The sequence below is a fragment of the Paenibacillus harenae genome (genome assembly GCF_030812415.1).
Taxonomy (GTDB): Bacteria; Bacillota; Bacilli; order Paenibacillales; family Paenibacillaceae; genus Pristimantibacillus; species Pristimantibacillus harenae_A.
Genome location: NZ_JAUSST010000003.1, coordinates 346,029 through 403,699 on the forward strand (window position 1 = coordinate 346,029; position 57,671 = coordinate 403,699).

Genomic DNA, 57,671 nt, shown 5'->3' on the forward strand with positions numbered 1-57,671 from the left:
CGGCGACATCTGGCAGGATCAAGAGCGGAAAGAAACGATGGATAACGCCCGCAAAATTTTGCGTCCGAACGGCATTAAAGTGATAACCGGCTATAATCCCGGAGATGTCATGATTAAACACGAGAAGTGGGAAATGCTGAAGCCGTCGATGGACAAAACCGGAGATGCCTGGAAAGAGGCGGTATATGCCAAGTCGGACGAAGCGGCACTGAAAATATTAAACGAGCTTCGCGAGCAGATGAGGAAAACCGGCTACGAAGAAGCGATGCAGTATACAAACGAACAATTAAAAGACAAAGAAGTCGTAACGATGCAACTGCCGAACTGATCCGAGAGGAGAATGGAAAGTGACCCAAACACTCAGGCCCCCGTCCGTCCCGCTTATTACGGTCGACCCTTACTTCAGCGTATGGTCGGCGGCGGACCGTCTGTATGACGATCATACGACGCATTGGACGAACAAGCGCAACAGCATGGCCGGCATCATCCGTATCGACGGCAAACCGAGAAGGTTTATGGGAAAAGACGGGCTCACCGATCTTGCCGGCGCCAAGGAACTCCCCGCGATGGAGCAAAAAAGCGTAAAGGTCGAACCGCTGACAAGCACCTATGTGTTCGAGGCGGACGGAATCGAGCTGGAGGCGGCATTTATGACGCCGCTCCTGCAAGGCGACCTGGAGCTGTTGTCCAGACCGGCATCGTACATGACATTCCGTGTTCGCTCCACCGACGGCAATCCGCATCACGTCCAAATCTATATCGATCTGTCTAGCGAATTATGCGTGCATTCGACGGAGCAGTCAATCCGCTGGTCGCGCGCGGAGACCGGAGGACGAATCGCCGCTATGCGCATCGGCACGGAGGAACAGCCGATTCTGAAGCGGATCGGGGACGACACTCGAATCGACTGGGGATATGTCTGCTTGGCCGTCCCGCAATCGGACGGTTTGCAGACGGCGATCCATTCCGCCAAGATGCGCATGAGGTTTGCGGATTCCGGACAATTGCCGGAGAAGGACGACGATGCTTATCCGCGCGAGGCTGCGGACGATCCCGTGGCGATGGCCGCCGTCTTCGATTTCGGCGAAACGGGCGAGCAGCCCCTATCGCGATATGCGATCGCGGCGTACGACGATATTCATTCCATCGAATATTTCGGCAAACCGCTTGAGGCGTATTGGCGTACAACGGGGATGACATTCGAAGAGATGCTGAACCTGGCGGCGGAGCAATATGACGAGATCGCGGCCCGCTGCGGGGACTTCAACCGCAAGCTGATCCGCGAGAGCACCCTGGCGGGCGGGGAGAAATATGCGGATTTACTGTCGCTCGCATACCGCCAAGCCATTGCGGCTCATAAGCTGGTTGCCGGCGAGCGAGGGGAGCTGCTGTTTTTCTCCAAGGAAAACTTCAGCAACGGCTGCATCGCCACCGTCGATGTAAGCTATCCTTCGATTCCGCTGTTCCTGCACGGCAATCCGGAGCTCGTGAAGGGAATGATGCGGCCGATCTTCCGATATGCCGCGAGCGAAGCTTGGACGTTCGACTTTGCGCCGCATGACGTGGGCTGTTACCCGTCTGCGAACGGCCAAGTGTACGGGGAGAACAAGCTGGAGTACCAGATGCCGATCGAGGAATGCGGCAATATGCTGATCATGGCTGCCGCCGTCAGCCTGTACGAGGGAAATGCGGCGTTTGCGCGCGAGCACTGGGAATTGCTTACCCGTTGGGCCGCTTACCTGAAGGAGCATGGCATGGATCCGGCCAATCAGTTGTGCACGGACGATTTCGCCGGACATTTGGCGCATAACGCCAACCTGTCCATCAAAGCAATCATCGGCATCGGCGGTTATTCGATTCTATGCTCGATGCTGGGAGAGCCGGAAGGCGAGACTTACCTTGCGACGGCCAAGGAAATGGCGGCCAAATGGGTGGAGATGGCGATCGCCGGCGATCACTACAAGCTGACCTTCGACAGCTCGCCGGACACTTGGAGTCTGAAGTATAATTTGGTGTGGGACCGCCTGTTCGGCCTGCATTTGTTCCCGACTAGCGTTGCTGATGACGAAATCAAGCATTATCTCGCCAAACAAAACAAGTATGGAACGCCGCTCGATAGCCGGAGCACGTATACGAAGGCCGATTGGCTGGTGTGGTGCGCGTCGATGGCGGCATCGAAAGAGCAGTTCGAGCAGCTTATCGAACCGCTTTGGCACTTCCTGAACGAAACGCCAAGCAGGGTTCCGTTCACCGATTGGTACGATACGGTCAGCGGCAAGCAGATTGGCTTTCAGAACCGCTCTGTGGTCGGCGGCTTGTTCTTGCCATTATTAAAGGATTCCTAAACCCAGAATCATACGAACACGGATAACGGCCTCGATTCCGCTTGATGCGAGTCGAGGCCGTTTCGCTGCGGCATAAGTTTTTTTCTCCGCCGTTAGAGCCCGCTGTTTCCTTCTTTTCCTTCCTATTCGTATTGATAAATGGCCATACCTTCCTTGCATAGCCGCATGATTTTATCGATTTCCTCCTGCGGGCGGAAGCTTCGCGTACTGTTAAGTTGTACAGACAATACCCGATGAAGCTCATCCAGGGAAACAAGGGCAAGCTCGGACAATAATTGCAGCGTCTGTTCATTGCGCCCGACGATATCCTCGTAACGAATCAAGCTGGTATTTGGCATCTCACCCTCAAGCTCCCGATATTGCTTGGCACGTTCGTTCCAGATTTGTCCAAAGGCCTCTGCATCGCCTGACCAATAAGCCGTTTCGCTCCTCCAAATATCAATGGGATTCCTGACCAGAAGGATAATAGCGGCACCCGGAAAACATTTCCGCAGCAGCATAAGCTCCCTTTTCCCGTACCGGACCTCTTTAAAGCCGATCCGGTCATGCTTATCCCGGTATTGGATATACATGTGATTAAACATCGTTTTTATTGCCTCGACGACAGCAGCTTCAATAAAAGGTTCATCAGGCGTCATATTACCTGTCCATAAGTTCGGGTCATTGCCGTTCCGGAAGAAATCGCGTTTTTCGTCTTTGCTATGTTTAGAGAAATAGGAGGCGAGATCCGCGATTCTTAGAAATTCCGATACAATTCCCCCATGCTCGCCCCATATCAAGGTGTTCTTTCGGCAATTGAAAATGCGTTGCACCAGCGTCGAACCGGTTCGTTGCGTCAAAGCGGATATCATTACATCCATTCCAGCTCCCCCTCTTCATTGAATAAGGCTTGAACGGTGCAAGATAAATCCGCATGGGAAGTTACATCGCTAATAACTAAATCAGGAGCCGAGTGGGACATTTCATTCCAGCCCATCCATTGCAACCGGCCAAAGCTGGACAGGCGGCCTGCCGCCGTTATGCTCTTCAGTTTAATATAGAGGAGATGCCCTTCATTTAAGAGCCGAATGATCGTTTTTCCAATGCCTTCGTTTTGCGGATAGTTTGATAAATAAATTTCGATCAAAAGGCTTTTCTCGCTCACAATCCGAAGGTCTTGTTTTTCGTGCAGCACCGAATCGATTAATTTTGACCACTGGCGTACCCAGCTTTGTTTGGAAAAGCTTTGCGAAACGGTCTGCGCCCTATATTTGAATAAGGCCCGCTTGGAAGGATTGTCGATCAAGTCCGCAATGGCTTCTTTCAACGCATGAGCATGGGGCTCGATTAATAAGCCGTTATAATCGTGAATGACGAGATCCGACAGCCCGCCGACTCTGGTTGCGATAACGGCATTTCCGCAGGACATGGCTTCCAGACAGGAGAGACTCGTTCCTTCGCTGTACAGCGTGGGGATCAAGGAGATATCGGCTTGATGATAAGCCTCGGCCATTTGGTCGAAAGGAAGTGCATAACATTTGATCCGTCCGGGCCAACGGTTCATCTTCATCTTAACCATGCGGATATCGTCAGGGTCGCCCTGACCGCAGAAATGAAAGTCCGCTTGCGGATATTTGATGAGAATTTCGTCAATGACTTGCAGCACAAGCTGAAGTCCTCTTGCATGATAAAGTCTGCGGGGGTATAAAATAACGATTCGATCCTTCGGCTTTTCATGATCCGAACTTGGATAAAACTCAGATGGGTCCACGTAATTCGCGATTACCTTGATTTTGTCGCGAAGGGAATAGTCTACGGTTTGAAACCAGTTTGCCGAATTGTTATCCACCGAGACCAGGCTGCCGCATAGCTTTGCCCCCTCGATAAAACGACGGTTCATTTCCCAAAACGAGGAGCCGTCTTGATAACGGCTTGCGGGGTTATCCCATGCAACCCCATGAATAATCCCAATGCTTGAACTCCCTTTTTCGTAAGGCCATGCATTAAAGAACGCGGAATAAACGTTTAAAATAGATCGTTCAGCCGTTTGTTCATGGAATAATCGGCTATAGACTTTCACTGCGCCGATGCTTAATTCTTTGGCATGCTGCCCCCCTCTGGACAAGGAGACGATATCTACTCCCCGAAACCTGCGTATCCACGCATAATTCCCATATTGATAGATCGTAATCGAATACCCTTTTTGTTCGAACAATTGAGACAAATCGATCAGATATCTTTCCGCTCCGCCGGAGTAAAATTTATCCCCTTCGAAATCCAAAAAGGTTGTTGCCATAACCGCGATTTTCCCGGATGAATCGTGGTTCGCGAATGCCTGCCAGACGGCCGGCTTGCTCATCAAGCGTTTTTCAACGAGGTCGACGCGGGCAGCCCATTGATTACGACTGGCCAAGATCCTTCCTGCTTCCTTCGCCTTGCTGGAAATTTCAGGTTTTAACCCCTCCATGATAGCGGTCTCGAAGCCGTCCATTTCCGTTGCGGCAAGAACCCAATCTGCCTGGTATGGCATCATCTCGGAAATAGGGGTCGATACGATCGGCAGCCCAAGGGAGGCATATTCAAAAAATTTCACCGGGGAAATGCAATTTGTTAAATCATTTATTAGAAAAGGTATGATAGCGACATGAAAATACTGACCGTATTGAGCGAGGAGCCGGTATGGTTTCATCCCCAGCAGATGAATGTTGGGGGCTTGCAGCTTCGTTTTGTCAATACCGATATTTCCCAGGATCACAAACTGCCAATCGGGCCTTTTAGCCGCTAATCCTTCCACTAAATCCGTTGCAAACCATTCTTCCACGGCTCCGTAATAGCCGATAATCGGCGATCCGGTGGCGACTATAGGAGCAAGATCCTCCGGCACCGACGCGGCGGGAGATAGAAAGTCCTCTATTCTTGCTGCGTTAGGCAATAAGACAGCATCGCTTCTGTCCGTAACGTAACGCTTTAAAGCCATTGCGGAGTACGTAACGATATCCGCCTGTTTCACGATTTGATTATGTTTTTGTTCCATTTGATCATCAAACAGCGACAAAAACTCAAGCTGATCCAATACATCGTACCAAAGTGTTTTATGGGGCAAGAAATCGGCCCAAGCCATTTGCACCAGCCAGCTGCATAGAACGATGACGGATTGGCTCCTTAGCACGGATAGAAGATATTTTTCTCCCTGAACGATAAACAGATTGGGCTCCGCTTCCCGCAAGCTGAAAGGCCCGACGGAGGTTTCGCAAAAAAAACAAAGATATCCGCGCTTCGCCAATTCTTTCAGTAATTGTTGAGGGCGCTGATTCGGTTCCCAAAGGACGGCCTCCGGATAAACCACGATCGCTTTGTAAGTCTTTGCCGCTAAAATGTTCATCATTTCTAAAGACTCTGAAGATAGCGGACCATGAATATATTCGCTGTAGATTTGTTGGCGATTTAAATAATGGGACCGAAAATGAATGGTTCCGGCAGTCAAAGGATTTGACCTCCTTCTAACTTTTTTCGGGATAAGGCACCAGCTTCTAACAAAGCCTATGTCATTAAATCATCGTATGTACCCCGCTGCTAATTAGGAATAGGTCATTTCCTTAATTTGCCTTAGACAAGTTCCCATGTTTTTTATAAAGCCATACCTTACAGCATAACTCACAAAGGGGCGTGTTGATGGCATGCATATGGTCAAGAAAAGACTGCGAACAGCTTCGTGCTGCAAGGGTCGCTGGAAAAAACCATGCAAAAAAAAGAAACCCTCCCGATTGCGGAGACCGTCTCTTTTAATAAGGTTTAATGCTTTGCGAAGCAGATTCTTGAGGTATGCAGGGCAAATAAACAGGCGAATCCGAATACTGACCGCCAGAATAAGTAGGGTGTCCAATGAAACCGACCAACTCCAGAGCCAGGTAATCCGGCTGGAAAGGCAGGTAAACCTGCTTGCAGCGGAAGTAAATGCCCTTGTTGGCCCAACGCAAAGCGCGCGCGCCTTATTGCAAGCAAGAACCGGAACTACTGCTACGATCGAGACGAACGCCGGCAGCATCTCCGGAACGATAGTCGCGGTTGGCATAGATTTCGTGCAGATTCTGGAGCCAACGGGCGATATTGTACTCATTCCTATAAGCAGTATTACCGCAATAATCTAACGAAACGGAGGAAGTGGCTTTATGAATTTTACAGAGATGTTAGGAAGCTTTATCGGACGAAGCATCGAGGCTTTTTTGACCAACCAATTTGTGCAGGGTACGCTCCTAAGCGTTGGCGACGGATTTTTCACTTTGCAGGTCACCGACCCTAATTACAATACTCCGATTACGCAGTCCACTATTTTGGTCCAAAATGTAGAATTTGTCCGCATACTAGCAGCTTAAGCGCTCATGCCATGCCGAATGAAGTCTTAATGTTCTATTTCCGGACGAATGAAATCCAGCATCCAGCGAGTCCAGGTTTTGTAGCAATCAGGATGACGGTGAGTCACGCTTAATAACCGTATTCTACGGTGGTATAGAGTCTTCGGAATATAGGATACCGGCCGGCAAAGCATGATGCGGGCAAGCATTTGAAAGTCTTCGTATAGCCGCCCCTGGAAGGGATCGTCAACGCTCCAGCCGCCTAAAGCGCTTATGGCTTGAATGCTGTACATTCTCGGTGCAAGGGGAAGGGCGTCGCGAAGCAATTTGTCGGCCGTCATTTGGCTTTGGTCATATTGGGGTACGCTTAGGACTAAACTCTTGTCCCGCCGTTCATGCCAATTCACATGGTCGGCATAGATCACCCCGGCTTCAGGCGAAACCGCGCTTTGATCAACAAGCGTTTGCAAGCATGCCGCATCCAGCCAATCGTCCGAATCAAGCTCGAGCAGCCATTTTCCGTTTGCGGCATGCAGGGCCCGATTCAAGCGGAATGCTTTTCCTTTGTTTGTTTCGTTTCTAAAAAAACGTATCCTGGGATGCGAAGAATACGGGCTTGCTAGCCATTTCTCATGCGTCCCGTCCGTTGATCCGTCGTCCACAATCATTAATTCCCATGCTTGATAGGACTGCATGCATACGCTGCGCACCGCCCAAAGCAAGTAATCCGCATCATTGAACGAGCAGATGACGACCGTTATATAGGGATGTATCGCGGGCGGTTCGTCATCATGCTTCAGTTGCAGAATGGGAAGGATGAATCCCTCTTCGCTGCCAAGCTTCCTCCAGCCCTCATTGCTTTTGGGCCTAGGCAGCCATTTATTCGATTTGCGAAGGTTGAATTCCCATTCTCCCTCAAGCTCATATTGTTTATCCAATAGCACATATCGCTCGAACGGAAGAAGCTCGGCGGTCCGGAATCCCGGAGATGTTCCGGATTTCACAGCGCTCGTTCGCCATAGAAAAGGCCCCCGCGACGGATTGGCCTCGGTGTCGATTACGATTCCGGCATCATGATCGGATATGCGCGAGATCCAGTGCTCTAATTGGTTTTGAAAGCCTGGCTCCAACTGCTCCCCTGCGAAAAAGGCGAGAAAAAACGGCTCGTTGTACCCGGCGAGGATTTGGTTCATTTGCATGGCATAATCAAATTCAATAAGGACGCATGAGCAATCCGGTATAGCCGACTGCACACTGCGTTCTGTTTTTTTGGCAGCTGCGATATTCTTCGAGTCCAAAATGAATACAAGCATAGAGGGACGAACGGCCTCCTTTACAAAGGAACACGATCCTGCGCCTGTTATAGAATATGACGTTTACCCATGTTTGGTTATTACTTCGTTTGAAAGGAATAGATAAGATGAGCATCATCATTTATCCGCCTACCGCGGATTGGAATTGGATGAAGCAGCGACCGCAGCATTTAATGAGCCAACTGGCAAAACGGGGACATATCGTTTTCTATTGCAACAAAACAAGAACCTCCCCTCTCGTGGAGGAAATCGAGCCCAATTTGTTTCTTGTCCATCACCATGAGCATTGGCTGCGGAACGAATGGCCTTCGTTGTACAAGCACCGGCAAGGTACGATCGGAGTTTGGTGTAACCTTCCGAATTTGCCCTCGGCTATTGAGCAGGATTACGCGCCGGACTGGATCGTTTACGACTGCGCTGACGATTTCGGCGAATGGCTCACGCATGAAGCCGCGATGATCAACCGCGCAGCGGCTGTCGTTTGCTCTTCGGAGCGCTTGTATCTGCGAATCCGGAGATGGTTCCCGAAGAAGCCTGCCGTACTGATCCGGAACGCATACGATCCGCAGATGCGTCTCCATTTACCTCATAACGCTCAGCCGCTAGAAGCGGATCAAGTGGGCTACGTCGGAGCATGGGCTCCGTGGCTGGACGAAGCGCTCATTCGGAGGCTGTCGCTAATGAACGGAATCGAAACCGTCATTGTCGGCCCGGAATTCGGGAAAAAGTTCATATTACCCAATCATAACGGCAATCTTCGGTTTTTGGGACTAAAAAGGCATGATGAACTGGCTCCTTATATCCGCAATTTCCGTCTGTGCATGCTGCCGTTCCGAATTACTTCCGTCACCCTTTCCGTAAATCCGGTTAAAGTGTACGAGTATCTGGCCGCGGGCAAGCCTGTCGTGTCAACCGCGCTTCCCGAATGCGAACGAATGGCCCCGCTTGTCGACGTCGTCTCCTCTCATGGCGAGTTTATAGAGGCGGTAAAACATCGGCTTGAAGACCCCGGCGATACGGCCTCCAGAACAAAGTACGCCCTTGAGCATACATGGGAACGACGCGGCGATGCCGTGCAAAGCTTGCTCGAGTCCTTGTAGCGGCAGTAAGGCGGGCGGTTTGAATGAGGCGGTCGCCTCCTAAACCAGTTAGATCAAACTCTTGATCTGCTGGTTTTTTGTTTACGGTCAAACTTCGTTAAGTTGAAGGGAACGGGTTGGCAGGCATTGACAACGTTTACAGAGTAGTTCTATAATTTAGGTGCTATTTATGAAACCCATTTCATAAATGGCCGCTGAAATTTTTAATACGTTTTTCGCCGCTTTCCAAGCTTATGACGAGTGAACAAAACGACCGGCATTTGGACTAAACATTGCGTTCAAGAAGGAAAGGAAAGGGATGTATGACCGATATGCTAGGGTATGATTCGAAGAGTTTTATCATTGGAGATAAGAGAGTATTTCTGAATATCGCGTCGATTCATTATTTTCGGATGCCGAGACAGGAATGGCGGGAAGTGCTGGTCAAGGCGAAGCTTGCCGGGATGAATTGCGTCGATACTTATTTTGCTTGGAACGTGCATGAACCGGAAGAAGGAAAATGGGACTTTGGCGACGACAACGATTGCGGGGCCTTCCTTGATTTATGCGCGGAGCTCGGACTGTGGGTCATCGCGCGCCCGGGGCCGTACATTTGTGCGGAATGGGATTTCGGAGGATTCCCGTATTGGCTGAAAGTTAAAGAAAATATTCAATTCCGAACGGATAATGAAATTTATCTTCGGTATGTATATCGTTACTTTGACCGGATTGTACCCATTATTCGCTCTCGTCAATTGACGAAAGGCGGCACCGTCATTCTCGTGCAAGTCGAGAACGAATACGGATATTTGGGCGAAGACGCATCGGGCCTTTCTTACATGAAGGGGCTTCGCGATGGTCTGCTGGAACGGGGCATCGACGTTCCGTTAATCACCTGCGAGGGCGGTTTGGAAGGAACGATAGAAGGAGCGAATTTCTGGTCGGGCGCAGACTCCCACTATGGGAAGCTAATGCGCAAGCAGCCTGACGCGCCGAAGCTCGTGACCGAATTTTGGACGGGGTGGTTCGAGCATTGGGGAGCGCCGGCGGCGACGCAGAAGACGCCCGATTTATACGAGAAGCGGATGATGGAATGCATTCGCGCCGGCTTTGACGGCATCAGCCATTATATGTTTTTCGGCGGCACCAACTTTGACGGCTACGGCGGGCGCACGGTAGGAAGCAGCGATATTTATATGGTTACCTCCTATGATTATGATGCACCTTTGTCGGAGTATGGAAGAGTTACAGCCAAATACCGTATGGCCAAGAAAGTATCCCTGTTCACGCAGGCGCTTGGTCCATTTTTACTAGAGTCGGAGCCGATGGACTCGACCGAGGCGCGTTGCGGGGATGGCGTCATGCTCCAAGGCAGACAGTGGAACGGGCAAAACCTTTGGTTCGCCGAAAGCCTCAAGCAGGAGAAGGAAGTGTTCCAGGTTACACTCGAAAGCGGGCGTACGCTCCCGGTTTCGATCAAGCCGGGACAAATCGTTCCGATTCTCGACCGGATCGAGGTTTGTCCGGGCTTAAAGCTGACAAGCGGCGGATTCCTAATCGGGAATGATCGGATTAACGACGTCCAAACGATAATAATGGCGGGAGAAGACGGTCAGCGTTCGCATATCGTATTCGAAGCCGATCAGCCCATCCATTACGATAAAGACGGAAATGCCGCTCCGCATGAGAGCAGCCCGGATGGCCGCGAGCTGCGGCTCGACGTGTTCCATTTCCAGACGCCTCAGCGCATCCGCCTGAAGGTTGGCGGGCAACGCATTGAAGTTATTGTGTTAAACGGTTATATGTCGGACCGGGCGTGGAGACTCCAAGGGGACAGTGTCCGCTGGGCAATTGGGTGGGAAGATATGGACGCAGGGACCGACGGCAGCGTTCGCGCAGTAAGCGGCAGCTCCGCGTGCGAACCGTTTCTAGTAGGAGAGCATGAGGGCAGGACGGTGCGGGGCAGCGGCAATGCCGTTCAAGCGCTGCTCTCACCTAGCTTATCGGAGTGGAAACGGAAAACCTTAAATCTGCATTCGCTCGGAGGGGGCGAGCTTGCCGAACGTCCGCGCGGCTTTGCGGAGCTTGGATTGGAGTTCGGCTATCTCATATACAGCAACGAAATGGAGTGCGATCAGGATCATGAAAGCACGTTTGTGATGTCGGCTATTCAAGATTCCGCGCGCGTGTTCGTAAACGGGCAGGAGCAAGGAATGATTCGACAGGTTGGCGCGGCTTCCGCAATCGTGCGGCTGCAAAAAGGACGCAATAAGGTGCAGCTTCTTGTGCAGCATATGGGCAGTCTCAATTTCTCCCCTAATTTGGGCGAAGAAAAGGGGATATTCGGGCCGGTCTATTCGGGCGGCTCGGCAATTTGTCTGCTTAGAGAATGGAAATGCGGCGAGGAAACCGTCCATCTCGACGAGGTGCATGCCGAACCGTTTGCTTCCACGCTGACGCGAAATTTCGAGCTGATGGAGAATGACGGAGCCATACTGGCAGGAGCATTATGCAGCGGGCTTCGGATTAACGGCAAAGAGGTGCCTATGGATGGCTATAAGGATTGGTTTGCTTATCATGCTGTCGATATTTCCGGTTATACAGTCAAAGGCAGCAACACGATAGAAATGCCGGTAGCCCGAACGCCGCTGGGGCGGCTGGAGCTGCTGACGTTTAACAGGTCGCGGGAGCTGAATGGCTGGTCGGCAATGTCACTGGAGGACGCAGCGCAGTTTGCGGAAGATTCAGATCCAGACTCCATCGAAGGCGGGCCTTCTTGGTATAGCAGCATGTTTGATCTTCCGGCCATTCCGGAGGACGTTAGTCCGAGGCTGAAGCTTAGAATGACGGGAATGAGCAAAGGTTATTTGCTTCTGAACGGCCGTAATTTGGGGCGTTATTGGCAGATCGGTCCCCAGGAGGATTACAAGGTTCCAATGGCATGGCTGAAGGAGACGGGCAATGAGCTGATCTTGTTTGACGAAGAGGGCAGGCGTCCGGAATCGGTACGGCTCTTCTTTGACGAGCAATCGGAACGACGCTGGCACACATTGAACGGACTGTAATTTGAACATTTAGCTGGGGCAGGAACGATCGTTGGAGCGACGTGCCTGCTCTCTTTTTTGAATCCATAGGTGCTGCGCATTACATAACATGACTGATTTTGCTATAATGATCCGAGACATGAAAGTAGGAAGGAAGCGTTAGGTTTGAGACAGGTCACCATATATGACATTGCCAAGGAGGCAGAAGTATCGATTTCGACTGTATCCCGGGTAATAAACGATACTGCTCCGGTAAAGGGATCAACCCGTGCTAAGATTGAAGAGCTTATTCAAAAATATAACTTTCAGCCTAATGCGATGGCCAGAGGCCTTCTTAAAAACGAAACCGGCATTATTGGCGTCATTGTACCCGATCTGACCAATCCCTTTTTCCCGGAAGTACTCGCTGGAGTCGAGCATGAGGCCATGCAGTCGGGACATACCTTCCTGCTTAGCAATACGATCGGCGATTATGCGAAGGAATCGGAATATCTCAGCATTATGCGGGAAAAACGCGTAGACGGAATTATTTTTATGGGCGGCAGAATTAATTTGAAGCACTGCGAGGAGCATTTGGCGCAGGAGCTCGTACAGTTTGCCAGCGTCATTCCGACCGTACTTGTCAACGGAGGCTTGCGAGGCACCGACTTGATCAGGGTTGCCGCGGACGAGTCGGCGGGCACCGCTCTGGCGGTCCAGCACTTAATCGAGCTCGGGCATACGGGAATCGGATTTATCGGAGGGGAAGTCCATATGACGACGACTTCCATCAAGCTCCGGGCATTCCGCAAGGCGATGAAGGAGGGGGGGCTGAAAGTCCGAGAGGAATGGATGCTGCCGGACAGCTTCTCCATCGATTCGGGCAAGCGTCAAATGCATAATTTGCTTGCGATGAAGAAGAAACCGACGGCCGTGTTCTGCGTCAACGATTACACGGCAATCGGAGCGATCAAGGCGGCGACGGAGGCCGGACTGACGATACCGGACGATATGTCCGTGGTCGGCTTTGACGATATTCCGCTGGCGCATCATTTTATCCCCGAGCTCACTACCGTTTCCCAGCAGGCCAACGAGCTTGGGAAGACAGCCGTGAACGTTCTTAAAGCGATGATGAACAAAGAGAAAGTCAAAAAGCTTACCACGCTCGAGCCGCAGCTTATCGTTCGTCAAAGCGCGGGAAGTCCGAGAAAATAATGCCTCAGCGGCAATCAAACAAGCGAAGAGCTTCCTTCGGGAGCAGCAATCGGATTTATCTGATTGCTGCTCCTTTTTGCGTACGGTGTTTCCTGAGTCAAGTTGTTAAGATTAACATTGGAAACGCATTGCTGGGAAATAAAAACTTTATTATTGACCATGGATTGGAATCGAGCTATACTGAAATGGGTTTCATGAAAGCCCTTGCATAAAGTTTCAGAGACTGGATTTCATTTTATTTTTTGGGGAGGTAGCGCCGAGTATATTGAACCCAGGCTGTCTGTATTGCTTTGATTTATTCAATCATTCATGAAGGGGAGTGCGCTAAACAATGAAACAGATGAAAAAGATGAAACCGATGTTGATGACTGCAACCGCCGCGTTGATGATTCTGTCCGGATGCAGCGGTAATAACGGAGGGAATACACCGGCTACGGAGGCGCCTGCAACTGACGCTCCTGCGGCAACGGTTGCTCCGACCGAGGTGCCTGAAGCGCCTGCTCCCGACCTTGGAGGCAGAGAAATTCGCATTTCCCATTGGTGGGACGCAACGCCTGTAGGCGATTCCGAAGCGGACGAATTGGCTCGCGAAAGAATCAAAAAGGTCGAAGAGAAATACAACGTCAAAATCAAGTACCTGAATACGGAATACTGGTCGACTTCGGAGAAGCTGTCCTCCTCTGTGCTCGCAGGCGATCCTTTCGCGGAAATCGTCCGCTTGCCGGACGGATTCATCTGGGGACTTACGAACGGCGGATTCCTGACGCCATTGAATGATTATCTTAACAATTCGCGCATAGCTCCGGACGTTATCGAAGCGATGAAATTCGGCGGCGAGCAAGTATACGGCCTCGAAGGCTGGTATAACGCGAACGACTCCGGGATGTATTACAATAAACGGATTTTCAAAGAAGCGGGTTTGCAAGATCCGCAACAATTGATGGACGCGGACAACTGGAATTGGAACACGATGCTTGATGCAGCGAAGAAGCTGACCGTCGACAACAACGGCGACGGCAAAGTGGACCAATACGGTCTTGCCGGCGCGCACTACATTTTCTCGGAGCAACTGATCGCGAGCAACGGCGGATTGATCTACGAGGAAGCTACTAAAAAAGTAACGTTTGATTCTCCCGCAGCAATGGAAGCGCTTAACTTCGAATACGAGCTGTACAACACGCACAAAGTCGTGAAAGAGAACGAAGGCAACGACTGGGAAGATCCAGCCAAATATTTCGCTGAAGGCAACATTGCGATGTATCCGGGCGGATTGTGGGAAATCGAGGGACGTCTGACTGACAAGATGAAGGACGAGTGGGGCTACGTATACTTCCCTAAAGCGCCTAACGCGACAAACTATTCGGATCCGCTGGGACAAACGGCAGCTTATGTCATTCCAAAAGGCGTTAAGGACGCAGAAGCTATCGTGAAGATCTGGGAAGAATTGCAAGACTTCGACAACTGGGAAGCAAACCGCAAGCTATGGCTTGAAAACGTGCTGCCGGACGATACGTCCATCGCCAACGCGATGAATGAGGCCGGCAAGGTACAGCGCGTATTCGGCGGACGCTTCGGCGGTCTCGGCGTTAAAGAACAGCTCGACTCCGTGACAGGCAAGTTCATCAAAGGCGAGGTTACGCCATCCACGGGCGTTGCTCAAGTAATCGCGGCAGCGCAAGCGGCTGCCGACAAAGTACTGAGCGGCGAAGTGGAAGAGAAGAAAGAGTAGACAAGGCAATACTTATAGGTCAACAAACAGACTGCCCGGTCTTCCGACTCATGGAAGGCCGGGCGGTTGCTCACAAAAACAAGATTCCGCTAGTTTGCGAAAAGGAGGGAATGAGGTGAAATTCGCCTTTTCCAGAATGACCGTCGCTTGGCTGATTATCATCGCTATGCTGCTCTCGATATTGGTTTTTCCCCCTATATCTCAGTCCGATGCGGCCGGTACGGGGGCCGCGACAAGTACGGATGCCGATGCAAAGAGCGGCCGGAACTCCTTGACGAACGCATCAGTGAACAGCTACGACCATTATTTGCAGCAATACAAGGATGAAGAGCGGCCTGATGAGGAGATCGTGATTCGAGGAGCGGACTTTTCGGACGCTCGCGAAATGACCCCCGAAATCGTAGGCGAGCTGGGCGGAATAACAGGCGACTTCGTCAAGACGGGAGAGAGCGGCTCGATCGAGTGGGAGCTCGAAGTGCCGACATCCGGCTTATACCATATCGCTATGAACTATTTTCCGATCGAAGGCAAAAGCTCCAATATTGAAAGAGAGCTGCTGATCGACGGCGAGCTGCCGTTCGCAAGCGCCAGAAACCTGACTTTCCATCGCGTATGGAAAAACGAGAGCGATCAAATCGCGCAAGATAACAGGGGCAACGAGCTGAGGCCGCGCCAAGTCGAATCGCCAAAGTGGCAGCAGTCGCTGTTCAGGGATACGGAAGGCTATTACGAAGAACCGTATGTCTTTTATTTCACGGCAGGCAAGCACAAGTTGACGCTGGTATCCTCGCGAGAGCCGATGGCCATCGACTACATTAAATTGTTTCGCTACGATTCGCCTTCCGCTTACGAAGAAGTGAAGGCCGGTTACGAGTCTATGGGTTATAAGGAGACTAGCGGACAGTTGATCAAGGTTCAGGGCGAGAACGCATCTTACAAATCTTCGCCGACGCTGTACCCGATTAACGACCGCTCAAGTCCATCAACGGAGCCCTACGATGTATCGAAGATCAGAATGAATACGGTCGGCGGCAATAACTGGCGGGTACCTGGCCAGTGGATTGCATGGGAAGTCGAGGCGCCGGAGGACGGTTTATACCGGATTGCCTTAAAGAACAGACAAGAATTGCTGCGAGGCATTTATTCCACGCGCTCGCTCTGGATCGACGGGGAAATTCCGTTTAAGGAAATGGCGCAAATTCCGTTTTATTACGACTCGGATTGGCAGATGAACGTACTCGGCAACGAGGAAGAACCTTACCTCTTCTATCTGACAAAAGGAAAGCACGAGCTGAAGCTTGAGGTCAGCCTCGGGTCAATCGCGCCGCTCATTCGTCAAGTAGAAGCAAGCGTGCTCGATATTAACGCTATGTATCGAAAAATCTTGATGATTACCGGTAACGTGCCAGATCCGTATCGGGATTATCAATTAGATAAACAAATTCCCGACATGGCCCACGTATTCAAGGAGCAGAGCGACATCCTGTACGCCGTATCGGAAGAGCTGGTGCGCTTGACGGGCGAGAAAAGCGACAAAACCGCCGTCTTGAACAAAACGGCTTATCAGCTGGCCGATTTGGCCAAGAAGCCGGAAACGGTTCAGAAGCGGTTAGGTCAATTCAAAATCAATGTCGGCAGCGTCGGCGCTTGGATCCTGCAGGTCAGAGAGCAGCCGCTCGAGATTGATTACCTGCTCCTTGCTTCGCCTGATGCGAAGCTGCCTAAGGCGAATTCTTCCTTCGGCAAAAAGATGGTTCACGAGGTATCGTCCTTCTTCCATTCGTTCTTCGAGAATTACAATACAATCGGCAACACAACGGAAGACGGGAAGTCCATAACCGTATGGATCGGGACGGGACGCGATCAGGCGCAAGTGCTGAAAGCGATGATCGACGATACGTTCACTCCGCTTACAGGCATCGGCGTCAATCTGAAGCTGGTCAATCAGGATGTGCTGCTTCGCGCTTCGCTCGCCGGAGAAGGTCCCGATGTAGCGATGCAGGTCGGAAATGACGTGCCGATGAACTTCGGCATGCGTAATGCAGCGGAGGATTTGTCGAAATTCCCGGACTATGAGACGGTCGTGAAGCAGTTCAGAGACAGTGCGGTCGTTCCGTACAAGTCCGAAGGCCAAGTATTCGCTCTGCCTGAACAGCAAATTTTCAATATGCTCTTCTACCGGAAGGATATATTGGAGGAGCTGAACATAGAGCCGCCGCAGACGTGGGACGATGTGTATGCGATGATCCCGGTGCTGCAAAAAAATCATATGGATTTCGCGCTTCCGATTGCCCAATCGACGGGCGTTCCCGTGCTGGAGGCGAACCGTGCGTTCGCCATGCTGCTGTACCAAATGGACGGAGCCTTCTACTTGAACGATGGGGCGAGGAGCGGTCTGGCCACGGATGTTGGACTCAGCGCATTCAAGAAGTGGACCGACTTCTATACGAGCTACAAACTTCCGCTTATCTTCGACTTTCCAATGCGGTTCCGAACGGGCGAAATGCCGGTCGGCATTCAAGACTATACATTCTACAACTACTTGACCGTATCCGCTCCGGAAATCAAAGGCTTATGGGAATTCATACCGGTTCCAGGCATGAAGCAGGCGGACGGCACGATTCGCCGGGACGTCGCCAGCGGAGGAACAGCCGCCATTATGCTGAAGCAGGCCACGGACAAGGATGCGGCATGGGAGTTCATGAAATGGTGGGTAAGCAAGGACTCGCAGGTAAGGTTCGGCAGAGAGATGGAAGGGCTGATGGGCGCCGCGGCGCGTTATCCGACGGCCAATATGGAAGCGCTCAAGGAGCTGCCATGGCCGGCGCGGGATTATCGCAATCTCGAAGAACAATGGCAATGGGTGCAAGGCGTGCCGGAGGTGCCTGGCGGTTATTTCACGGGAAGGCATCTCGACAACGCGCTGCGCGAAGTCATCAATAACGGCACGAACACGGCCGATGCATTGTACGACTATGTGCAGGAAATCGACTATGAGATCGCGGAGAAACGAGCCGAGTTCAAGTTGGACGGGAAGGACTAGGAGGGACTCTTTTTGCAAAAAACAAAAATCGCAACCGAGACGATGATGCAGTCGAAGGGAAGCTCTGCCGGCTTGCAAGGGAAATGGGAACTGTTCGCGAAGGACGTGAAGCGGGATAAGCATTTGTACGTCCTGCTGGCTCCATATGTTGTGTTGTTTCTGATGTTCACCGTGCTTCCGGTCGCCATATCGATTTTCTTCAGCTTTACGAATTTCAATATGCTGGAGGCTCCGCGCTGGGTCGGCTGGGAGAACTATTCCAAGCTGCTGTGGAACGATGACGTGTTCCTGATCGGGCTCAAAAATACGATGATCTTCGCCGTAATTACCGGACCGGTCAGCTATATTGCCTGCTTCGTCTTTGCCTGGCTCATTAATGAGCTTAATTCAAAGGTGAGAGCAATCATGACGCTCGTCTTCTTCGCTCCGTCGATATCGGGCAACGTTTTCTTTATATGGCAAATTATTTTTTCCGGCGATTCGTACGGCATCATGAACGGATTGCTGATGAAGATCGGGATTATCTACGAGCCGATCCTTTGGCTGCAGAATCCGAAATACATGCTCACGATCATTATCGTCGTCCAATTGTGGCTTAGTCTGGGCACCAGCTTCCTGGCTTTCATTGCCGGCTTGCAGACGGTTGACCGTACGCTGTACGAGGCGGGAGCGGTGGACGGCGTAAGAAACCGATGGCAGGAGCTTTGGTTTATTACTCTTCCTTCGATGAGGCCTCAGCTCATGTTCGGCGCCGTCATCCAGATCACATCCTCCCTTGCGGTTGCGGACGTCGCAATGGCATTGGCGGGCTTTCCGAGCGTGCAATACGGTGCTCATACGGTCGTTACCCACTTGGTGGATTACGGCACGATTCGGTTCGAGATGGGTTATGCGTCAGCCATTGCAACCGTTCTGTTCGTTCTGATGCTTGGCTCGAATCTGGCCGTTCAAAAGTTGCTGAAGAGGGTGGGGGAATAGGCGAGATGAAGCTGGCTATAAGTCTCAAGAAAAAAGTGAACCGCTCCTGGCAGGTGGATGTCATGCTGTTCCTGCTGCTTGCCGTATTCGGCGCCTTTATGGCGGTTCCGTTGATTTACGTCATCAACAATGCGCTCAAGCCGCTGGATGAGCTGTTCGTATTCCCGCCTACGCTGTTCGTTAGGAATGCGACGCTCGATAACTTTACGGATTTGTTTCAAGTCATGAAGAGCTCATGGGTTCCGTTCTCCAGATATATTTTCAATACGTTCTTTATTACGGCGGCAGGCACCGCGGGCCATATTCTGCTCGCTTCGGCGGCGGCATACCCGCTGGCCAAACACAAATTCCGGGGCCACAAAATATTGTTCACGGTCATTGTTCTTTCGCTCATGTTCTCGCCGCATGTGACGGCCATTCCGAACTATATGATCATGTCCGTCCTCGGATGGATCGATTCGTATCAGGCCATCATCATTCCGGCATTCGCTTACCCGCTCGGCCTGTATTTAATGAAGCAATTCATGGAGCAAATACCGGACGCGCTGCTGGAAGCCGCGAAGATTGACGGCGCCAGCGAATACCGTATTTTTTGGCAGGTCGTCATGCCGCTCGTTAAGCCTGCTTGGTTGACGCTGCTTATCCTCATGATGCAAATGCTGTGGGGAACGGATGGAGGCAGCTTTATCTACAGCGAGCAGCTCAAGACGATGCATTACGCCATGGGACAGATCATTCAGGGCGGTATCGCCCGCGCAGGGGTGGGAGCCGCGGTTGCGGTTATTATGATGACGGTGCCGATCGTAACGTTTGTATTGTCTCAGAGCAATGTAATTCAAACGATGGCAACGTCCGGCATGAAGGACTAAAGCGATGGAGGCGTATAGGTTTGATAATAAAGCGATCGATTCTGATCCTGGCGGCTGTGATGATAGTTGCTTTCCTAAGTCCGAAGTCGGCTCACGCATCGCCGTATGAGGGATATGTCTATTCGTACTGGGGAGACGCCGTTAAATCGCCGATTGCTTATCTTCCTTCCAGGACGATAACGGGACAGGAAATGGGCATTGGACCTTTGACGACGCCGACCGATATGTTCGCGGCTCCTGACGGCAATCTGTATATTTTGGATTCCGGCAACGGGCGAATTGTGGTGCTTAACAGCGAGTGGAAGGCGATTCGCCAATATCAAGGCTTCGACAACAACGGCAAGCAGGATACCTTCAACAAACCGGAGGGCATCTTCGTTACCGGGGCGGGTCATATTTACGTGGCAGATACCGAGAACAGGCGTGTCGTAGTACTCGACGGCAGCGGAGCGCTCATCAGAGAAATCGGAGCTCCGAAGTCCGAGGTGCTTAGCGACAAGTTTGAATACATCCCGCGCAAGGTCATCGTCGATAAAGCCGGCCGTATCTATGTTGTCGCGAGAGGCGTCTTCGACGGCATTATCGAATTCGACAGCGAAGGGGACTTTACCGGTTTTATAGGCACGAACCCCGTGCAATTCGATCCGGTGGATTTATTCTGGAAGACGGTATCGACCAAAGAACAGCGGGAAAAGATGATCCGGTTCGTCCCTATTGAATTCAATAATGTGGACGTGGATGCAGACGGATTTATCTTTACGACGACGGCCGACAAACAAACCTCGATTCCCGTGAAAAGGCTGAATCCGTCCGGCATCGACGTGCTGCGCATGAACGGGGATTGGGGGCCGATCGGCGACTTGACTCGAAATCCATCGGCTTTCATCGACATCGATGTCAGCGGCAACGGGGTGTATCGGACGCTTGATTCGACTCGGGGACGAATCTTCACGTATAACGAAGACGGAAATCTATTATACGTAGTCGGCCAAGTCGGCAATCAACGAGGCACATTCAAAAACCCGATTGCGATTGAAAGCTTTGGGAATCGGATCTTTGCTCTGGATCGCGATCTGGGCATGATTACCGAGTTTACTGCGACCAAATTCGGAAGCTTGGTCAACGAAGCGAACGGTTTATACAGCATAGGAAAACACGATGATGCGGCAAAAATATGGGAACAGGTGCTTAGACTTGATGCGAATTACGAAATGGCCTATGTCGGTATCGGCAAGTCGATGCTGCGTAAAGGCGAATATAAGCAAGCGATGACTTATCTGAAGTTAGGCAGCGACAGAGAATATTATTCCAAAGCGTTAACGAAGTACCGCAGGGAATATATGCGCGAGAACTTCGGAACCTACATGACGATTCTAATCGCTTTCATAGCGGTCGTAGTGGCCATGCGCCGAGGCCTGAGGTCAAGAAGAGGGGGCATGAAACAAAATGCAGTTTCTCAAGGACATTAAATACACGCTGCATGTCGCTTTTCACCCCTTTGACGGGTTCTGGGATCTGAAGTACGAGAACAAAGGGAAGCTTAGGGTCGCGCTTGCCATCCTGCTCGGCGTGACGGTCATGATGATATTGAAACGCCAGTATTCCGGTTATGTCGTCAACTTTAATTATCCGCTTGATCTTAACAGCATTAACGAGTTGAAATACATTGTGTTCCCGTTTCTGCTCTGGTGCGTCGCGAACTGGTCGTTAACGACGCTAATGGACGGGGAAGGGAAATTCAAAGAAATCGTCATCGCCACGGGTTATGCGATGCTCCCTTTGATTTTGCTCTATCTGCCCAATTTATTGCTCAGCAATGTCATTACGCTGCGCGAGGCTTCATTCTATTATTTATTGGAATCCGTGGCTGCGCTATGGTTTGTTTGGTTGATGTTTATCGGAACGATGACGGTTCATCAGTATACGGTGATGAAGACGATCGTGACCATGCTGTTAACCATCGTGGTCATGGGCGTCATCATCTTCTTGGGACTGCTGTTCTTCAGTCTCATTCAACAAATTGTCGGTTTTGTTTACACGATCTATCAGGAACTTTCATTGCGAGCATAAGGAGAAAGGGGGGCCAAGCGGTGAAACGGAGGCTTGCGAGCATCATGTCGGCAGTCATTATCGGCTGCTTGCTTATATCCCAAGGCACCAATTTCGCAGAACCTGCATCCGAAGAGGTGTCCGATTCAGAGGCAGAGGCAACTGCCGTATCCGAGTCCGCGCCTGGCGACAAGCCCGAGGCTGCGAGCGCAGATCCGAGCAAGACGGCGAGTATAGCCGAAGGTATGGAGCAGGCGGCCGAAAATGAATTTTTGATCTTGTACGTCAACAGCGCAACGACGGAGATCGCGGTTCAGGATAAGCGCAGCGGGGCGATCTGGTATTCCAATCCGCAAGATCGCGCGGACGATTCCGTAGCGACCGGCTATAACAAAGAGAAGCTGAACGTACAGGTCGAGATCTCTTATTTGGACAATGCGGGCAATTCGTTGAAGTATGACAATTATACGCACAGCGTTCAGAACGGCCAATTTGTCATCGAGAAGGTAAAGGGCGGCTTGAACATCTTTTACACGCTAGGGGAAGTGAAAAGCGATATCGACGCAATTCCTAAGTATATTAGCGAGGAAAGATTTCAATCGCTCATCCTGGATAAAATCGAGGATGACGGAGACAAACGGGAAGTCGAGAAGCGGTTCAAGCATAACGCGGAAGAGAAGCGTTACGAAAGAAGGGACTCCTCCTTGAAGGGTGTTGGTCTCAAGAAGGTAACGGATGTTTTCGCCAAGATCGGATACGACGAGGAACAGATAGCGATCGATAATGCTGCTTCCGGCGAGGCGGCTGCAGGCGAACTTTCTGTGAAGCTCCCTCTCCAATATCGGCTTGACGGAGATGGGCTGAAGGTGACGGTGGACGCAGAGGGGGCCGAGTATCCCGATTCGATGAAGATTGAGAGACTATCGCTGCTGCCGTTCTTTGGCGCGAGCGGTGTTAGGGATGAAGGCTACACGCTCGTACCGGACGGCTCGGGTTCGCTCATCCACTTCAATAATGAAAAAACGTATGCAGCCCCATACCGAGTGGATTTATACGGGACCGATGCGGCTATTTACCAGCCAATCAAAATTCAAAATGATGAAGCTGCGCGATTGCCTGTATTCGGGATGAAATACGAGGACCGGGCATTCGTAGGCATTATTGAAGAAGGCGATGCGGTCGCCGCGGTCGAGGCTGACGTTAGCGGCAGGCTGAACGTTTACAATACGGTATCCCCGAGCTTTACGCTCCGCCATTTGGCGGAGGTTACGCTGACGAACGGGTGGCGCTCCAGTACGGTGAAGAAGTTTCAAGCAGAGCCTTTCGGGGGCGACATTACCGTTCGCTACGGATTTCTCGGCGCCGAAGACGCCAGCTACTCCGGCATGGCCGCGCATTACCGCGATTACTTAATCAAGCAAGCGGGTCTGACCAGGCTGACAGACGAAGAGGGCGTACCGTTCTATGCCGAGTTTATCGGCGGCATACCGAAAAAGAAGTTTTTCCTGGGCATTCCTTATAACTCCTATGAGCCGCTAACGACCTTCAATGAGGCCGAATCCGTATTGGGCGAAATGCTGGACATGGGAATCGGCAATATCAAGCTGCGTTATACAGGTTGGTTCAACGGCGGCATCAACCATGACCTCCCGAAATCCATTACGGTCGACAAGAAGCTTGGCGGCAGCAAAGGATTGAAGGGGCTGAAGGCTTATACCGACGAGAACCGCATTTCGCTGTTCCCCGACGCAACCTTCCTTGAAGCAACCCGGAACGCGGACGATTTCAAAAAGTCCAAACAGGCTTCCCGGTTTATTACGGGCAAGCTGGCGAAAGTATATCCGTATTACGCGGCCGACTTCGGCGAGAACGACTATCTGGATCCCGGCTATGCGATCAGTCCGAAGGTGCTGCCGAATATGGTAGACGGATTCATAGACGATTACGAGAAGCTTGGGCTCGCCGGATTGTCGCTGCGCGATATGGGGAACAAGTTGAATTCCGATTATAACCGTTCCAACGTCATCGATCGCGAAGAAGCGAAGGGCATCGTCAATGAACAGTTGAAGCGGATAAGCGGCTCCGCCATGGAAATATTGGTGGAAGGCGGAAACGCCTATGCGGCTGCCTATGCGCGGCATATCGTGGATGCGCCGATGACAAGCAGCGAATTTATCATTACCGACGAAACCGTTCCATTCTTCCAGTTGGTGTTTCACGGTTACGTTCATTATGCCGGAAAGGCCTGGAACATGGCGGACGAACAGGATTCGACGCATAACTTCCTGAAGGCGCTCGAAACGGGCTCCGCTTTGAACTATACGTGGTTTAATGCCGATTCGTCGGCGATTAAGATGACGGAATTCGCCGACTTGTATTCCGCCGATTACCGGCTATGGATAGACGACGCGGCGCAAAGGTATCGCGAACTGAACGATGTTCTCCATGATGTGCAGTCCCAAACGATTGTCGATCATCGGATGCTGGCAAAGGGCGTCTATCAAACGACGTTCGAGCAAGGCAAAACCATTATCGTCAATTATAACGATACGGAATCGAACGTGGACGGAATTACAGTGGGCGCGAAGGATTACCTAGTTGGAGGTGAAACGGGACAATGAAGCTTAAGAAGCTATCGCTGGAACAGAAAAACAGATATTACGGATTATACTTTATCCTCCCTTGGTTTGTAGGCTTCTTGTTCCTGTTCATGATTCCGCTGCTGTCCTCGCTCCGGTACAGCTTAAGCAATCTGCAGGTTACGGATGAGGGCTTCAGCCTGGATTTTATCGGCTTTGCCAACTACCGCGAGGCTCTGCTGTCGCATGAATCGTATGTCCGGATCTTGACGGAATCCGTCATCAATATTGGCGTTAATACACCGCTTATCATTATTTTCAGCTTGTTTTTTGCCGTTCTTCTTAATCAGAAGTTTAGAGGACGGGTGTTGGCGCGGGCCATCTTCTTCCTCCCGGTTATTCTGGCATCGGGTATTATCGCCAGCATCGAGAACGGGGATTTGATGCAGTCCGTCGTGAAAAGCGCGAACGACACGACAGGCGGCGATTTATCGGTTATCGATAATCTGCAGCTCACGGTCATGCTCGTCCAATCCGGAATCGATATCAGGTTTGTCGAATACCTGACCGGCGCCGTCAGCCGAATCTATGAGATCGTCAGTCAATCCGGCGTGCAAATATTAATATTCCTGGCCGGGCTCCAGTCGATTTCTCCCTCCTTGTACGAGGCCGCCAAGATCGAAGGCTCGACCGGCTACGAGGCGTTCTGGAAAATCACGTTTCCTATGATCAGCCCATTAATATTAACCAATCTGGTCTATACGATCATCGACAGCTTTATCAGCGATGAAACGAGCCGTTTAGTCGTGGATACGGCTTTCAAAAGCTTCAATTTCGGCCTCAGTGCCGCGATGGCCTGGATGTATTTTGCCGTCATCGCGCTTGTGCTGTGGATTACGACGTCGATTGTATCGCGCAAAGTCTTTTACCAAGATTAACTGTTTAGCGAATGCTTACGAAGTGTGTTTGCTCGCAAACACTTAAAGCGAATGCTTACGAAGTGTGTTTGCTCCGCAAACACTTAAAGCGAATGCTTACGAAGCGTGTTTGCTCCGCAAACACTTAAGGAGGAGTGTCATGAAGTCGGAAACCGCAGTGCATGGGCGGCAGGCGAGAGAAGAGCGGCTGCAACGGATGGCATCCGCTGCCTATTGGGTGGAATTCGCAAAAAAATGGTTATGGGTTGTCATTCGATTCGTGCTCATATTCGGCATAGCGTTCGTCATTGTTTATCCGATTCTGCTCAAGCTGTCGATTGCATTCAAGAGCATGGACGATTTGTACGATTCTACGGTCATTTGGGTGCCCAAGGCGTTCACGCTCGACAACTTCAAGCTTGTGTTCACGGCGATGAACTATCCGAAGGTCCTGACGAATACGTTGCTGCTCTCCTCTGGAGTTATGGTCCTGCAGACGATAACCTGCGTACTGGCCGGATATGGTTTCGCCAGAGTGAAGTTCAGGGGTAGCGGCTTATTGTTCGGGGCAGTTATTTTTACGATTCTAGTGCCATCGCATACGATTATGATTCCGCTTTACTTGCATTTCAAAAATTTCGATCTATTCGGATTGATCGAGCTGATTAAGGGCAAACCGGCCAATCTGATCAACACCTACTGGCCGTTTATTATTTCTTCGGTACTCGGTATGGGCGTAAAAACGGGCTTGTACGTTTATATTTTCCGCCAATTTTTCAGAGGAATCCCGAGGGAGATCGAAGAAGCCGCTTATGTAGACGGCGCCGGCTATTTCTCGACCTTCAGCAGGGTTATTCTGCCCAATGCAATCCCTTCGATGGTGACGGTGATGCTGTTCTCTTTCGTATGGCAATGGAATGATTCTTTCTTTACGAACATGTATTTGAATGAACCGAAGGTTATGTCGGCGATGATGTCATCCTCCGGTTATGCCATCGCGACTTTCCTTGGCGGAGGCGAGCAGGCGGCAACGGCATCTTACGTACAGGATCCGTTCTTCATGTCCATGATGATGAACACAAGCGTCTTGATGGCCATTCTACCGCTCATCATTTTATATGTGTTCGTGCAAAGGCACTTCGTGGAGAGCGTCGAGCGCTCGGGATTAGTAGGTTAGGAGAGGCGGATGAATAAAAAATTGATAGTCATTACATTGGTTGCCTTTACCTCGGTTCTCGGTTTGTATTTCGGATTGACGACGGGAGGTTCGGGCAAATCTGACAGCACCGATAGCTCTAGCGATGTGAAAGAGACGGAGGCGCCCGTGGTGCAGCCGGCACCTACGCCGGACGCGAGCGTAATCCTCGACGGCTCGGTCCGTTATCAAACGATCGATAACTTCGGCGCTTCCGATGCGTGGTCCATGGATCCGCTGGGCAAGCATTGGAGTGAAGAAAATAAAAATCAGGTGGCAGACCTGCTCTTCTCGAGGGAGAAAGGGATCGGGCTGTCGGCATGGCGTTTCAATATCGGCGCAGGCTCGAACGAGACGGACGGGAGCATTATTCCCGATCCGTGGCGGCGGGCGGAAGCGTTCAAGACGTCCGAGAGCGGCGACTACGATTGGAGCAAGCAGGCGGGCCAGCAATGGTTTCTGCAGGCGGCCAAGGATCGCGGCGTCAATACGTTGATCGCCTTCGCGAACAGTCCTCCGGTCTGGATGACGAAGAACGGACACGCCCAGCCGGACCCGGGCGTCGGCTCCACCAATCTGCAAGAGGGCTATGAGGATGAATTCGCGGCGTACTTAATCGATGTGTTGGAGCACTTCAAGCAGGAAGGATTGGCATTTGATTATATAAGTCCCATTAACGAGCCGACCTGGGATTGGAACCGCGCGCAGCAGGAAGGGAACCGTTATAACAACGACGACCTGAAGCGCGTCATTCTCGAATTGCATCGGCAGTTGAAGGAAAGCGGCAACGATGCGCAGATCAGCGCGCCGGACGGCGTGGAGATTACGTCGCTGCTGGACGACGAGTATTACCAGATGTTCGCGGGCGGCGGGCAGTACGGCAGCGGGGCCAATAACCTCGGAACGGGCAAATACCGGGAATACATCAAGGACCTGCTCGGCGACCCCGAGCTGAAGGAAGCGATCGGCAACAAAATCGCTTCGCATTCCTATTGGTCCGATTACAGCAAGCCGGGTGACGACCGCCTGAGCAAGCTGCGAGAATTGCTGGATGCCAATCTGAAAAAATACGATGCAGCGGCGAAATATTGGGTTACGGAATATTGCATTCTAGGTGATTATGGTCCTGGCCGCGACCTCGGAATGGATCCCGCCATGCATGTCGCCAGAACGATTCATTTCGATCTGACGGAGGCGAATGCGGCCGCATGGCAGTGGTGGACGGCGGTGTCCAAGGTCGATTACAAGGACGGTCTGATCTATACCGATTTCAAGGAAGCGGGCGACGAGCAAAATATTTTGACCTCCAAAATTTTGTGGGCACTCGGCAATTACAGCAAGTTCATTCGTCCCGGCGCGGAGCGCGTGGCGCTTACGGGGCTGAACGAAGAAGCTGCGAGCGAGCTGCTGGGCTCGGCATACGTGCATGAAGGCGAAGGTACGGTCACGGCGGTATTCGTCAACGACAGCGAAGAGGAAAAGCGCATTCAGCTTTCGTTGAAAGGGTTGGATGCGAGCGCGTCCATTGCCGCATTGGAATCGTACATCACGTCGGAAGGACGCGATCTTGCCCGTGGAGAGGACGTTCGGCTTTCGGGCGATCACACTTTCGAAGCGGTTATTCCGGCGAAGTCCGTCGTCACCTTGACGGGAGTAGGAGCAGACATGAATGGAAATGGCAATGGCGGCGAAGAAGCGGTTCAACAAAATGTAGAGACTTCTCCAGAAGCTGAGGAGTATGCCGGTTACCTCTTCTCCTACTTTACGGGCGAAGGGACGCCGGACGGCGAGCAAGTGTACTTCGCGCTTAGCGAAGGGAACGATCCGCTGCACTGGAAAGAGCTGAATGGCGGGAAGCCGGTGCTAACGTCCACGTTGGGCGAGAAGGGGGTAAGGGATCCCTTTCTCATTCGTTCCCCCGAGGGCGATAAGTTCTATATGATAGCCACCGATCTGAAAATTAACGGAGACTGGAACTGGGACCGTGCTCAACGACAAGGAAGCCGATCCATCATCGTATGGGAATCGAACGATCTTCTGAGTTGGTCCGAGCCGAGAAGGGTCGAGGTTTCGCCGGAAGAGGCGGGCAACACGTGGGCTCCCGAAGCGTTTTACGACGAAACGACGGACGAATACGTTGTGTTCTGGGCCTCCAAGCTGTTCGCGGATGAAAGCCATGCCGGCGATGCCCATCAGAAAATCATGTATAGCAAAACCCGCGATTTCCGTACGTTCTCGGAACCGCAGGTATACATGGATTTCGGGTATTCGATTATTGATACGACGATGATTGCCCATAAAGGCAATATCTATCGATTTACGAAAGACGAAAGAGACAATCAGTCTGCATCCCCTTATGGCAAAACGGTATTCCAAGAAGTGCTGGGCTCGGTATTCGATTCCGGCAATCGCATCATTAGAGAGGGCGTCGGCGGCTTGAAAGGCGTCGAAGGCCCAACCGTGTTCAAATCCAATACGGAACAGAAATGGTATCTGTTCGTCGACGAATTCGGCTCCAGAGGATATGTGCCGCTCGAAACGACGGATCTGGATTCGGGCGTATGGACGCTTTCTCCCGACTACGATCTGCCGAGCAGTCCCCGTCACGGAACGGTCATCCCGATAACGAAATCCGAGTACGATGCCATTTACGCCCAATACTTGAGTCAACGTTGATAGATACGCTATGAAGCCGCATATATTGCGGCTTTTTTTATTCAAAGTGAAGCAAACCGGAGCGGTTACCTCATGTATAGTAAGTATAACTTCTATAATATAGTGATCTTTTTTTCACTACTTACATATGAAGTCAAACAACTCTAGAATAGAGGTGGAAGCGTTAGAAGCCCATTCATTGTTTGCTACACTATTCTTAAGGAGTTGAGTAGAGATGCAATATCGTCAATTAGGAAACAGCGGATTGAAGGTTAGCGAAATCAGTCTTGGAAGTTGGTTGACATACGGAGGATACGTAGAACGCGAAAATGCGATGAAATCGATACAAACAGCCTACGGGCTGGGCATTAACTTTTTCGATACGGCGAATGTGTACGAAAGGGGCGAAGCGGAGAAGCTGATGGGCGAGGCGCTCCGTGCCTTTCCGCGTGAATCCTATGTGCTGGCGACCAAGGTGTTCGGCCAGATGGGCGACGGTCCCAATGACCGCGGCTTGTCCCGCAAACATATTGTGGAGCAATGTCATGCCAGCTTGAAGCGGCTAGGAGCGGATTACGTGGATCTGTATTACTGTCACCGCCATGATCCGAGTACGCCGATGCAAGAGACGCTGCGGGCGCTCGACGATCTGGTGCGTCAAGGCAAGGTGCTGTACGTAGGCGTCAGCGAATGGACTGCCGCCCAGATGGTGGAGGCGCATGCCATAGCGGATCGCTATTTGTTAGACCGCATCGTCGTTAATCAGCCGATTTATAATATGTTCAACCGGTATATCGAGAAGGAAGTCATTCCTTACGGAGAGCGCGGCGGTATCGGACAAGTCGTATTCTCGCCGCTAGCGCAAGGCTTGTTGACCGGCAAGTACAGCTCGGCGAACGACGTTCCCGCAGACAGCCGCGCCGCGAAGCTCGATGGCATGCGGAAAAACGTGACCGAGGAGAAAATCAACAAAGTGATCGAGCTGGGCAAAGTGGCATCCGAGCTTGAGCTAACGGTCGGCCAACTGGCGCTTTCATGGATCTTGCGCCAGCCGAATGTGTCGAGCGCGTTGGTCGGCGCCAGCCGCCCCGAGCAGGTAGAGGAGAACGCGAAGGCGTCCGGCATCGTGTTAAGCTCGGATGTTATCGACCGGATCGAACACATTTTAGAATCGTAAGCAGGGTACATACAAGGAGCAGTCCGCCTCGGCGACTGCTCTTTGTTTCATTTAAACTCTTCCACGGCGCAGTTCTCACATTTACTCGTATATGGTACCATGTGGATATAATCTTCACCGAGGGGCTGATGCCTGTTGGCAACAAAGAAACGTATGGGGTATGGGTCATTTTCTATCGTTCTTCTGCTGCTGGGTTTTTCATTAAACTGGCACTTTGATCATGGTTTTATTGTAAGCCACGCTCTCTTTCAAATAATTGGACTTGATACATATTCAAACGGAACGAATGGTTTTCACTATCCCTTTTTAGCTTCAATGCCTTTCTGGCTGGCGGCAGTGCTGGTTTCCAAAAAGTACGCAAATGATTTCGGGGCAGCTGTGAGCAATAGGATTGGCGAGTTAATGCTTGCATTAAGCGTGTTTGTAACAACTGTTTTTCTAATACTCCCTTTTTGAGAGCATTTAAAATTTTGAGATTATATCGGAGCGGAGACCGGTTATGAGCAAATATGTGATAGGGATAGACCTTGGCGGAACGAATGTTAAGTCGGCGATTTTCAATACGGAGTTTCAAACCGTTCACGAAAGAAGCGATCCCACGGAAGCGGCCAAAGGACCTGGTCATGTCTTAAACAGAATGAAAGATATAGTTCAAGAGATGATGGCGTTCGAGGGAATCGATCAAACTTCTATTAAATGCATGGGCATGGGGATTCCCGGTTTACTTAATCCGGATGAAGGAATATCGATATTTTCGCCAAACTTTCCAGATTGGGAAAACATTCATGTTGTGGATCTAATGAACCGTTATTTTGACTTTCCTGTTTTCATCGACAATGATGTGCGGGTAAATATGTATGGGGAATGGCTGTTTGGCGCGGGGACCGGCTACAAAAACCTAGTCCTGATCACATTAGGCACCGGTTTAGGATCGGGCATTATAAATGATGGAAAAGTGCTCTACGGTACAACGGCCAGCGCGGGTGAAATCGGGCATATGAATATGTACCGGGAAGGCCGTCCTTGCCGTTGCGGAAGCTCGGGCTGTCTAGGAAGATACGTCTCTGCTATAGGTATGGTCAGAACGTTAACGGATAAGCTTGAGGATGGTCGGTCAAGTATACTAATGCAATGGGCAGGAAATGATCGGACGGCAATTACGGCCAAAATGATTTCGGAGGCATACGATTTGGGGGATTCGCTTGCCATTGAAGTTATGCATGAAACAGGGGAGCTTCTTGGATTTGGTCTTGCGAATGTCATCAACCTATTGAACCCGGAATTGATTATCGTTGGCGGAGGTATGTCGGCAGCTGGCGATCGTTTACTGCATTCAGTGCGTGATACGGTCCAAAATCATGCTTTAAAACTTTCGTCCCGTGCGTGCAAAATCGAACAAGCGAAATTAGGCGGGAAGGCTGGCATGATCGGCGCGGCTGCATACGCGAACAGTAAAATTCGACCAACTTCGTAACAATCATAGCAGTAGCAGTAGAGGTAGGCATACGCTACCCCTACTGCATTTCAGTATGAATCAGCTACTAACTGATGCGTACCGCCTCAAGAACGTAATCAGAGCCGTCATATTTCGTAACGGAGAATTCGAACGTTACATAGACAGTGCTAAATGCACTCCAACCTTCAGGCAAGAACGAGTACTTAAAGCTTTGACCAAACTCGGTCTTCGTACCTACGTAATCAACCTCAATATTCGATTCCTTCACCAATGACAAAGCAGCGGCGTAGTCAGTGACTGTGGATGCATCGTTTGCTTCGATTGAACCTTCTACCTCTTCGGCAAAGTTATCCTTGTAGTAGCTTCTTCCCAGACTTATAGGAGAGCCAGAGATCGTATCAGCTGTATGAGCATCTACATATGCATCATAGGCAGAAGTATCTCCGGACTCTAATGCTTTAGCATATAGTTTGATTACATTAACGGCTTCCTTTTTCATTTTGGCAGTCGTTTCATCTGTAGATCCCAATTTGAAAATTCCGTCGGTTGCAGGGCTCGTATCGGCATCGGTGTTAGTACCGCCGTTAGTATCACCGTCTTTGTATGGAATTCCCTCACTGCCGGACGGTGACGTCATATTTATCGTCTTGGTAGAACCTTCCCACCTAACGTCAGCTCCGAAAGCTTCGCCCACTGCTTTTAACGGCACGTATGTAGAGCCATCGATAACTACGGCAGACAGCTTGTTTCCTTTACTGTCTTTAGGGGACCAACTCTTTCCGTCCAACAAGAACTTAATGTCGTGGTTCAGAAACGCGGATATTTTTTGAACTCCGCTTGCCGCAAATACCGTAACTCCTCCAAGAGCCATTGTTGCTGCTACCATCGTAGCAATGAGTGCAGATTTCTTCATGCCAAATAGCTTCATTCGCTTTTTCCTCCTAGTATTTTCGTGCTATATTCTGAACGTGATTTACACGTATCAGTCATGAAAAGTTGTTCGCAAGCTCAAATCTAATAGGAATATATGATTGTTGTTCTATGAATACAAAGACCTATTCAGGATAATATAGGAAGAACGAGTTGGCAAGGAAAACAATTTTTCCCTGTCCCGTTGATCAATTTCAATTCTCGTTATCTTCGACTTCTCATCAACGGTTTTTTTCGAGGAATCGGGCAGCAGAAGTCGAATGTTACGAAAATTATATTTTAATTCGATAATATTGAAGTAAATGGCGTTTTCATATAAGATCATTGTAATTAACAATGTATATGGAGGCGTCAAACCAATATGCTGGAATTAAGCTTTCAAGATCCGGATAAACTTGTCCAAGTTACGCATGCCTTATCTACTCGCGCCCGAGTCGATATGCTCCGGCTTCTCAGCACAAGGAATATGAATGTCGTTGAAATTGCGGAGACGCTTAAACTTCCCGTGTCGACCGTTGCCAATAACGTCAAGGTGCTCGAGGCGGCAAAGTTAATCAATACCGAGCTTCTTCCGGCATCGCGAGGAGCCATGAAGGTTTGCAGCCGCAATTATGATGACATTCACATCGCCTTTAACGTGGAGAAGACCATTCCGAAGGGAGCTCTTCTCTCTTACGAGATGGAAATGCCGATTGGTCATTACAGCGATTGCGAGGTCCACCCGACCTGCGGCATTGCTAACGCCGACGGTATGATCGTAAGGGAGGACGAGCCGGCGAGTTTCTACCATCCCAAACATATTGGGGCACAGATCATATGGCTGCGCAAAGGGTATCTGGAATATTTGCTGCCGATGGAAATTCCTGCGGAAGCGCGGATCGATGCTCTGGAGCTGTCGATGGAATTGTGCTCCGAGGCGCCTAATTACGATAACAATTGGCCATCGGATATTACGTTATGGATCAATGGCATCGAGATAGGAACATGGACGAGTCCCGGGGATTTCGGCGATCGGCGCGGCAAGCTGTCGCCCGCTTGGTGGCCGGACGGGTCGACGCAATACGGGCTGCTGAAGACGTGGCGAATCGACAGGAATGGCGCATCGCTCGACATGCAGAAAATTTCCGACATTACGGTTGGCGACTTGAAGCTGATGCAGCGCCCTAATATTAGGCTGAGGCTGGGCGTTAAATCCGATGCCGTTCACCAAGGCGGCATGAATCTATTCGGCAGGCAGTTCGGCGATTACGAGCAGGATATTGTCGTAAAAGTGTATTATGCGGCAGGTTAAGACGAAACGAAAGACCTTTAATTACATGATCCTTGTAATTAAAGGTCTTTTTTCTCTCTTTTTGTTACATAAAATCGGAATGAAACCGTTGACAAAACGATCATCGAGGAATAATAATGGTTTATGGTACAAAATTAATGTAACAAAACAACTATATAGTTTTGTGCCTGGGAAATCATTTTATTCCAAAGGGGAGGCAGAACATGAAAAAGGGTTTCGGAATGACATTGGCCATGCTGCTGACGGCAGCACTGGCGCTAAGCGCGTGCGGAAGCAACAATAGCGGCGGGAACGGCGGCAATAACGGGGGCAGCAATACTCCGGGAAACAATGAAAGCTCATCGCCGGACAATTCCGGGGGCGGCAGCAAAGTAACGTTGTCCTTCTGGACGCTGTTCAGCGGCGGCGACGGCGATAATATGCAGAAGCTGATCGACGAGTTCAATAAATCCCATCCGGATATTCAAGTGAAGAACACGAAGCTGGAGTGGGGCGAGTATTACACGAAGCTGATCACGGCTGTGGGCAACGGCAACGGTCCCGATATCGGCATTTCCCATACATCGCGGCTGCCCGATCTGATCAATCAAGGGGTAGTAACCGAATTGGACGACGTGGCGGAAACCGCGGGCGTAGATTGGGGCACCTACAATGAGAATCTCCTAAGCGCAACGGCGGTGGACGGCAAACATTATGCCGTTCCGATCGATACGCACCCTTTCATCATGTACTACAACAAGAAACTGCTAAGAGACGCAGGCCTTCTCGGCGACGACGGCAAGCCGGTGCTGGAGCAATCCGCGGACGGCTTTATCGCCTTCCTCGATACGCTGAAGCAGAAGCTGCCGGCAAAGGTAACGCCATTCGCCTTGTCGAACAGCAACGACGATCCGTTCCGCTTGTGGTGGTCGCTCTATCACCAATTGGGCGGCAACGACGTCATTTCAGACGATCTGTCATCCGCTTCGCTTGACGCGGATAAAGGCGCCAAGGCATCCGAATACATCCAGAACATTTATGCCAAAGGCTACATTAAGAAAAACGATCCGGACTTTTATAAAAACTTCCAAAGCGGCACGGCTGCGATTATGATGACTGGCGTATGGGCAACAGGTACGTGGGAAGCGACGAAAGAGCTTGAATTCGGCGCGATGCCGATTCCGAAAATTTTCGATCAGGAAGCGACTTGGGGCGATTCGCATACCTTGATTCTCCCTGTGACGAAGAGCGAGGATCCTGAGAAACGCAAGGCGGCGATCACGTTCGCGGATTGGATTGCTGAGAACGGCCAAGTATGGGCGAAAGCGGGCCATATTCCTTCGAAGCCATCCGTGTTCGACAAACAGGAGTACAAGGATATGCCGTACCGCGGCGACTATGCTTCTGTGGCGGACACGGTTAAGTTCAGCAAGCCGTCCACGAAAAACTGGTCCATTCGAGACAACGCCTTGTTTAAATATCTGAATGAGGTATGGGCAAGCAAGATGACGCCTGCGGACGCAATGGTTAAGATGCAGGATGCCATTCAAAAGACGCTCAGCGAATAAGTTCGGATTGCAAGGACATCGGCAGGCTTGCGGCCGTCAACTCAACCGGAAGCTTGCCGATCCATTCTTGATGAGGTGAGGCGCACAAATGAGATTAAGCAAGCTTAGAGCGGATGTGCTCGCGTTATTGTTTTTGCTCCCCTTCCTGATCGTCTATGTGCTGTATACGATCTGGCCGATGATCAAAGGCGTCGAGATGACGTTTTATAAATGGACACTCATTCGGAAGATGTCGTATATCGGCTTGGATAACTATAAGCGGCTGCTGCAGGACAGTGAAGTATGGGCGGCAATCTGGCATTCTACCATATTCGTCATCCTTACGACGCCAACGATGGTTGTGCTGGCTATCGTGCTGGCTCTGATCGCCAACCGCAAATCAAGGCTTCAGAAGCTTTATCGAAGCGTATTTTTTATTCCGAGCGTGTTATCGGTTGCCGTAGCTTCCTTCCTGGGGCTATTCATTTTTCAACCTTACATGGGTTTTGTGAACACCTTTCTGCATTTGCTTAATCTGCTGCCGCAGGATAGCGAAATCTTCTGGTTATCCGAGACATGGTTATCTTGGATTGCGGTCAGCGTTATTACTTTGTGGTGGACGGTCGGATTCAATTTCATTCTTTATTTGTCGGCGATGCAGGAAATTCCGGATGAAATCTACGAGGCCGCCCGTCTCGACGGCGCGAACGACTGGCAAGTGTTCTGGCGGATTACGCTGCCTCATTTAAGCCCGATAACGAAGACGATAACGATGCTGCAAATTATAAGCTCCTTCAAAGTATTTCTGCAGATTTACATTATTACCGGCGGCGGTCCGTTGGATAAAACGAGGCCGATCATTCAACTGATTTATCAGACGGGCTTCCGCAAAAACGATCTCGGTTATGCGGCGACGATGTCGTATGTCGTGTTCATCATTCTGCTTGTCCTGTCGGCCATTCAATACTGGGTTAATAATCGGAAAGGGGAGCATGCGTAATGAAGTGGATTTATCGATTGCTATCTTTGATCGCAGCTCTCTTCTTCCTAGCCCCGATTGTATGGATGCTGGTCGTGTCGATCAAGAAAGAGGGAATGAAGATCGTAACGCTCGTCGACTGGTTCACGCCGCCGTATTCCTTCGCCGTTTACGAAGAGGTGCTGTCAACGACGAAGCTGTCGAACTGGACGCTGAACAGCTTCATGGTAGCCGTCTGCGTCACGATTCTGACGGTAGCGGTTGCGGCGCTCGCGAGCTTCGCCTTATCGAAGATTCCTTTCCGCTATCGCTCGTTTATTTTCTTCTTCGTGCTGGCGGGCTTGCTAATACCGGGCGAAGCGACCATTATTCCGCTTTATCAGGTAGCCAAGGATATGGACATTCTGAACAGCTACCAAGGCTTGATCCTGCCGGCGCTCGCTTCCCCCGTGGCGGTTATCGTACTCAAAAGCTTCTTCGACGGCATTCCGAACGAGCTGATCGAGAGCGTGCAGATCGACGGAGGCGGGACATGGCGAATTTTCACCTCTATCATGCTTCCGCTGACGCGTCCGGCACTCGCATCGATGGCGATTCTGACTTTTATCGGCTCGTGGAACAATTTCCTATGGCCGTTCCTATCGGTAACCGACGACAATCTCTTTACGCTGCCGATGGGAATTCCGACACTGATGAATCAATACTCGGAGGACTATGTGAAGCCGATGGTTATCAATACAATCGCTTCGATTCCGATCATTCTATTGTTCCTTGTATTTGAACGTCAAATCGTGAAGGGCATCAGCCTTTCGGGGATCAAGGGATAACCCGAACGAAAACGCGGTTGGACATAAATTTAAACAACTTTTACGCAAAGGATAGGTGGAACCGTGAGTTTAAAGAGCTATAGAAAAGAGTATCCGAGACCGCAATTCGTGCGGGAGGCTTGGCATAATTTGAACGGGGAGTGGGATTTCCGTTTCGATGACAACAATATCGGCGAGCATGAGCAATGGTTCAAATCCTTCGCCGGGAATATGAAAATTCAAGTTCCTTACGTTTACGAGACGAAAGCGAGCGGTATCGGCGAAGCGCTGTTTCACCCGCATGTCTGGTACCAGCGTTCCTTCAAAGTTCCGGCCGAGCATCGGCAGAAACGGATCCTCCTGCATTTCCAAGCAGTCGATTACGTAGCCAAAGTGTGGGTTAACGGTCATTTCGTCGGTAGGCACGAGGGAGGTTATGCGGCATTCTCATTCGATATTACGCAATATGCGCATTCCGATGCCGGAGCGGACAATCAAATTGTCGTCAAGGTTGAAGACAGCAACGACTGCACGCAGCCGAGAGGCAAGCAGCGTTGGCGGGAAAACAACTTTGGCTGCTGGTATGTGCAGACGACGGGCATTTGGCAGACGGTCTGGCTGGAGTACGTGAGCGAGCAGCATTTGCAATCGGTCAAAATCACCCCCGATCTGGATACGAATTCCGTTCGTTTCGATTACCGCGTTAATGAGGGTGCGGATCGAGCCGATCTTCGGCTAACGACGACGATCAGGATGGACGGCGGTGTAGTTAAGGAAACGAGCATGGCGGTGGACCGTTCGCATTTGACGGCAAGCGTGGAATTGATCAGCGAAACGCGGGAATGGAAGGTAGAGGCATGGCGTCCGGAACACCCAAGGCTTTATGAAGTGGAGTTCGTTCTAAGCCGGTCCGATACCATCGTCGACGAGGTTCAATCGTATTTCGGGCTGCGCAAGGTGTCGATCCAGAAGGGCAAGGTGCTGCTGAACAATACGCCGATCTATCAGCGGCTCATCTTGGATCAGGGCTATTGGACGGACAGCCACCTGACACCGCCATCCGAGGAGGCGATTATCGAGGACATCGACAAAATATTGGCGATGGGCTACAACGGCGTGCGCAAGCATCAGAAGATCGAAGATCCGCGGTTTCTATATTGGTGCGACGTCAAGGGGCTATTGGTTTGGTCGGAGATGGCAGCAACCTATGAATTCAACGATCAAGCCGTAGAACGGTTCACGAAGGAATGGATGGAAATCGTTCAGCAGCAATATAACCATCCTTGCATCATTACATGGGTTCCTTTCAATGAATCCTGGGGAATCGGCAACGTCTTCGTCGATCGCAAACAGCAGCAGTTCACGGAAGCCGTTTATTATTTAACCAAATCATTCGATCCGCACAGGCCGGTTATCGTCAATGACGGTTGGGAGCACACGATTTCGGATATTATCACGTTGCATGACTATGAAGAATCAGGCGCAAAGTTCAGCAAGCGATACGCAAGCAAGGATGCGATAACGAGTAACGAAATTTCGCATATGAATTGGAAGTATGCGATGGCGCAAGGCTACGAATACCGCGGTCAGCCGATTATTGTGAGCGAGTTCGGCGGCATTGCCTTCAAGACGGAAGCAGGCTGGGGATACGGCAACCAGGTCGACTCCGAGGAAGCCTTCTTTGAACGGTTCCAAAGCATAACGCAAGCCATCAAGGATATCGATTATATATGCGGCTATTGTTATACGCAGGTGACCGACGTCCAGCAAGAGGTAAACGGCTTGTTGACGGAGGATCGGCAGCCGAAGGTGCCGCTCGATCGCATTAAAGCTATTAATCTGGCATAAAAAAAAGGCCTTCGTCCTGAATTCCCTGGGGACGGAGGCCTTTTCGCTTTACTGCGAAGGAAGGTTCGAATGTTGGTTCAAAGATGAAAGCTCGCCTTATGAAGTTACCCAGCAAACTATATTGGATTTTAGAGGGCCCTTACTTCACATACTCGATGAACTTGCCCGCGCTGCTGGAGAGCGGCATGTTCCGGATCGTCATCAGGCCGACATGGGCGGGAGGCAGCTCCACATCCAGCTGAACCTCGAAGAGCGATCCCTCTTCCAGCTCTTTCGTCACGAATTCCCTCGTCACGTAAGAAATGCCTAGTCCTCTCCGCGCGAATTCGATGAGCAAATCCACGCTTCCGACCTCGATCTCCGGCTTCAGATTGTAGCCGTAGTTTTGGAAAATTTCCGATATGGCCATCCGCGCCCGGCTGTTGCGGGAGAAGAGGATGACCGGGTATTGCAGCAGCAGATCCATCGTAAGAACGACACCCTTCAGTTCGGCATAACGCGATCCCGCGACGAAACAGTCCTGCAGTTGAATGCTCTCCCTTACTTCAAGCTGCGAATCGACGATCGGCATGCGAACAACCCCCAGATCGATGCGGCCTTCTTTCAGGAAAGTAATGACCTCCGGCGTCGTTCCATGATTCAGGTGCAGCCGGATGCTGGGATGCTTCTGATGAAAGTCCTCCAAATACGGCAGCAAATAATGCTTGAACAGCGAATCGCTTCCGCCGATGCGCAGCTCGCCGCTGTCCAGGTTCTTAAGCGCGGCCATCTTTTCCTCCGCAAGCGAGATAAGAATCTGGGACTGCTCGATATACGAATAAAGGATCGAACCCTCTTGCGTTAGCGCCACCCCTTTGGAAGTACGGTAGAACAGCGTAAGGCCGAAGCTTTCCTCGAGCTGCTTGATGGCATGGCTGACGCTCGGCTGCGTCAGATAGAGCGCTTTGGCCGCTTGCGTTAAGCTGCCCGTCTTGGCAGCCCAATAGAACACTTTGTATAGCTCATAATTGTTGGTCATAGACGCCATCTATAGCTCCTGTGAAATATATTGATTACTTGTATAGCTGTTAAACGTATTATAGTGGAATTACAGAAAAGAAACCAGTGCCTGCGGATTAGCGATTACATATGCTCCAAGGAGCGCTGCTGGAAGGAGAAAGGAATATGGAGCCAACTACTTTTGTTTTGTTTGGAGCGACGGGGGACTTAGCGAAGAGAAAGATTTACCCTGCCCTATTCAACTTGTTCATCGATAAGAAGCTGCCGCAATCCTTTTCGATAATTGGTCTCGGAAGAAGAGAGTGGACCGATGCTTCGTTCCGTACGAATGTCGAGCAATCGATTCGTGATTTCTCCAGACGCAAAGGAACAGACGCTGCACTCGTGAACGAGTTCTTGCAAGCATTCCGTTACAGCGTTCTCGACATAGATCGCAAGGAAGATTATCAGAAGCTGCTGCTGCTTATCGAACAGCGGGAGCAAGAGCTTCGCATTGCCCCTAATCGCCTGTTCTACCTATCCGTAGGACCGGAATATTTCGAGAAAATCGCAGCCCATATTCAAGAAAGCGGGCTTGGTTCCGCTCAAGGCTGGAAACGTCTCGTCATCGAGAAGCCGTTCGGCCACGATCTGCAATCGGCTCGCGATCTCAATGAGAAGCTGAGCAAATCGTTCGCGGAAGAGGAGATCTACCGCATCGACCATTATCTTGGCAAGCCGATGGTACAGAGACTAGAAGCGCTGCAACAGACGAATCCGGTTATCCAAGCGATCTGGAACAATCGCTACATTGCGAACGTGCAGATTACGGCGAACGAAACGGTAGGCGTCGAAGAGCGCGCAGGTTATTACGACCATGTCGGCGCTATTCGGGACATGTTCCAGAATCATTTGCTGCAAATGCTTATGATGACGGCCATTCAAGTGCCAAGCAAGAGCGCTGCCGATAAGGTGCGCTTCAAGAAGAAGCAGGTTATGGAAGCACTTGAGCCACTGCAAAAGCAAGATGTTGCCTCGAGCATTATTCGCGGCCAGTACGCTGCCGGCAGCATCCAAGGCAAGCCGGTCGTCGATTATCTGGCCGAGCCGGGCATTGCGCCTGCATCCATGAACGATACGTTCGTTGCCGCCAAGCTGCAAATCGACAATTCGTTCTGGCGGGGCGTTCCGTTCTACATCCGTACAGGCAAGCGAATGAATGAGAAGTCGACGAGGATCGTCATTGAATTCAGCGAGCCGCTTAAGCAGTCCTCTTCCACCGTTAATGAGCAAGCAGCGCCTAATCTTCTCGTTATCGAGATGAGTCCGAACGAGAAGATTATGCTTCAAATAAATACGAAAGATACCGAGAACAAAGGGGAATTCAAGCCGATCCAGATCGATCTTAATCCGGGCGACCACGATTTCCCCGAAGCTTACGAAAGTTTGATTCAAGACGCCCTGCATGGCGACGCAACGTTTTTCGCTCATTGGGACGAAGTCGAATTGTCTTGGGCATGGGTTCAGCCGGTACTGGAAGCGTTCGAGGAAAACCTCGTGCCTCTTCATAAGTACGCGTCCGGCACTTATGGGCCTGCCGAGGCCGATGCGCTGCTAGCGCAGGACGGCTTCCACTGGTGGTTCGATTCCAAGCTGGAACAAAATAACGAAGCAGAGGAAGGAAAACAATATGCCTATCACGCAAACCATTGAACAACTAGCGATCGATACGATCCGTACGCTTTCCATTGATGCCATTAACGCAGCCAACTCCGGTCACCCGGGACTTCCGATGGGAGCGGCGCCGATGGCGTACACGCTCTGGTCGCAATTTCTAAACCATAATCCGGGCCATGCGAAGTGGTTCAACCGCGATCGCTTCGTCCTCTCCGCAGGACACGGTTCGGCTCTGCTTTACAGCCTGTTGCACTTATCCGGTTATCAAGTATCGATCGACGATTTGAAGCAGTTCCGCAAGCTGAACAGCAAGACGCCCGGCCATCCGGAATTCGGCCACACAGACGGCGTAGATGCGACAACGGGTCCACTGGGACAAGGCATTGCGAACGCGGTCGGCATGGCAATGGCTGAAGCGCATCTTGCAGCGAAGTTCAACCAAGACGGCTTCCCTGTAGTCGATCATTACACGTACGCGCTTGTCGGCGACGGCTGCTTGATGGAAGGCATTTCTTACGAGGCGATGTCGATGGCCGGCCATATGAAGCTGGGCAAGCTCGTTGTCTTGTATGATTCGAACGATATTTCGTTGGATGGGGAATTGAACCTATCGTTCGGCGAAAATATTCAGAAGAGAGCGGAGTCCGCGAACTGGCAGTACCTGCGCGTTGAGGACGGCAACGATATTGCGGCAATCGCAGAGGCGATCGCGGCAGCGAAGCAAAACGATTCGCAACCTGCCCTCATCGAAGTTCGTACGATTATTGGATACGGCAGCAAGGCTGCGGGAACGAATAAAGTACACGGCAATCCGCTAGGCAAAGAAGAAGCGAAAGCAACGAAAGAAGTGTACGGCTGGAAATACGAAGAAGAGTTTACCGTTCCTGAAGAAGTGAAGGCGCACTATGCACAGCTCAAAGCGGGCGGCGAAGCGAAGGAAGCAGAATGGAACAAGCTTCTTGTATCCTATTCCGCGCAATACCCTGAGCAAGGCAAAGAGCTCGCGCAAGTCATCGCTGGCACTGTATCGATCGAAGCAGCTAACCTCCTTGCCTTCGATTCTTCGAAATCGATCTCGACTCGCGTTGCAAGCGGCGAAGCGATCAACCATTACGTGAAGACCGTTCCTTCGATCTTCGGCGGCAGCGCCGATCTATCGCATTCGACGATGACCGATATGAAGGGCGAGGAAATATTCGCAGTCAAATCGTATGCGGGACGCAATGTATACTTCGGCGTTCGCGAGCATGCGATGGGCGCGGCCGGCAACGGCATGGCGCTGCATGGCGGCGTGAAACCTTTCGTCAGCACGTTCTTCGTATTCAGCGACTACCTGCGTCCGTCGATTCGTCTGGCTGCGCTGCAGAAGCTGCCTGTTATCTACGTGTTCACGCATGACTCCATCGCTGTCGGCGAAGACGGACCTACGCATGAGCCTGTCGAGCATTTGGCTGCGCTGCGCACGATTCCGGGTCTTACCGTTATCCGCCCGTCGGATGCGAACGAAACGGCAAACGCATGGGCTTATGCTTTGCAACAAAACGAAGGTCCTGTTGCCCTCGTTCTAAGCAGACAGAACCTGCCGATCTTCGAGCAAACGAAAGGCAATGTGCAAGCCGTTTCCCAAGGCGCTTATGTCCTTGAAGAAACGAACGCGCAGCCGGATGTCATTCTGATCGCGACCGGCTCCGAAGTATCTCTTGCCGTTAGCGCTAAGGCCGAGCTCGAGAAGGATAACGTATCCGTTCGCGTCGTAGCGATGCCGAGCAGAGAGCTGTTCGACCGCCAGTCGGAAGCATACAAGCAAAGCGTTCTCCCGGACTTCGTATCGAAGCGGTTGACGATTGAAGCGGGCATATCGCTTGGATGGGAACGTTACGCGGGACATAGCGGCAAAGTGTTGTCGATCGATACGTTCGGCGCATCCGGCCCAGGCCCGCAAGTTATGGAGTATTTCGGTTTCACTACGGATAATGTCGTTCGTTTAACGAAAGAATTGCTTAAGTAATACAAATAAACCAAACCAATAATCGGAGGTCGTTACCTATGAAATTTTTTATCGATACAGCAAACTTGGTAGACATTAAGAAAGCGTACAAAGTCGGCGTTCTATCCGGCGTTACGACGAACCCATCCCTCGTTGCGAAGGAAGGCGTAAAGTTCGAAGACCGCATCGAAGAGATTTTGAAAGAAGTGCCTGAAGTTGAATCGGTATCCGCCGAAGTAACGCCTGATGCGATTACAGCTGAAGAAATGATCGCCCAAGCGGACGAGCTTATCAAAATCAACAATTATGACAAAAACATCACGATCAAGCTTCCAATGACGCTCGCAGGCCTTGAGGCTTGCCGCTACCTGACGAAAAAAGGCGTGAAAACAAACGTAACGCTTATCTTCACAGTCAACCAAGCTCTCCTGGCCGCTCGAGCCGGCGCTACTTACGTATCTCCGTTCCTTGGCCGCTTGGACGATATCTCGGAAGACGGCGTATTGCTCGTTGCGAAGATCGCCGAGCTGTTCCGCGTACACAACCTGGATGCGCAAATTATCGCGGCATCGGTTCGCCACCCTGACCATGTTACTCGCGTAGCGATGGCTGGCGCGCATATTGCAACGATTCCGTTCAGCGTCATCGAGCAATTGACGAAGCATCCGCTTACGGATCAAGGTCTTGAGAAATTCGCTGCCGACTGGAAAAAAGCGGTTCAATAAACTAGAGGCATTCGACGAGATGCGGGTGTAGAGGAGACGTTACAGATGACGGTTTCATTCGATTATTCCAACGCTTTATCTTTTATCGGTCAGCATGAAGTCGATTATTTCGGCGAGTTCGTGAACACGGCGCACCGTATGCTTCACGAGAAGCAAGGACCGGGTTCGGACTACTTGGGCTGGGTCGACCTTCCGCTTCAATATGATAAAGAAGAGTTTGCAAGAATCAAGGAAGCGGCGAAACGGATTCGCGCTAATTCCGAAGCGCTCGTCGTTATCGGCATCGGCGGCTCTTATCTAGGTGCCAGAGCGGCGATCGAAGCGCTGTCCCATACGTTCCACAATCAGATGAGCGGGAATACGCAGGTGTATTTTGCCGGTCAAAATATTAGCTCGACGTATATCACGCATTTGCTGGAGCTGCTCGAGGGCAAGGATATTTCCTTGAACGTTATCTCCAAGTCGGGAACGACGACCGAGCCGGCAGTAGCCTTCCGCATCTTGCGCGATTACATGGAGAAGAAGTACGGCAAAGAGGAAGCGCAAAAACGGATCTTCGCTACAACCGATTCGTCCAAAGGAGCGCTCAAGAAGCTGTCCGACGAGGAAGGGTACGAAACGTTTGTCATTCCGGACGACGTAGGCGGACGTTATTCCGTTCTAACGGCCGTAGGCTTGCTGCCGATTGCCGTCGCCGGACTCGATATCGATCAAATGATGGCGGGAGCTGCAGCCGCTGCCAAGAAATACAACAATCCCGATCTTGCAACCAACGAGAGCTATCAATATGCGGCTGTCCGCAACGCGCTCTACCGCAAAGGCAAATCGATCGAGCTGCTCGCCAACTTCGAACCGTCCCTGCACTTTGTTTCCGAGTGGTGGAAACAGCTGTTCGGCGAAAGCGAAGGCAAAGACCAGAAGGGGCTTTATCCTGCCTCCGTCGATTTCTCCACCGATCTGCATTCCATGGGACAGTACGTACAGGAAGGCCGCCGCGATCTGATCGAGACGGTGCTGGCGGTTGCTAAGCCGAAGATCGAATTGACGATCGGGGAAGACGCTGGCAATTTGGACGGCCTGAACTTCATCGCGGGCATGACGATGGACGAAGTGAACAAGAAGGCGGCCGAAGGCACGCGCCTTGCCCATGTGGATGGCGGCGTACCTAACCTGATCGTCGAGCTGGATCAGCTTAATGAATACACGTTCGGCGAAATGGTCTATTTCTTCGAGAAAGCATGCGGCATCAGCGGCTTGCTGCTCGGCGTTAATCCGTTCGACCAGCCGGGCGTAGAGGCATACAAGGTGAATATGTTCGCCCTGCTGGGTAAACCGGGCTTCGAAGAGCAGAAAGCCGAGCTGCTTAAGCGTTTGAATGCCAAAGGGTAATAAGGAATAGATAAAAAGAAGCTTCTTCACTTTGAGTGAGGAAGCTTCTTTATTTTGCCGTATCTAGATAACTATAATAGAATCAGGATTAGAATAGAAAGGTGGCGGCTTAACCATGACCCAGGCAAATCAACCGGATCCATACCTACGCAACAAACGCGAAGAAGATATAGCCTTAAGGGCAGAACAACTTGCGGTGCAGTTCGCCAAGAGGGCGGCCAAACATGATCTGGAGGGATCGTTTCCGTTCGATAACTTTACGGACCTAAAGCAATCCGGTTATTTAAAGCTGACGGTTCCGGAATCGTTCGGCGGAGAAGAAGGATCGGTTTACGAAATGGTGCTGTCCCAGGAGCGCCTGGCGAGGGGAGACGGATCGACGGCGCTGGCTGTCGGCTGGCATATCGGCCTGCTGCTGCAATTGCGTCTATCGCGTGCTTGGCCGGAGAAGCTGTATGCGGAATTGTGCCGGGAGACCGTAGCGAACGGCGCTATCATTAACGAGCTCATAAGCGAGTTAGCCACAGGCAGTCCGAGCCGCGGAGGCAAGCCTGAGACATCCGCAAGCCGCGTCCAGGGAGGCTGGCGGATTAACGGGAAGAAGACGTATAGTACGCTAAGCCCGGTCCTTACGTTCTTTATAGTGTCGGCGTCTATCGAGAATAGCGACAAGGTAGGCAGCTTCCTCGTCCGCCAAGGCCCAGGCGTTCGTATCGAAGAGACTTGGAATTCGCTAGGGATGCGGGCTACCGGCAGCCATGACGTCGTGTTGGAGGATGTGTTCGTGCCTGACGAGGATACGATAAGGGGGCTGGAGCCTGCTCGCGCTGCTTCAGTGCCGACAGAAGGAACGCTGCTGCACATTCCGGCCTGCTATATTGGAATAGCCCGTGCCGCTCGCGACTTCGCGCTCGAATTCGCCCGCAAGCACAAGCCGAATTCATTGACGGTGCCGATCGCCGAGCTCCCCCATATTAAGAGGCAGATCGGTCTGATCGAAGCCGAGTTACTGACCGCGAGAAGTTATTTGTTCCATACGGCGGATCGCTGGGATAAGGAACCCGGCAACCGCGCGACTATGAAGCATGAGCTTGGCCTAGCCAAGTATACGGCGACGAATGCGGCCATCCGAATCGTCGATCAGGCGATGAGAATCGTCGGCGCGCTAAGCTTGTCGCGCAGCTTGCCGCTTGAGCGGATGTACCGCGACGTGAGGGCGGGTTTGCACAACCCGCCGATGGACGATGCGGTGCTGCTCAATTTAGCGAACCATGCTATCGGGGAACTGTCGTAGACTCTTGGTTTTTGGAATATACGGCATATTCGGTATAATGAAAGCTAATAGCCGGCTTGGATCGGATTAATTAGCTTACACCCGTTAAGAAGAAGGAGTTTTCCGCAAGTGTCAAATCGTCTATGGAACGTGGGAATCGTGCTTCTCTTCCTGTTGCTCGCTGCATTGCTTCTGCAATTTTTCTCCTCCTCCGCAACTATTCGCAAGCTGGCCGAGCCGTCCGTGAATGATGGTCTTGAATCGGCGGGACGCAAGCATATCGTACTCATCTCGCAAGAGCGTGACAACCCTTTCTGGCTGGCCATCGCGGAAGGCGCCCGGGCGGCTGCCGAATCGCTTGGCATGGAACTGGAATATACGGGCCCGCTCCGCATAAATCAAGGCGAACAGACCCAGCTGTTAAAGAAGGCGATTGCGGCCAAAGCCGATGCTATTCTCATTCAAGGGCTTGGCGACAGCTCATCCTATAAAGAATGGATCGACAGAGCGAACAAACGGCATATCCCCGTTATTGCCATCGATACGGACGAGCCGGGAAGCCAGCGAATCGCCTATGTAGGTACCGATAACTTTAAGGCCGGTCGGCAGATGGGCGAGCTGGTTGCCGCGCGAACAACCGAAGAGGGACTGATCGGGGTCCTGCTCGGGAACGAACAGGCAGCTAATCAGCAACTGCGGCTTGCCGGTCTTCAGGCTGCGCTAAAAGGCCAGCCCAGACTTCGGATTGCCGAGGTTCGCTCCTCCAATATATCGCGGCTTGAGGCGCAGCAGCAGACCGAGGACCTCCTTGCCAGTCAGCCGAACATCCGCATTCTGGTCGGCTTCAGCGCCCTCGATGGCGCGGGCATGATGGAAGCCGCCTCGCGACTTGGACGTGGGGATATCCAAATCTTTGCCTTTGACGATCTTGATATAACGATGGAAGGTATCCGCGGCGGCCGGATTGAAGCCTCCATCGTCCAGCAACCGCGGAAGATGGGGGCTCAAGCCATCGAACTGCTAAGTAATCATTGGCAGGGCGAGCCCATTTCACAGGAGCAATTCACCGATACCTTTGTTCTGGATGCCGATGCGTTAACAGCGGGCAGCCCGGCAGAGGAGCGCCTGAATCGATGACGATACGAGCCAAGTTACTCGTCTTTCTCCCCTTGCTCGTCCTGTTAACCAATTCGATTACGTTCTTTTTATTTGAAAGCAGCAAAGTCGTTCACGGCAGCTATCAGGTGCTCATGGACCGCGTCCTTTTGATTAAACAGACAACGGAAGCATCGGAAGCGCAGCTGCAGGCGCTTTACGACTATCTCCTGGACCCTTCCGATTCGGCTAAAGAGCAGTCAGGGACGGCTTCGGCCGAGTTGGGGCTCCTGCGCGAAAAGCTGCATATTCAAGGGGGTGACTCGCCCCATATGTCTGCCTTCGTCAGTTATGGGCATCTCGTAAGCACTTTGCTCGATGATGCCGGCGCAGCGCTTGCCGCAGCCGGAAATGGCGACCGGAGACAATCGTTCGAACGCTACGAGGAAGCGGAAGAGACTACCGGCTTCATCCGTGAAGCAGGGGGAGAGCTGGTCGATTTGGAGCTGACTGCCTATGCGCCCGTCTATGACCTAGTTCAGCGGGAGAATGCGCGGATGAATCGGCTCGGCATGGCGGTATTCCTCGTGAATACGATTCTGAGCCTTGTGCTTGCGATCTGGATATCGCGCAGCATTACAAGACCCGTGGCTCGTCTTGTCGACTGGGCGGGACGCATTGCCAAAGGAAATTTCGCCATTCAGCCGCAGGCCGAGGCGGAAGCGGACGAACTGGGTGCCTTATCGAAGGCGTTCCGACGCATGTTAACGGATTTAGAGCATCTTATCGAGAAGGATAAGGAAAGCTTAGAGAAAGACCGTCTGGTCAAGGAGCTTGAGCTGGCCGCCTTGCAAAATCAGATTAATCCCCATTTCTTGTTCAATACGCTCAATGTGCTCTCCAAGCTGGCTTTAATGGAAGGGGCGGAAAAGACGAGCGATCTGATCGTCTCTATGTCGAATACGATGCGGTATAATCTGCAGAGGCTGGACCAGCCGGTACCGCTCGCAGACGAGCTGCGGCATGTGGAAGAATACATCCGCATTCAAAAAGCCCGTTTTCGGAACCGTATCCAATTCGAAACGGTCGTAAATCCTGCCGTTCTGCATCTCGAGCTGCCTGCGCTGACGATTCAGCCTTTAATCGAGAATGCCTTCGCCCACGGGATCGAGGGGATGGAACGCGGCGGGACGATTCGTCTTCATATTGAAGCCGAGCTTGAAGGCGCCGTTATAACGGTGTCCGACAACGGACGCGGGATGCCGGCGGAAGTACGGGAAGCCGTCATGCGCCTGGAAGAAGGACCGAAAGCCGGCCGCAGATCGGCTGCAGGCGGGACGGGACTTGGCATGCGCAACGTGTTCAAGCGTTTGGCGCTGTTCTATGGCCGGGAGGATCTCGTTAAGGTGTGGAGCGAGCCCGAGACCGGCACGACAATTACCATTCATATCCCATCGGGAAAGGGGGAAGAAGAAGACGATGTATCGACTGCTGATCGCGGATGACGAAGACCTCGAACGCGAAGGTCTGGAGTGGATTGTAAAGCGAATGATGCCCGATCGGTTCGAGGTCATCCATGCGGAGAATGGACGTATTGCGATTGAGCGTGCGGAGGAGCTAAGGCCGCACATCGTATTCATGGACGTCAATATGCCGGGTATACAAGGGCTTGCGGCGCTGAGAGAAATCAAGGTCCGATTGCCGGAGGCGAAGCTTGTCCTTGTGACCGCGTACGACTATTTTGCCTATGCGAAGGAAGCGCTCAGCTTAGGCGTGAAGGAATATATCGTGAAGCCGGCCAGCCGGGAGCAGGTGGTAGAAGTCCTTACCCAGCTAACGCAGGAGCTCGATCAAGAGAAACGGAAGCGGACCGAGGAACTCGCGCTTCGTCATCAAGTGGCGGAGCTCATGCCATTGGCGGAAAATGAGCTGGCATTGATGTTAATGGTCGATCACGTTCAACAGGTCGGAACGGCCGAGCTATCGGAGTGGATTCATTTTCCGCTGGAGCAAACTTGCGCGGTCGTCGTCGCGTTCCCTGAACGGCTCGGTTCGCAAGAGGGCAAAAAGCTTTATGACAGCATCCGCAGCTTCGCCAAGTCGATGACTAGTCCGTGTATCATCAGTTCGTTAATCGAGCGGCATATGACGATCTTTCTTCGCGAGCCGTTTCCGCTAAGCGTACAGCTGCATAGGCAACGGACAATCCGTTTCGCGGAGTCGTTGTCCGATCAAGCCTCAAAGCTTGCCGGTCTAACGGTGAGCATCGGAATCGGTTCGTTGCAAGATGGTGCCGAAGGCTTGAGGCAATCTTACTATGAAGCGGTATTTGCTTCCACATGCCGCACGGAAGGTACGGCTGTTTGTCATTTTGAAGAGCTGAAGGAAGGCGGCGGCGCGGTCTCGCCGGAGGAAGGAGACGCTCTGTCTCCGTCTCCGGGTGATCCAACAGGCGCCTATGTGCTTTCTGCTCTGAAGCGGATCCGCGAGGAGCGCGAGCAGCAGACGCACTCGGTACTCGACCGGGCCAAGCAATATATGCAGGAGCGTTTCACCGAGGAGCTCTCGCTCGAAGAGGTCGCCGATTACGTCCATTTGAACCCCCATTATTTCAGTAAAGTGTTCAAGCAACAGGTCGGCGAAACGTTCATCGACTACCTAACCGGCCTCCGCATCGAAAAGGCGAAAGCGCTCATTGCCGAAGACCAGCTCAGCTTGAAGGAGGTTTGCTTTGCAGCAGGCTACCGCGACCCGAATTATTTCAGCCGCGTCTTCAAGAAGGTCACGGGCGTCACGCCAACCGAATACCGCAGCGGATTGAAGCCAAGATCGGGAGACTAGCCCACTTGGCTTTCTAGGTGTTCGAGGCGGGTCCCACCCATCCCAAGCTCGTCCCGCAGCCCCTTCGACTTGTACGATTACATTCTTCCCCATCCCCCGCCTGACAGCACTATTTTGTCCTCCGGTCCCAAAATAATGCTAGCCCCCAATAAACATTCCGAATTCAACGCTCGCTCCCACAAAATTATGCGGTAATTGGACGCATTAATGCTGTTTATCAGTCATTTGCGCTTGATTTGCTCATGCTATAATGACGAGGCTAGTTCAATTGAAGGGAGTCAAGCTTGTGGAAGCATCATTACAATCCCCTAAAGACGGGGTCAGCATGAAGTTCGTTACACTCGTTTCCATCGTCGCCGCACTCGGCGGTTTATTGTTTGGTTTTGATACGGCTGTCGTCTCCGGGGCCGTCGGATTCATGGAGGAGCGCTTCCATTTGTCCGAATTGCAGGTCGGCTGGGCCGTTTCCTCCCTCATCGTGGGCTGTATTGTCGGAGCCGCGATGTCCGGAGTCGCAAGTGACCGTTTCGGTCGAAAAAAAGTACTGATCTTCGCGGCGATTCTGTTCATCATCGGCTCGATCGGCTCCGCAATCCCGGATACGTTCACCGGCTACATCATCGCCCGGATGATCGGCGGGATCGGGATCGGCTTCACCTCTACGCTCTGTCCGCTGTACAATGCGGAGATTGCGCCGGCGAAATACCGCGGCCGCTTGGTTGCCTTTAACCAGTTCGCTACCGTAACCGGCATTTTCTTGACGTACTTCATTAATTCCGGCATCGCCGGCTATGGCGACCATGCCTGGGATATCGAGAACGGCTGGCGCTGGATGTTCGGCGTTGGCGCCATCCCTGGCGTTCTCTTCCTGATCCTGCTGTTCTTCGTGCCGGAAAGCCCTCGTTGGCTCATTAAGCAAGGCCGTCCCGCAGAAGCGCTGCCGATTCTGATCCGGATTCACGGCGAAGAAGCAGCCAAGCAAGAAGTGCACGATATTAAAGCTTCGTTCAGTCAAGAAAGCGGCTCGCTGCGGCAACTGTTTAAACCGGGCCTTCGCCTGGCGCTGATCGTCGGCGTCGTGCTTGCAATCTTGCAGCAAGTGACCGGCATAAACGCCGTTATGTACTATGCGCCGGAGATATTCAAAGCAACGGGCGCGGGTACGAATGCTTCCCTTTACCAAACGATTCTCGTCGGCTTCATCAACTTTGCGTTCACCATTCTATCGTTATGGCTGATCGACAAAGTCGGCCGCAAAGCGCTGCTGCTCGTCGGTTCAGCGTCAATGACGATATGCTTGCTTGCGATCGGGATCGCCTTCCATACCGGCCATACCTCGGGGCCGCTCGTACTCATCTTCATCCTGCTGTACGTCGCTTCGTTCGCGGTATCTCTAGGGCCCGTCGTGTGGGTCATCCTCGCGGAGATCTTCCCGAATCGGATACGCGGCCGGGCAACCGCGATTGCTTCGATGGCGCTGTGGGCGGCCGATTACGTCGTTTCGCAATCTTTCCCGCCGATGCTTAGTTCGTTCGGCGCAGCGTCTACCTTCTGGTTGTTCGGCGCGATGTCCTTGATCACCGTGCTCTTCACTTGGCGCGTCGTTCCGGAGACAAAAGGCAAATCGCTCGAAGAAATCGAATCCTTATGGACGCAAGGCGCACGGAAGAGCTCATAATTCAATAAACAACAAAGGCTTTGCCGGCATGCGCACTCGCGCTCATGCTGACAAAGTCTTTTTTATATAGCGCCCCCACGACTTTTGTCGAGGCTAAAATCATCCCGGAGTCCATTTGGGATTCGTTCCCGCGCCCGTCACGGTTTGTCATATCCTTCCTGTAAAGTAAGAGTAACAAATCTATATCGGATGGGTGAGTGTGGATGAGGAATGATAAGATGATGGAAACGAAACCGGCAGCCAAGTTTTTCGAAGGAGAGAAGTGGCTCGTGCTTACAGGGTTGCTCGGCTTTCTTCTTGCGGGATTATGCGCACTATGGATTATGCTTTATGGGGCGGAGGTATCCCCGGAAGGCGATATGTCGAAAGCATTCTCGTTTAACGCGGCACTGGGCATATTTCTGATCTCGACGGCAGCGATCAGCCCGTTGTCCGCCATGAAGGCGAGGAGCAGAGCCTTCTTTCGCTGGTCATATATTATCCTTGCGCTTTATTCTTACTTTGCGGAAAATGTGCAAAACTTTCGCGGTGTTAATCCGAGGTTCGTGAAGGACGGATCAGCCTTTGATATTATGGTGGGTTCGCTTTTTGCTTTCGTCGCTCTGCTGCTGGTGCTGTATTATCTTTTCTTAGCCATTCAATATTTCCGCCGGAAAGCCTATAATCTTCGTCCGGAACTGGTGCTTGGCATCCGTTACGCAATGATCGCAACGATGCTCTCTTTTGCCGCCGGTATCTGGATTTCCGTTAATCAAGGCCGGTTTGTCGGCCTTCACGGAAATATAATTTGGCTGCACGGACTTGGCTTCCATGCCCTTCAAGCAGTGCCGTTAGTCGCCTGGTTGACCGAGCGTACGGAGCTTGCAGCCTCGGTTCGCCGCAGATGGATCCATCTGACGGGCATCGCCTATTTACTCGGACTGGCAGCGATCGGTTGGCAGACCTTGCTTGGCAGCTCCATTATGGAGTGGTCCGTACTTCCGCTTCTTGCTTGCGGCTGTTTCTTGATCGCAATGGCGTCCGGGGCCCAAATGCTGATTCAATCAACTAAAGCAAGGCATCGGCAATCTATAAGCGGTCGTTCCTAGTTAGTCGCTAACGGATTCATAAAACACTTAATCGAAGTTTCATTTCTCGTCTAGAGTGATAACGATAGGAACAAGCGCATCTTCGGCAGGCAAAAGCTAGCCGGTGATGCGTTTGTTTTTTGCGCGCAGAATCGACTATAAATGATTGACGAACGTTGGCGAATCGGATTATGATAGTAGTTAGTAATATATATAGTAACAAGTTAATAATTTTATTAATCTACTTGACACTTTTAAACGCTAGGCATTCGATTTCACGTGAGTGAGATAACATCTTTGTTAATATGTAAGCGTTTAACTTGTGGAGGGAGGTGCGACGAGTAGGGCGATACGTAGTTAGTCAGGCATCATTCCGGCAATTGTTACGATATTAAAGGAGGCGAAGGATAGAACGATGAAGACGGGAAATAGCTTAAGGAAAGAAGCCATGAAGCTGCTGATTGGATTTTTAGCGATTGTTCTGCTGCTGCCGACGACGCTCGTAGGCGCCGTCCCGGCAACGGATGGAGCGTCCAAGCCGACCGCACCAAGCAAGACGGACCCGACCTTCGGGGAAGTATCCGTCCATGATCCGTCGATCGTGAAGGACGGCGACACCTATTACGTATTCGGCTCGCATATCGAAGCGGCCAAGTCGACCGATCTGATGCATTGGACGCGCTTCACGAACGGTTATGAGACGACGAACAATGCGCTGTTCGGCGATCTGTCGGCCAATCTGGCGGAATCGTTCGATTGGGCGGGGGAGAACGACGCCGACAGTCGGGGCGGCTTCTCCGTCTGGGCGCCCGACGTGTTATGGAATGCGGACTATGTGAATGAGGATGGCTCCAAAGGCGCTTACCTGATGTACTATTCGGCATCGTCGACCTATATCCGATCGGCGATCGGCATTGCGGCTTCCCAGTCGATCGAAGGTCCGTATGACTATGTAGATACGATTATATACTCCGGCTTCACGCAGGACACGGCTATGGACGAAAACAGCGTTATCGATAAGAAATGGACGAACACGAATATTCCGGAGCTTATCGAAGATGGCGTTCTGGAGGAGTCGACCGCATGGTTCAATGGCAACGGCTCTTACAAGAACAGCGTGTACCCAAACGCAATCGACGCGAATTTGTTTTATGACGAGGAAGGCAAGCTGCATATGACATACGGATCGTGGTCGGGCGGCATCTTCCTGCTGGAGATCGACAAGACGACAGGAAGGCCGATTTATCCGGGAGCGGACGGCGAGACGGATGACGGCAGGCTGATCGACCGCTACTTCGGCACGAAGATCGCGGGCGGTTACGGCAAGTCCGGCGAAGGACCGTATGTGAGGTATGACAGCGAGACGGGCTACTACTTCCTGAACGTCACGTACGGATGGCTCGGCGCCGACGGCGCATACAACATGAGGCTGTTCCGAGCGACATCGCCAGAAGGCCCGTATACCGACGCTCTGGGCCAGGACGCCGTTCTGCCGGGCAATACGGCCAATGATCCGTATGGCAACAAACTGATCGGCAATTACTTGTTCGAGCGCAAGGCCGGCGATCCGGGAACGGGAATCGGCATCGGCTATGTGTCCTCGGGGCATAACTCGCTTTATTTCGACGAGACGTCCGGACAGAAGTTTATCGTGTTCCATACGCGATTCCCGGAATCCGGCGAGTTCCATGAAGTGCGCGTGCACCAGCTGTTCATGAACGAGGACAACTGGCCGGTCGTTGCGCCGCATCGTTATACCGGGGAGAAGCTTGCGAAGGTGAACGAGAAGCATATCGCGGGGGAATACCGCTTCATCAATCACGGCAAGACGAATGCGGTGCCGACCGTGAAGTCCGTGCTCATTCGTCTGAATGAAGACCATACCGTCAGCGGAGACGTGACGGGAAGCTGGCGGCTGAACGGCAATTATTTTGCGGAATTGACCATCGAAGGCGTCGCTTACAAAGGCGTGTTCGCGAAGCTCTGGGATGAGGGCTCGCAAAGCGATGTGTTAACCTTTACGGCCATGTCGGGCGAAGGCGCTTCGATCTGGGGCAGCAAGCTGCGCGATCGCACCGACAAGCAGCTTGTGAACGATGTGCTGAAGGACATCCAGCTTGGCGATCTTACGAAGGTTGTGTCCGACTTGACGCTTCCGCGTGAAGGCGCGCGTTATTCGGAGATAAGGTGGACGACAAGCGATTCGGATATCGTGACCGAGCAAGGCGTCGTCACGCGTCCGGAGGCGGATGCCGGTCCTGCGACGGCGGTGTTGACGGCTACCGTAACGAAAGGCGGTGAGACGGGGTCGAAGGCATTCACGATCAACGTGCTCCCGTCCCAGCCATCCGAACTTGTCGCAAACTACGAATTCGAAGAGGGATTATCGGATTCGACAGGCAGCTTCGACGAAGGAACGGTTACGGGCAACAGAATCGACAACACGGACGGCATGATTGCGTATTCGGAGGGTATGTACGGCAATGCGGCGGCGTTGGACGGCAATTCCGGCATCAAGCTGCCTAACGGATTGATCGGGGGCAACAGCTATTCGGTATCGTTATGGCTGAATCCGGAGGAGCTAACGGCGTTCACGACCGTATTCTTCGGCGCGAGAGACGCCAATAACTGGATCAGCTTACTGCCGCAAGGCCCTGTCGGTAACCAGACAATGCTCTGGTCCGGAAGCGAGAAGTGGTATGACGCGGCAGCAGGAATGACCATCAAAGCCCGGCAATGGTCGCATATTGCGTTCACGGTAGAGAACGGCAATGCTAAGCTGTACGTGAACGGCGCTTTGAAATTTAGCGGTGCGGCGTTCCCCGATATTTTCACTAGCGGCGACGGGGTGTTCAGCCTTGGCGTGAACTGGTGGGATACGCCGTACAAAGGGCTGCTGGACGACCTTCGCATCTATGAAGGCATCCTGACGCAGCAAGAGGTTCAGCAGCTGGTGTTCGATCCCGAAGTTGCCGTCGACGGCGTGCAGCTTGGCGTTACGGACAAAAAGGTATTCGTCGGCAATACGTATACGCCGTCCAACGTCGCGGTATCTCCTATCAATGCCGGCAACCGGCAGTTGCTGTGGAGCTCGGCGAACGAAGCCGTTGCGATGGTTGACGGCCATACAGGGAAAGTAACGGCCGTTCAAGCCGGTATCGCGGAAATTACGGCGACGGCGGCGGACGGGAGCGGGGCAACCGCATCTTACTTGGTTGAAGTTGTCGATCAAGCGGTCGCCCATTACGGCTTCGACGGCGATCTGACGGATGCGCTCGGAGGCACGGCCGGATCGGTAACCGGCAATCGGGTCGACAACGCGGGCGGCACGATTACATTCGGCGAGGGCGTCTCCGGCGAAGCGGCAATCTTCAATGGCAGCTCGGGCGTCCGTCTGCCGAACGGCCTCATCGCAAGCGACAGCTACACCGTAGCTATGTCCCTCTACGTTGAACGAGGCAGCCAGTACACACCTGCGTTCTTCGGAGCCCGGTCGGGCGACAGCTGGATCAGCCTCGTGCCGCGCGGTCCTGGCGATGCGCAGCCGACGATGCTATGGTCCGGCACGGCATGGTACGATGCCCCGACCGGCATGCAGATTCCGGTCGGCGAATGGGCCCATGTTGCC

40 protein-coding genes and 2 pseudogenes (2 of these 42 cut by a window edge) are annotated in these 57,671 nt (G+C 51.9%); 37 read left to right on the forward strand and 5 right to left on the reverse strand.

The annotated features are described in order from the left end of the window. Both J2T14_RS11735 and J2T14_RS11740 read left to right on the forward strand, forming a co-directional pair. Positions 1-328 carry the 3' portion of an extracellular solute-binding protein gene (locus J2T14_RS11735; protein WP_307470965.1) on the forward strand. Its footprint begins 1,340 nt before the window's first position, so only the last 328 of its 1,668 coding nucleotides appear in the window; its start codon lies off the left edge, out of view; it ends in the stop codon at positions 326-328. A 19-nt stretch (positions 329-347) separates the two neighbouring features. Continuing rightward, positions 348-2,345 carry a glutaminase family protein gene (locus tag J2T14_RS11740; RefSeq protein ID WP_307470968.1) on the forward strand — a complete coding sequence of 666 codons (1,998 nt, stop codon included), beginning with the start codon at positions 348-350 and terminating at the stop codon, positions 2,343-2,345. Between the two features lie 122 nt (positions 2,346-2,467). On the opposite strand, the gene J2T14_RS11745 is transcribed toward J2T14_RS11740, so the two are convergent. Both J2T14_RS11745 and J2T14_RS11750 read right to left on the reverse strand, forming a co-directional pair. After that, positions 2,468-3,205: a sulfotransferase gene (locus tag J2T14_RS11745; protein ID WP_307470971.1), complete on the reverse strand. Its 738-nt coding sequence runs from the start codon at positions 3,203-3,205 to the stop codon at positions 2,468-2,470. Then, a complete protein-coding gene (locus J2T14_RS11750) occupies positions 3,196-5,709 on the reverse strand; it encodes a glycosyltransferase (RefSeq protein WP_307470973.1) in 2,514 nt (837 codons plus the stop codon). Before J2T14_RS11750 ends, J2T14_RS11745 begins: the two co-directional genes overlap by 10 nt. Before the next feature lie 490 nt (positions 5,710-6,199). Between J2T14_RS11750 and J2T14_RS11755 the strand changes: the two genes are divergently transcribed. Both J2T14_RS11755 and J2T14_RS11760 read left to right on the forward strand, forming a co-directional pair. Then, positions 6,200-6,472 (forward strand): hypothetical protein, encoded by a 273-nt coding sequence (locus J2T14_RS11755; protein ID WP_307202880.1) that lies wholly within the window; start codon positions 6,200-6,202, stop codon positions 6,470-6,472. A gap of 21 nt (positions 6,473-6,493) precedes the next feature. Then, positions 6,494-6,697: a hypothetical protein gene (locus tag J2T14_RS11760; protein WP_307202879.1), complete on the forward strand. Its 204-nt coding sequence runs from the start codon at positions 6,494-6,496 to the stop codon at positions 6,695-6,697. A 26-nt stretch (positions 6,698-6,723) separates the two neighbouring features. On the opposite strand, the gene J2T14_RS11765 is transcribed toward J2T14_RS11760, so the two are convergent. Beyond that, entirely contained in the window at positions 6,724-7,989 is a 1,266-nt protein-coding gene (locus tag J2T14_RS11765) for a glycosyltransferase family 2 protein (protein ID WP_307470975.1), read from the reverse strand. Positions 7,990-8,096: 107 nt separating this feature from the next. Between J2T14_RS11765 and J2T14_RS11770 the strand changes: the two genes are divergently transcribed. The 16 genes from J2T14_RS11770 (at position 8,097) to J2T14_RS11845 (ending at position 31,971) form a co-directional block, all read left to right on the forward strand. After that, complete coding sequence (locus tag J2T14_RS11770) at positions 8,097-9,089, forward strand: glycosyltransferase (RefSeq protein WP_307470977.1); 993 nt, start codon at positions 8,097-8,099, stop codon at positions 9,087-9,089. A gap of 302 nt (positions 9,090-9,391) precedes the next feature. Further along, positions 9,392-12,133 carry a beta-galactosidase gene (locus J2T14_RS11775; protein ID WP_307470979.1) on the forward strand — a complete coding sequence of 914 codons (2,742 nt, stop codon included), beginning with the start codon at positions 9,392-9,394 and terminating at the stop codon, positions 12,131-12,133. Between the two features lie 144 nt (positions 12,134-12,277). Beyond that, on the forward strand, positions 12,278-13,306 hold the full coding sequence (locus tag J2T14_RS11780; RefSeq protein WP_307470982.1) for a LacI family DNA-binding transcriptional regulator: 1,029 nt from the start codon (positions 12,278-12,280) through the stop codon (positions 13,304-13,306). 331 nt (positions 13,307-13,637) lie between these two features. After that, entirely contained in the window at positions 13,638-15,035 is a 1,398-nt protein-coding gene (locus J2T14_RS11785; protein WP_307470984.1) for an ABC transporter substrate-binding protein, read from the forward strand. Positions 15,036-15,150: 115 nt separating this feature from the next. Then, the gene (locus J2T14_RS11790) at positions 15,151-18,078 is read left to right on the forward strand and encodes an extracellular solute-binding protein (RefSeq protein ID WP_307470986.1); all 2,928 of its coding nucleotides are present in this window, start codon (positions 15,151-15,153) and stop codon (positions 18,076-18,078) included. A gap of 42 nt (positions 18,079-18,120) precedes the next feature. Beyond that, positions 18,121-19,056 (forward strand): carbohydrate ABC transporter permease, encoded by a 936-nt coding sequence (locus tag J2T14_RS11795; protein ID WP_307471940.1) that lies wholly within the window; start codon positions 18,121-18,123, stop codon positions 19,054-19,056. Between the two features lie 5 nt (positions 19,057-19,061). Continuing rightward, positions 19,062-19,925, forward strand: coding sequence for a carbohydrate ABC transporter permease (locus J2T14_RS11800; protein ID WP_307470988.1), 864 nt, complete (start codon positions 19,062-19,064; stop codon positions 19,923-19,925). A gap of 20 nt (positions 19,926-19,945) precedes the next feature. Further along, positions 19,946-21,394: a gluconolactonase gene (locus J2T14_RS11805; RefSeq protein ID WP_307470990.1), complete on the forward strand. Its 1,449-nt coding sequence runs from the start codon at positions 19,946-19,948 to the stop codon at positions 21,392-21,394. Next, entirely contained in the window at positions 21,372-21,995 is a 624-nt protein-coding gene (locus tag J2T14_RS11810; protein ID WP_307202860.1) for a YIP1 family protein, read from the forward strand. The genes J2T14_RS11805 and J2T14_RS11810 overlap by 23 nt, the downstream gene beginning before the upstream one ends. Before the next feature lie 20 nt (positions 21,996-22,015). Beyond that, positions 22,016-24,595: a DUF5696 domain-containing protein gene (locus tag J2T14_RS11815; RefSeq protein ID WP_307470992.1), complete on the forward strand. Its 2,580-nt coding sequence runs from the start codon at positions 22,016-22,018 to the stop codon at positions 24,593-24,595. Then, complete coding sequence (locus tag J2T14_RS11820) at positions 24,592-25,491, forward strand: carbohydrate ABC transporter permease (RefSeq protein WP_307202855.1); 900 nt, start codon at positions 24,592-24,594, stop codon at positions 25,489-25,491. The genes J2T14_RS11815 and J2T14_RS11820 overlap by 4 nt, the downstream gene beginning before the upstream one ends. Before the next feature lie 139 nt (positions 25,492-25,630). Further along, the gene (locus J2T14_RS11825) at positions 25,631-26,647 is read left to right on the forward strand and encodes a carbohydrate ABC transporter permease (protein WP_307470994.1); all 1,017 of its coding nucleotides are present in this window, start codon (positions 25,631-25,633) and stop codon (positions 26,645-26,647) included. A gap of 9 nt (positions 26,648-26,656) precedes the next feature. Continuing rightward, the gene (locus J2T14_RS11830; protein ID WP_307470996.1) at positions 26,657-29,341 is read left to right on the forward strand and encodes a glycoside hydrolase; all 2,685 of its coding nucleotides are present in this window, start codon (positions 26,657-26,659) and stop codon (positions 29,339-29,341) included. Between the two features lie 214 nt (positions 29,342-29,555). Next, positions 29,556-30,497 (forward strand): aldo/keto reductase family protein, encoded by a 942-nt coding sequence (locus J2T14_RS11835; protein WP_307470998.1) that lies wholly within the window; start codon positions 29,556-29,558, stop codon positions 30,495-30,497. Positions 30,498-30,632: 135 nt separating this feature from the next. Beyond that, positions 30,633-30,953 (forward strand): hypothetical protein, encoded by a 321-nt coding sequence (locus J2T14_RS11840; protein WP_307471000.1) that lies wholly within the window; start codon positions 30,633-30,635, stop codon positions 30,951-30,953. 43 nt (positions 30,954-30,996) lie between these two features. Next, positions 30,997-31,971: an ROK family protein gene (locus tag J2T14_RS11845; protein WP_307471002.1), complete on the forward strand. Its 975-nt coding sequence runs from the start codon at positions 30,997-30,999 to the stop codon at positions 31,969-31,971. A gap of 67 nt (positions 31,972-32,038) precedes the next feature. Here the strand turns inward: J2T14_RS11845 and J2T14_RS11850 are convergent, their stop codons facing one another. Continuing rightward, a complete protein-coding gene (locus J2T14_RS11850; protein WP_307471004.1) occupies positions 32,039-32,881 on the reverse strand; it encodes a stalk domain-containing protein in 843 nt (280 codons plus the stop codon). A 363-nt stretch (positions 32,882-33,244) separates the two neighbouring features. Between J2T14_RS11850 and J2T14_RS11855 the strand changes: the two genes are divergently transcribed. The 5 genes from J2T14_RS11855 to J2T14_RS11875 all read left to right on the forward strand — a co-directional run bounded on the left by J2T14_RS11855 (position 33,245) and on the right by J2T14_RS11875 (position 39,333). Beyond that, positions 33,245-34,174, forward strand: a complete 930-nt coding sequence (locus tag J2T14_RS11855; RefSeq protein ID WP_307471006.1) for an ArsR/SmtB family transcription factor — start codon at positions 33,245-33,247, stop codon at positions 34,172-34,174. A gap of 203 nt (positions 34,175-34,377) precedes the next feature. Further along, complete coding sequence (locus J2T14_RS11860; RefSeq protein ID WP_307471007.1) at positions 34,378-35,721, forward strand: ABC transporter substrate-binding protein; 1,344 nt, start codon at positions 34,378-34,380, stop codon at positions 35,719-35,721. 88 nt (positions 35,722-35,809) lie between these two features. Next, on the forward strand, positions 35,810-36,700 hold the full coding sequence (locus J2T14_RS11865; RefSeq protein ID WP_307471009.1) for a carbohydrate ABC transporter permease: 891 nt from the start codon (positions 35,810-35,812) through the stop codon (positions 36,698-36,700). Further along, complete coding sequence (locus tag J2T14_RS11870; protein WP_307471011.1) at positions 36,700-37,506, forward strand: carbohydrate ABC transporter permease; 807 nt, start codon at positions 36,700-36,702, stop codon at positions 37,504-37,506. Before J2T14_RS11865 ends, J2T14_RS11870 begins: the two co-directional genes overlap by 1 nt. Before the next feature lie 63 nt (positions 37,507-37,569). After that, positions 37,570-39,333 carry a glycoside hydrolase family 2 protein gene (locus tag J2T14_RS11875; protein ID WP_307471013.1) on the forward strand — a complete coding sequence of 588 codons (1,764 nt, stop codon included), beginning with the start codon at positions 37,570-37,572 and terminating at the stop codon, positions 39,331-39,333. Between the two features lie 139 nt (positions 39,334-39,472). Here the strand turns inward: J2T14_RS11875 and J2T14_RS11880 are convergent, their stop codons facing one another. Next, positions 39,473-40,351, reverse strand: a complete 879-nt coding sequence (locus J2T14_RS11880) for a LysR family transcriptional regulator (protein ID WP_307471942.1) — start codon at positions 40,349-40,351, stop codon at positions 39,473-39,475. Positions 40,352-40,497: 146 nt separating this feature from the next. Here J2T14_RS11880 and zwf point away from each other — a divergent pair, with 146 nt between their 5' ends. The 12 genes and pseudogenes from zwf to J2T14_RS30885 all read left to right on the forward strand — a co-directional run. Then, a complete protein-coding gene (gene zwf / locus J2T14_RS11885; RefSeq protein ID WP_307471015.1) occupies positions 40,498-42,024 on the forward strand; it encodes a glucose-6-phosphate dehydrogenase in 1,527 nt (508 codons plus the stop codon). Next, positions 42,002-43,996: a transketolase gene (gene tkt, locus J2T14_RS11890; protein ID WP_373458143.1), complete on the forward strand. Its 1,995-nt coding sequence runs from the start codon at positions 42,002-42,004 to the stop codon at positions 43,994-43,996. Before zwf ends, tkt begins: the two co-directional genes overlap by 23 nt. Positions 43,997-44,034: 38 nt before the next feature. Next, entirely contained in the window at positions 44,035-44,700 is a 666-nt protein-coding gene (fsa, locus tag J2T14_RS11895) for a fructose-6-phosphate aldolase (protein WP_307202828.1), read from the forward strand. 45 nt (positions 44,701-44,745) lie between these two features. Then, a complete protein-coding gene (locus J2T14_RS11900) occupies positions 44,746-46,089 on the forward strand; it encodes a glucose-6-phosphate isomerase (RefSeq protein ID WP_307471017.1) in 1,344 nt (447 codons plus the stop codon). 115 nt (positions 46,090-46,204) lie between these two features. After that, the gene (locus J2T14_RS11905; protein WP_307202824.1) at positions 46,205-47,383 is read left to right on the forward strand and encodes an acyl-CoA dehydrogenase family protein; all 1,179 of its coding nucleotides are present in this window, start codon (positions 46,205-46,207) and stop codon (positions 47,381-47,383) included. Between the two features lie 108 nt (positions 47,384-47,491). Continuing rightward, on the forward strand, positions 47,492-48,499 hold the full coding sequence (locus tag J2T14_RS11910; RefSeq protein ID WP_307471019.1) for a substrate-binding domain-containing protein: 1,008 nt from the start codon (positions 47,492-47,494) through the stop codon (positions 48,497-48,499). Continuing rightward, positions 48,496-49,962 (forward strand): sensor histidine kinase, encoded by a 1,467-nt coding sequence (locus J2T14_RS11915; protein WP_307471022.1) that lies wholly within the window; start codon positions 48,496-48,498, stop codon positions 49,960-49,962. The genes J2T14_RS11910 and J2T14_RS11915 overlap by 4 nt, the downstream gene beginning before the upstream one ends. Further along, positions 49,937-51,298, forward strand: a complete 1,362-nt coding sequence (locus tag J2T14_RS11920) for an AraC family transcriptional regulator (RefSeq protein WP_307202818.1) — start codon at positions 49,937-49,939, stop codon at positions 51,296-51,298. The genes J2T14_RS11915 and J2T14_RS11920 overlap by 26 nt, the downstream gene beginning before the upstream one ends. A gap of 250 nt (positions 51,299-51,548) precedes the next feature. Beyond that, positions 51,549-52,976 (forward strand): sugar porter family MFS transporter, encoded by a 1,428-nt coding sequence (locus tag J2T14_RS11925; RefSeq protein ID WP_373458144.1) that lies wholly within the window; start codon positions 51,549-51,551, stop codon positions 52,974-52,976. A 218-nt stretch (positions 52,977-53,194) separates the two neighbouring features. Then, positions 53,195-54,064, forward strand: coding sequence for a hypothetical protein (locus J2T14_RS11930; protein WP_307471024.1), 870 nt, complete (start codon positions 53,195-53,197; stop codon positions 54,062-54,064). Positions 54,065-54,458: 394 nt separating this feature from the next. Next, positions 54,459-56,996: pseudogene (locus tag J2T14_RS11935) on the forward strand (LamG-like jellyroll fold domain-containing protein); the annotation flags it as partial. A 33-nt stretch (positions 56,997-57,029) separates the two neighbouring features. After that, a pseudogene (locus J2T14_RS30885) lies at positions 57,030-57,671 on the forward strand (LamG-like jellyroll fold domain-containing protein); its annotated part runs 219 nt beyond the window's last position; the annotation flags it as partial.

Excerpts from the sequence above, each read along its gene's own strand:
- J2T14_RS11900 (WP_307471017.1), top strand. The coding sequence starts at position 44,746 with ATGACGGTTTCATTCGATTATTCCAACGCTTTATCTTTTATCGGTCAG.
- J2T14_RS11800 (WP_307470988.1), top strand. The coding sequence starts at position 19,062 with ATGAAGCTGGCTATAAGTCTCAAGAAAAAAGTGAACCGCTCCTGGCAG.
- J2T14_RS11920 (WP_307202818.1), top strand. The coding sequence starts at position 49,937 with ATGTATCGACTGCTGATCGCGGATGACGAAGACCTCGAACGCGAAGGT.
- J2T14_RS11930 (WP_307471024.1), top strand. The coding sequence starts at position 53,195 with ATGATGGAAACGAAACCGGCAGCCAAGTTTTTCGAAGGAGAGAAGTGG.
- J2T14_RS11860 (WP_307471007.1), top strand. The coding sequence starts at position 34,378 with ATGAAAAAGGGTTTCGGAATGACATTGGCCATGCTGCTGACGGCAGCA.
- J2T14_RS11785 (WP_307470984.1), top strand. The coding sequence starts at position 13,638 with ATGAAACAGATGAAAAAGATGAAACCGATGTTGATGACTGCAACCGCC.
- zwf (WP_307471015.1), top strand. The coding sequence starts at position 40,498 with ATGGAGCCAACTACTTTTGTTTTGTTTGGAGCGACGGGGGACTTAGCG.
- J2T14_RS11825 (WP_307470994.1), top strand. The coding sequence starts at position 25,631 with ATGAAGTCGGAAACCGCAGTGCATGGGCGGCAGGCGAGAGAAGAGCGG.
- J2T14_RS11770 (WP_307470977.1), top strand. The coding sequence starts at position 8,097 with ATGAGCATCATCATTTATCCGCCTACCGCGGATTGGAATTGGATGAAG.
- J2T14_RS11775 (WP_307470979.1), top strand. The coding sequence starts at position 9,392 with ATGACCGATATGCTAGGGTATGATTCGAAGAGTTTTATCATTGGAGAT.
- J2T14_RS11795 (WP_307471940.1), top strand. The coding sequence starts at position 18,121 with ATGATGCAGTCGAAGGGAAGCTCTGCCGGCTTGCAAGGGAAATGGGAA.
- J2T14_RS11850 (WP_307471004.1), bottom strand. The coding sequence starts at position 32,881 with ATGAAGCTATTTGGCATGAAGAAATCTGCACTCATTGCTACGATGGTA.
- J2T14_RS11880 (WP_307471942.1), bottom strand. The coding sequence starts at position 40,351 with ATGACCAACAATTATGAGCTATACAAAGTGTTCTATTGGGCTGCCAAG.
- J2T14_RS11905 (WP_307202824.1), top strand. The coding sequence starts at position 46,205 with ATGACCCAGGCAAATCAACCGGATCCATACCTACGCAACAAACGCGAA.
- J2T14_RS11915 (WP_307471022.1), top strand. The coding sequence starts at position 48,496 with ATGACGATACGAGCCAAGTTACTCGTCTTTCTCCCCTTGCTCGTCCTG.
- J2T14_RS11835 (WP_307470998.1), top strand. The coding sequence starts at position 29,556 with ATGCAATATCGTCAATTAGGAAACAGCGGATTGAAGGTTAGCGAAATC.
- fsa (WP_307202828.1), top strand. The coding sequence starts at position 44,035 with ATGAAATTTTTTATCGATACAGCAAACTTGGTAGACATTAAGAAAGCG.
- J2T14_RS11810 (WP_307202860.1), top strand. The coding sequence starts at position 21,372 with ATGCAGTTTCTCAAGGACATTAAATACACGCTGCATGTCGCTTTTCAC.
- J2T14_RS11865 (WP_307471009.1), top strand. The coding sequence starts at position 35,810 with ATGAGATTAAGCAAGCTTAGAGCGGATGTGCTCGCGTTATTGTTTTTG.
- tkt (WP_373458143.1), top strand. The coding sequence starts at position 42,002 with ATGCCTATCACGCAAACCATTGAACAACTAGCGATCGATACGATCCGT.
- J2T14_RS11750 (WP_307470973.1), bottom strand. The coding sequence starts at position 5,709 with ATGATGAACATTTTAGCGGCAAAGACTTACAAAGCGATCGTGGTTTAT.
- J2T14_RS11745 (WP_307470971.1), bottom strand. The coding sequence starts at position 3,205 with ATGGATGTAATGATATCCGCTTTGACGCAACGAACCGGTTCGACGCTG.
- J2T14_RS11765 (WP_307470975.1), bottom strand. The coding sequence starts at position 7,989 with ATGCTTGTATTCATTTTGGACTCGAAGAATATCGCAGCTGCCAAAAAA.
- J2T14_RS11820 (WP_307202855.1), top strand. The coding sequence starts at position 24,592 with ATGAAGCTTAAGAAGCTATCGCTGGAACAGAAAAACAGATATTACGGA.
- J2T14_RS11855 (WP_307471006.1), top strand. The coding sequence starts at position 33,245 with ATGCTGGAATTAAGCTTTCAAGATCCGGATAAACTTGTCCAAGTTACG.
- J2T14_RS11925 (WP_373458144.1), top strand. The coding sequence starts at position 51,549 with ATGACGAGGCTAGTTCAATTGAAGGGAGTCAAGCTTGTGGAAGCATCA.
- J2T14_RS11830 (WP_307470996.1), top strand. The coding sequence starts at position 26,657 with ATGAATAAAAAATTGATAGTCATTACATTGGTTGCCTTTACCTCGGTT.
- J2T14_RS11760 (WP_307202879.1), top strand. The coding sequence starts at position 6,494 with ATGAATTTTACAGAGATGTTAGGAAGCTTTATCGGACGAAGCATCGAG.
- J2T14_RS11845 (WP_307471002.1), top strand. The coding sequence starts at position 30,997 with ATGAGCAAATATGTGATAGGGATAGACCTTGGCGGAACGAATGTTAAG.
- J2T14_RS11870 (WP_307471011.1), top strand. The coding sequence starts at position 36,700 with ATGAAGTGGATTTATCGATTGCTATCTTTGATCGCAGCTCTCTTCTTC.